This window comes from Mesorhizobium sp. WSM3879, from assembly GCF_002294915.1.
In the GTDB taxonomy this organism is placed as follows: domain Bacteria; phylum Pseudomonadota; class Alphaproteobacteria; order Rhizobiales; family Rhizobiaceae; genus Mesorhizobium.
Genome location: NZ_NSFZ01000007.1, coordinates 221618 through 277322, shown reverse-complemented (window position 1 = coordinate 277322; position 55705 = coordinate 221618). Strand labels below are relative to the sequence as shown.

53 protein-coding genes, 1 pseudogene and 1 riboswitch (2 of these 55 cut by a window edge) are annotated in these 55705 nt (G+C 64.2%); of the genes and pseudogenes, 30 read left to right on the top strand and 24 right to left on the bottom strand.

Features of this window, described 5'->3' with window-relative positions:
- On the top strand, window positions 1-1860 hold the 3' portion of the coding sequence (locus CK218_RS18260; RefSeq protein ID WP_095828451.1) for an EAL domain-containing protein. 570 nt of this gene lie to the left of the window's left edge; only the last 1860 of its 2430 coding nucleotides appear in the window; its start codon lies off the left edge, out of view; it ends in the stop codon at window positions 1858-1860.
- On the opposite strand, the gene CK218_RS18255 is transcribed toward CK218_RS18260, so the two are convergent.
- Complete coding sequence (locus CK218_RS18255) at window positions 1852-2541, bottom strand: TlpA disulfide reductase family protein (protein WP_066990216.1); 690 nt, start codon at window positions 2539-2541, stop codon at window positions 1852-1854. The genes CK218_RS18260 and CK218_RS18255 overlap by 9 nt on opposite strands.
- Before the next feature lie 36 nt (window positions 2542-2577).
- Between CK218_RS18255 and argH the strand changes: the two genes are divergently transcribed.
- The 7 genes from argH to CK218_RS18220 all read left to right on the top strand — a co-directional run bounded on the left by argH (window position 2578) and on the right by CK218_RS18220 (window position 10345).
- Window positions 2578-3978 (top strand): argininosuccinate lyase, encoded by a 1401-nt coding sequence (argH, locus tag CK218_RS18250; RefSeq protein WP_095828450.1) that lies wholly within the window; start codon window positions 2578-2580, stop codon window positions 3976-3978.
- Window positions 3979-4051: 73 nt separating this feature from the next.
- Window positions 4052-4258, top strand: coding sequence for a lipoprotein (locus tag CK218_RS18245; protein WP_066990222.1), 207 nt, complete (start codon window positions 4052-4054; stop codon window positions 4256-4258).
- A 52-nt stretch (window positions 4259-4310) separates the two neighbouring features.
- Complete coding sequence (lysA, locus tag CK218_RS18240; protein WP_066990225.1) at window positions 4311-5579, top strand: diaminopimelate decarboxylase; 1269 nt, start codon at window positions 4311-4313, stop codon at window positions 5577-5579.
- A 34-nt stretch (window positions 5580-5613) separates the two neighbouring features.
- Window positions 5614-6555 (top strand): threonine/serine dehydratase, encoded by a 942-nt coding sequence (locus CK218_RS18235; protein WP_095828449.1) that lies wholly within the window; start codon window positions 5614-5616, stop codon window positions 6553-6555.
- 113 nt (window positions 6556-6668) lie between these two features.
- Window positions 6669-9266 (top strand): TIGR02302 family protein, encoded by a 2598-nt coding sequence (locus CK218_RS18230; RefSeq protein WP_095828448.1) that lies wholly within the window; start codon window positions 6669-6671, stop codon window positions 9264-9266.
- Window positions 9267-9289: 23 nt separating this feature from the next.
- The gene (locus CK218_RS18225; RefSeq protein ID WP_095828447.1) at window positions 9290-9655 is read left to right on the top strand and encodes a glyoxalase superfamily protein; all 366 of its coding nucleotides are present in this window, start codon (window positions 9290-9292) and stop codon (window positions 9653-9655) included.
- A gap of 87 nt (window positions 9656-9742) precedes the next feature.
- Window positions 9743-10345 (top strand): 2-hydroxychromene-2-carboxylate isomerase, encoded by a 603-nt coding sequence (locus CK218_RS18220; RefSeq protein WP_245435072.1) that lies wholly within the window; start codon window positions 9743-9745, stop codon window positions 10343-10345.
- 17 nt (window positions 10346-10362) lie between these two features.
- On the opposite strand, the gene CK218_RS18215 is transcribed toward CK218_RS18220, so the two are convergent.
- Window positions 10363-11247 carry a LysR substrate-binding domain-containing protein gene (locus CK218_RS18215; protein ID WP_095782779.1) on the bottom strand — a complete coding sequence of 295 codons (885 nt, stop codon included), beginning with the start codon at window positions 11245-11247 and terminating at the stop codon, window positions 10363-10365.
- 189 nt (window positions 11248-11436) lie between these two features.
- Here CK218_RS18215 and CK218_RS18210 point away from each other — a divergent pair, with 189 nt between their 5' ends.
- Entirely contained in the window at window positions 11437-12387 is a 951-nt protein-coding gene (locus CK218_RS18210) for a DMT family transporter (RefSeq protein WP_066990236.1), read from the top strand.
- Between the two features lie 4 nt (window positions 12388-12391).
- Here CK218_RS18210 and CK218_RS18205 read toward each other — a convergent pair whose 3' ends face one another.
- From CK218_RS18205 to CK218_RS18195, 3 genes are all read right to left on the bottom strand, one after another.
- On the bottom strand, window positions 12392-12763 hold the full coding sequence (locus CK218_RS18205; RefSeq protein ID WP_067319126.1) for a response regulator: 372 nt from the start codon (window positions 12761-12763) through the stop codon (window positions 12392-12394).
- 76 nt (window positions 12764-12839) lie between these two features.
- Entirely contained in the window at window positions 12840-13382 is a 543-nt protein-coding gene (gene hpt, locus CK218_RS18200) for a hypoxanthine phosphoribosyltransferase (RefSeq protein WP_067319657.1), read from the bottom strand.
- A gap of 172 nt (window positions 13383-13554) precedes the next feature.
- Window positions 13555-14196 carry a hypothetical protein gene (locus tag CK218_RS18195; protein WP_095828445.1) on the bottom strand — a complete coding sequence of 214 codons (642 nt, stop codon included), beginning with the start codon at window positions 14194-14196 and terminating at the stop codon, window positions 13555-13557.
- 181 nt (window positions 14197-14377) lie between these two features.
- On the opposite strand from CK218_RS18195, the gene ftsE reads away from it, so the two are divergent.
- The 3 genes from ftsE to CK218_RS18180 all read left to right on the top strand — a co-directional run bounded on the left by ftsE (window position 14378) and on the right by CK218_RS18180 (window position 16932).
- On the top strand, window positions 14378-15037 hold the full coding sequence (gene ftsE / locus CK218_RS18190; protein ID WP_095828444.1) for a cell division ATP-binding protein FtsE: 660 nt from the start codon (window positions 14378-14380) through the stop codon (window positions 15035-15037).
- Window positions 15030-16019 (top strand): ABC transporter permease, encoded by a 990-nt coding sequence (locus CK218_RS18185; RefSeq protein WP_095828443.1) that lies wholly within the window; start codon window positions 15030-15032, stop codon window positions 16017-16019. Before ftsE ends, CK218_RS18185 begins: the two co-directional genes overlap by 8 nt.
- Before the next feature lie 184 nt (window positions 16020-16203).
- Window positions 16204-16932, top strand: a complete 729-nt coding sequence (locus tag CK218_RS18180) for a YdcF family protein (protein WP_095828442.1) — start codon at window positions 16204-16206, stop codon at window positions 16930-16932.
- On the opposite strand, the gene CK218_RS18175 is transcribed toward CK218_RS18180, so the two are convergent.
- Window positions 16929-17549, bottom strand: coding sequence for a pyridoxamine 5'-phosphate oxidase family protein (locus tag CK218_RS18175; RefSeq protein WP_095828441.1), 621 nt, complete (start codon window positions 17547-17549; stop codon window positions 16929-16931). The genes CK218_RS18180 and CK218_RS18175 overlap by 4 nt on opposite strands.
- 102 nt (window positions 17550-17651) lie before the next feature.
- Between CK218_RS18175 and CK218_RS18170 the strand changes: the two genes are divergently transcribed.
- Both CK218_RS18170 and CK218_RS18165 read left to right on the top strand, forming a co-directional pair.
- Window positions 17652-18554: a LysR family transcriptional regulator gene (locus tag CK218_RS18170; protein ID WP_095828440.1), complete on the top strand. Its 903-nt coding sequence runs from the start codon at window positions 17652-17654 to the stop codon at window positions 18552-18554.
- A gap of 81 nt (window positions 18555-18635) precedes the next feature.
- Window positions 18636-19430 carry a 1-acyl-sn-glycerol-3-phosphate acyltransferase gene (locus tag CK218_RS18165; RefSeq protein WP_095779346.1) on the top strand — a complete coding sequence of 265 codons (795 nt, stop codon included), beginning with the start codon at window positions 18636-18638 and terminating at the stop codon, window positions 19428-19430.
- A 7-nt stretch (window positions 19431-19437) separates the two neighbouring features.
- On the opposite strand, the gene CK218_RS18160 is transcribed toward CK218_RS18165, so the two are convergent.
- The 3 genes from CK218_RS18160 to CK218_RS18150 all read right to left on the bottom strand — a co-directional run bounded on the left by CK218_RS18160 (window position 19438) and on the right by CK218_RS18150 (window position 21798).
- The gene (locus CK218_RS18160; RefSeq protein WP_095828439.1) at window positions 19438-20058 is read right to left on the bottom strand and encodes a LysE family translocator; all 621 of its coding nucleotides are present in this window, start codon (window positions 20056-20058) and stop codon (window positions 19438-19440) included.
- Window positions 20059-20201: 143 nt separating this feature from the next.
- On the bottom strand, window positions 20202-21149 hold the full coding sequence (locus CK218_RS18155; RefSeq protein WP_095828438.1) for an aldo/keto reductase: 948 nt from the start codon (window positions 21147-21149) through the stop codon (window positions 20202-20204).
- Between the two features lie 118 nt (window positions 21150-21267).
- Window positions 21268-21798: a gamma-glutamylcyclotransferase gene (locus tag CK218_RS18150; RefSeq protein WP_066990269.1), complete on the bottom strand. Its 531-nt coding sequence runs from the start codon at window positions 21796-21798 to the stop codon at window positions 21268-21270.
- Between the two features lie 124 nt (window positions 21799-21922).
- Here CK218_RS18150 and CK218_RS18145 point away from each other — a divergent pair, with 124 nt between their 5' ends.
- Both CK218_RS18145 and CK218_RS18140 read left to right on the top strand, forming a co-directional pair.
- Entirely contained in the window at window positions 21923-22921 is a 999-nt protein-coding gene (locus tag CK218_RS18145) for a DUF2125 domain-containing protein (RefSeq protein WP_095828437.1), read from the top strand.
- A gap of 7 nt (window positions 22922-22928) precedes the next feature.
- A complete protein-coding gene (locus CK218_RS18140; protein ID WP_095828436.1) occupies window positions 22929-23876 on the top strand; it encodes a sugar kinase in 948 nt (315 codons plus the stop codon).
- On the opposite strand, the gene CK218_RS18135 is transcribed toward CK218_RS18140, so the two are convergent.
- Both CK218_RS18135 and hisC read right to left on the bottom strand, forming a co-directional pair.
- The gene (locus CK218_RS18135; RefSeq protein WP_176477939.1) at window positions 23873-24811 is read right to left on the bottom strand and encodes a prephenate/arogenate dehydrogenase family protein; all 939 of its coding nucleotides are present in this window, start codon (window positions 24809-24811) and stop codon (window positions 23873-23875) included. The two genes, CK218_RS18140 and CK218_RS18135, sit on opposite strands and share 4 nt — an antisense overlap.
- Window positions 24812-24817: 6 nt before the next feature.
- A complete protein-coding gene (hisC, locus tag CK218_RS18130) occupies window positions 24818-25921 on the bottom strand; it encodes a histidinol-phosphate transaminase (RefSeq protein ID WP_067319152.1) in 1104 nt (367 codons plus the stop codon).
- 138 nt (window positions 25922-26059) lie between these two features.
- Window positions 26060-26137: riboswitch (SAM riboswitch) on the top strand.
- A 91-nt stretch (window positions 26138-26228) separates the two neighbouring features.
- Here hisC and CK218_RS18125 point away from each other — a divergent pair.
- The 5 genes from CK218_RS18125 (at window position 26229) to CK218_RS18105 (ending at window position 31115) form a co-directional block, all read left to right on the top strand.
- Entirely contained in the window at window positions 26229-27398 is a 1170-nt protein-coding gene (locus CK218_RS18125) for a homoserine O-acetyltransferase (protein WP_095779340.1), read from the top strand.
- Between the two features lie 88 nt (window positions 27399-27486).
- Window positions 27487-28101, top strand: coding sequence for a methionine biosynthesis protein MetW (metW, locus tag CK218_RS18120; RefSeq protein WP_066990286.1), 615 nt, complete (start codon window positions 27487-27489; stop codon window positions 28099-28101).
- Window positions 28098-28868: a Stf0 family sulfotransferase gene (locus CK218_RS18115; RefSeq protein ID WP_095779339.1), complete on the top strand. Its 771-nt coding sequence runs from the start codon at window positions 28098-28100 to the stop codon at window positions 28866-28868. Before metW ends, CK218_RS18115 begins: the two co-directional genes overlap by 4 nt.
- Before the next feature lie 120 nt (window positions 28869-28988).
- Window positions 28989-29978, top strand: coding sequence for a glycosyltransferase (locus CK218_RS18110; RefSeq protein WP_095828435.1), 990 nt, complete (start codon window positions 28989-28991; stop codon window positions 29976-29978).
- A gap of 201 nt (window positions 29979-30179) precedes the next feature.
- A complete protein-coding gene (locus CK218_RS18105; RefSeq protein WP_095828434.1) occupies window positions 30180-31115 on the top strand; it encodes a glycosyltransferase family A protein in 936 nt (311 codons plus the stop codon).
- Window positions 31116-31158: 43 nt separating this feature from the next.
- Here the strand turns inward: CK218_RS18105 and CK218_RS18100 are convergent, their stop codons facing one another.
- The 3 genes from CK218_RS18100 to CK218_RS18090 all read right to left on the bottom strand — a co-directional run bounded on the left by CK218_RS18100 (window position 31159) and on the right by CK218_RS18090 (window position 34709).
- Entirely contained in the window at window positions 31159-31956 is a 798-nt protein-coding gene (locus tag CK218_RS18100) for a DUF1194 domain-containing protein (protein WP_095828433.1), read from the bottom strand.
- Between the two features lie 51 nt (window positions 31957-32007).
- Window positions 32008-33819 (bottom strand): ABC transporter ATP-binding protein/permease, encoded by a 1812-nt coding sequence (locus CK218_RS18095; RefSeq protein ID WP_095828432.1) that lies wholly within the window; start codon window positions 33817-33819, stop codon window positions 32008-32010.
- Between the two features lie 119 nt (window positions 33820-33938).
- Complete coding sequence (locus tag CK218_RS18090) at window positions 33939-34709, bottom strand: methyltransferase domain-containing protein (protein ID WP_095828431.1); 771 nt, start codon at window positions 34707-34709, stop codon at window positions 33939-33941.
- A 99-nt stretch (window positions 34710-34808) separates the two neighbouring features.
- Here CK218_RS18090 and gloB point away from each other — a divergent pair, with 99 nt between their 5' ends.
- Together gloB and CK218_RS18080 are read left to right on the top strand one after the other, a co-directional pair.
- Window positions 34809-35576 (top strand): hydroxyacylglutathione hydrolase, encoded by a 768-nt coding sequence (gloB, locus tag CK218_RS18085; RefSeq protein WP_066990304.1) that lies wholly within the window; start codon window positions 34809-34811, stop codon window positions 35574-35576.
- 10 nt (window positions 35577-35586) lie between these two features.
- Window positions 35587-36009: pseudogene (locus tag CK218_RS18080) on the top strand (cupin domain-containing protein); the annotation flags it as partial.
- Window positions 36010-36015: 6 nt separating this feature from the next.
- On the opposite strand, the gene CK218_RS18075 reads toward CK218_RS18080, so the two are convergent.
- Window positions 36016-36687 (bottom strand): lysoplasmalogenase, encoded by a 672-nt coding sequence (locus tag CK218_RS18075; RefSeq protein WP_066990310.1) that lies wholly within the window; start codon window positions 36685-36687, stop codon window positions 36016-36018.
- Window positions 36688-36824: 137 nt separating this feature from the next.
- Complete coding sequence (locus tag CK218_RS18070; RefSeq protein WP_095782781.1) at window positions 36825-37616, bottom strand: DUF3108 domain-containing protein; 792 nt, start codon at window positions 37614-37616, stop codon at window positions 36825-36827.
- Window positions 37617-37870: 254 nt separating this feature from the next.
- Here CK218_RS18070 and rpmB point away from each other — a divergent pair, with 254 nt between their 5' ends.
- From rpmB to CK218_RS18055, 3 genes are all read left to right on the top strand, one after another.
- Window positions 37871-38167: a 50S ribosomal protein L28 gene (gene rpmB / locus CK218_RS18065; RefSeq protein WP_066990317.1), complete on the top strand. Its 297-nt coding sequence runs from the start codon at window positions 37871-37873 to the stop codon at window positions 38165-38167.
- A 110-nt stretch (window positions 38168-38277) separates the two neighbouring features.
- A complete protein-coding gene (locus CK218_RS18060) occupies window positions 38278-38955 on the top strand; it encodes a queuosine precursor transporter (protein WP_095779332.1) in 678 nt (225 codons plus the stop codon).
- 86 nt (window positions 38956-39041) lie between these two features.
- Window positions 39042-40820 carry a polysaccharide biosynthesis protein GtrA gene (locus tag CK218_RS18055; RefSeq protein WP_095828430.1) on the top strand — a complete coding sequence of 593 codons (1779 nt, stop codon included), beginning with the start codon at window positions 39042-39044 and terminating at the stop codon, window positions 40818-40820.
- A 67-nt stretch (window positions 40821-40887) separates the two neighbouring features.
- Here CK218_RS18055 and CK218_RS18050 read toward each other — a convergent pair whose 3' ends face one another.
- From CK218_RS18050 to CK218_RS18035, 4 genes are all read right to left on the bottom strand, one after another.
- Window positions 40888-41910, bottom strand: a complete 1023-nt coding sequence (locus CK218_RS18050) for an esterase-like activity of phytase family protein (protein WP_066990326.1) — start codon at window positions 41908-41910, stop codon at window positions 40888-40890.
- Entirely contained in the window at window positions 41907-43805 is a 1899-nt protein-coding gene (gene cobT / locus CK218_RS18045) for a cobaltochelatase subunit CobT (RefSeq protein ID WP_095828429.1), read from the bottom strand. Before cobT ends, CK218_RS18050 begins: the two co-directional genes overlap by 4 nt.
- 53 nt (window positions 43806-43858) lie before the next feature.
- A complete protein-coding gene (gene cobS / locus CK218_RS18040; protein WP_066990333.1) occupies window positions 43859-44845 on the bottom strand; it encodes a cobaltochelatase subunit CobS in 987 nt (328 codons plus the stop codon).
- Window positions 44846-44968: 123 nt separating this feature from the next.
- Window positions 44969-45583, bottom strand: a complete 615-nt coding sequence (locus CK218_RS18035) for a J domain-containing protein (RefSeq protein WP_095828428.1) — start codon at window positions 45581-45583, stop codon at window positions 44969-44971.
- Window positions 45584-45728: 145 nt separating this feature from the next.
- Here CK218_RS18035 and CK218_RS18030 point away from each other — a divergent pair, with 145 nt between their 5' ends.
- A complete protein-coding gene (locus CK218_RS18030) occupies window positions 45729-46031 on the top strand; it encodes a BolA family protein (RefSeq protein WP_067319180.1) in 303 nt (100 codons plus the stop codon).
- 21 nt (window positions 46032-46052) lie between these two features.
- Here the strand turns inward: CK218_RS18030 and CK218_RS18025 are convergent, their stop codons facing one another.
- Entirely contained in the window at window positions 46053-47606 is a 1554-nt protein-coding gene (locus CK218_RS18025) for an acetolactate synthase large subunit (protein ID WP_095828427.1), read from the bottom strand.
- Between the two features lie 1022 nt (window positions 47607-48628).
- Here CK218_RS18025 and CK218_RS18015 point away from each other — a divergent pair.
- Genes CK218_RS18015 through CK218_RS18005 form a run of 3 tightly spaced genes read left to right on the top strand, consistent with a single transcriptional unit; the run spans window position 48629 to window position 53474 of the window.
- A complete protein-coding gene (locus CK218_RS18015; RefSeq protein ID WP_066990342.1) occupies window positions 48629-50578 on the top strand; it encodes a PrkA family serine protein kinase in 1950 nt (649 codons plus the stop codon).
- A gap of 20 nt (window positions 50579-50598) precedes the next feature.
- A complete protein-coding gene (locus CK218_RS18010; RefSeq protein ID WP_095828426.1) occupies window positions 50599-51909 on the top strand; it encodes a YeaH/YhbH family protein in 1311 nt (436 codons plus the stop codon).
- Window positions 51910-51929: 20 nt separating this feature from the next.
- Window positions 51930-53474 carry a SpoVR family protein gene (locus tag CK218_RS18005; protein WP_095824001.1) on the top strand — a complete coding sequence of 515 codons (1545 nt, stop codon included), beginning with the start codon at window positions 51930-51932 and terminating at the stop codon, window positions 53472-53474.
- Window positions 53475-53534: 60 nt separating this feature from the next.
- On the opposite strand, the gene CK218_RS18000 is transcribed toward CK218_RS18005, so the two are convergent.
- The 3 genes in view from CK218_RS18000 to CK218_RS17990 are tightly spaced (each overlapping or abutting the next) and all read right to left on the bottom strand, a layout consistent with a single transcriptional unit that may run on beyond the window.
- Window positions 53535-54425 carry a transporter associated domain-containing protein gene (locus CK218_RS18000; protein WP_095828425.1) on the bottom strand — a complete coding sequence of 297 codons (891 nt, stop codon included), beginning with the start codon at window positions 54423-54425 and terminating at the stop codon, window positions 53535-53537.
- Complete coding sequence (aroB, locus tag CK218_RS17995; protein WP_067319186.1) at window positions 54422-55543, bottom strand: 3-dehydroquinate synthase; 1122 nt, start codon at window positions 55541-55543, stop codon at window positions 54422-54424. Before aroB ends, CK218_RS18000 begins: the two co-directional genes overlap by 4 nt.
- On the bottom strand, window positions 55540-55705 hold the 3' end of the coding sequence (locus CK218_RS17990; protein WP_095828424.1) for a shikimate kinase. Its footprint extends 449 nt past the window's final position; only the last 166 of its 615 coding nucleotides appear in the window; the start codon falls outside the window, past its right edge; it ends in the stop codon at window positions 55540-55542. The genes aroB and CK218_RS17990 overlap by 4 nt, the downstream gene beginning before the upstream one ends.

Below are 55705 nucleotides of genomic sequence, written 5' to 3'. Positions count from 1 at the left end.
ATCGCCATGGCGGCGGTCTCGATTTATCCGGACTCCTCGATAGAGATCTCAAAATTCACCATCGCGCCGATGTCGCAAGCCTTTGCCGCCGCGGCGGCAAGCCTGGTCATCCTGGTGCTCTCGGCCGCGGCGCTCCGCATCGACCTGCGCTTCCGACGCCACCAGGCGGAAGCGCAGCGCATGCACGGCCTGGCCAACGCGGCGGTCGAGGGGCTGATCGTCTGCGACGGCAGCCGCATCGTCAGCGCCAACGACAGCATCGCGGCGCTGAGCGGCATCGCGCCCGGCACGCTGAACGTGATGACGCTTGGCGACCTCTTCGGCGAACGCATCGCCTCAGCCATCGCCGGCGGCAGCGGCCAGGCGCAGGAAACCGAGCTGCGCAGCCAGGACGGCACCCGCATCCCGGTCGAGCTGATCGCCCGCAGCATCGACTATTGCGGCAAGCCTCACGACGTCGTCGCCGTCCGCGACATTCGCGAGCGCAAGAAGGCCGAGCAGGAGATCCTTCGCCTGGCGCATTTCGATCCGCTGACCGGGCTTGCCAATCGCCGCAGCTTCACCAGCCGCCTCGAGGCCGAGATCGCCACGGCAAGCGGCAAGGGCGGGCAGCTCGCGCTGATGCTTCTCGATCTCGACCGCTTCAAGGAGGTCAACGACCTCTTCGGTCATGCGGCCGGCGACGCCGTGCTGCAGAGGGTGGCGCAATGCGCTTCGGGCGTGCTCCGCCATGGGCAGATGCTCGCCCGCCTCGGCGGCGACGAGTTCGCCATCATCGCGCCGAACCTTCCCGACCCGCAGGCCGCAGGCCGCATCGCCGAGGCGGTGCTTTCCAAGCTGCGCCAGGAGAGCCAATTGTCGCCCGGCGGCGAGCTGGTGTCGGCCAGCATCGGCATTGCTCTTTACCCGCTGGACGCCGACGAGCAGGCGGCGCTGGTCAGCCATGCCGACACCGCGCTCTACCGCGCCAAGGCCGAGGGCAAGGACACTTATCGCTATTTCGAAGCTTCGATGGGCGCCGAGACGCGCGACAGGCGCGCCATGGAGCACGATCTGCGCCAGGCGGTTGCGCGCGGCGAGTTCCGGCTGGTCTATCAGCCGCAAAAAGAGATCAGCAGCGGCAAGATGATCGGTTTCGAGGCCTTGATCCGCTGGCATCATCCGGAGCGCGGCAACATCCCGCCGTCGGTCTTCATCCCGGTCGCGGAAGACAGCGGCGCCATCGCCCAGATCGGCGAATGGGTGCTGGCGACGGCCTGCGAGGAAGCCGTGCGCTGGAAAAATCCGCTGACCATCGCCGTCAATGTCTCGGCGGTGCAGCTCCACAACCCGAATTTCAGCCGCAAAGTGCACGAGATTCTGCTGCGTTCGGGACTTCCGGCCGGACGGCTGGAGCTTGAAGTGACCGAGACGGCGCTGATCAAGGATATGCCGCGGGCGCTGGCGACTCTGCGGCAGGTCAAGGCGCTTGGTATTCGCGTCGCGATGGACGATTTTGGAACCGGCTATTCATCGCTTTCCAATCTCCGCGCCTTCCCTTTCGACAAGATCAAGATCGACGGCTCCTTCATCAAGTCGGTCGACAGGAATGGCCAGGTCGCGGCCATCGTGCGCGCCGTGCTGGGTCTGGGGCGCGGCCTCGGCCTGCCTGTTCTGGCCGAAGGCGTCGAAACGCTGGACGAATTGCGCTTCCTCGATGCCGAAGACTGCGAGATCGGCCAGGGATACTATCTCGGCAGGCCAGGCCCGATCGAAACCTTCAGCGAGCTGACCGGCCTGCCGGCGGCCATGGATGCTGTCGAGGCCCGCGGCGGCAGCATCCTGATGCTCGAGCCGGCCGCCGCGCTGCGCTCAGCTTGACGGACTGAGCGCGGCCTCCACCAATCGCTTGGCGTCGGGGCTCGACCATTCCGCCGGGCCGTTCATATGTGCGATCAGGCAGCCTTCGCCGTCGATCAGCATCGTCACCGGCAGGCCAAGCGCCAGCCCGCGCGTCTTGGCCTCGTTGAACAGGCCCATCGTCGCATCCCGGTAGTAGCCGAGCGTCTCGATGCCGATCTCCTTCAGGAACTTTTTCGGCTTGGCGTCGTCGCCGGTGTCGACATTGACCGCGACGACCTCGAAAGCGTTGCCGCCCTTTTCCTTCTGCAACGCATCGAGCGCCGGCATTTCGGCGCGGCAGGGCGCGCACCATGTCGCCCACAGATTGAGCAGCACCGTCTTGCCGGCATGACCGGCGATCGTCGTCGGCTTGCCGTCGGGTCCGTTGAAGGCGAGGCCCTTCAGCGATTGCGGCGGATCCGCCGGCTGCAGCGCCGCGACCTGGCCGACTGCCTTTGCCGCAACCTGCTTGGCCCGTTCGACCTTCGCCTTGCAGGCGATGTCGTCCTTGCCGGTGCCGGCCGCGGCAACCTGATCCGGCGTGTTGTTGCCAGAACCGCTCTCGCTGACATATACCGCGACCGCGCCGGCCAGCACGCCCGCCACAAGCGCGGCGAGGATGAGGCGCGGGGCCGGGAAGAATTTATTGCCGTCTGCCATTTTCTTAAAAACTGCTCCGGAGCACGGGTTATAGCGATGAGCGACAAGAAGGCCAGCAACCAGATGTGGGGCGGACGTTTTGCCTCGGGTCCGGCCGCGATCATGGAAGCGATCAACGCATCGATCGCCTTCGACCGCAAACTCTACGCGCAGGACATCCGCGGCTCGATCGCCCACAGCGAGATGTTGGCTGAAACGGGCATTATTTCGGCGGCCGATCAAGAGAAAATCGCTCACGGCCTGAACACGATCCTGAAAGAGATCGAGGCTGGGAAGTTTGAATTCTCGACCAAGCTCGAAGACATCCACATGAATGTCGAGGCGCGTCTGGCCGATCTGATCGGGCCGGCTGCCGGCCGCCTGCATACCGCCCGCTCGCGTAACGATCAGGTGGCGGTCGATCTGAGACTCTGGGTCAAGGAGGAATGCCAGCGCGTCGCCCAGGCACTGAAGGACCTCATCGGCGCCTTTCTCGAGCGCGCCGAGGAGCACGCCGCGACGGTCATGCCCGGCTTCACTCATATGCAGGCCGCGCAGCCGGTGACCTTCGGTCATCATTGCATGGCTTATGTCGAGATGTTCGGCCGCGATCTGTCGCGTGTCCGCGACGCCATCGAGCGCATGGACGAAAGCCCGCTGGGCGCCGCCGCGCTGGCCGGCACGAGCTTTTCCATCGACCGCCATATGTCGGCGAAGGCGCTCGGCTTCCGCGAGCCGATGCGCAATTCCCTCGACAGCGTGTCGGACCGCGACTTCGCGCTCGAATTCCTGTCGATCGCCGCGATCTGCGGCACGCATCTGTCGCGGCTGGCCGAAGAGATCATCATCTGGTCGACGCCGCAATTCGGCTTCATCCGGCTATCGGATTCCTTCTCCACCGGCTCCTCGATCATGCCGCAGAAGAAGAACCCCGACGCCGCCGAATTGGTGCGCGGCAAGACCGGCCGCATCAACGGCCATCTGGTCGGCTTGCTGACGGTGATGAAGGGCATGCCGCTGACCTACGGCAAGGACATGCAGGAGGACAAGGAATCGGTTTTCGACGCCGCCGAGACGCTCGACCTGATGCTGGCGGCGACCGCCGGCATGGTCCGCGACATGACCGTCAACGCCATCTCCATGAAAAAGGCCGCCGGCGCCGGCCATGCCACTGCCACCGACCTTGCCGACTGGCTGGTGCGTAATCTCGGCCTTCCCTTCCGAGAGGCCCATCACGTCACCGGCCGCGCCGTCGCGCTCGCCGAGGAGAAGAAGGTCAGCTTGGAAAAGCTCTCGCTGGAGGAGCTCCGCTCGATCCATTCCGGTATCACCGACGGCATCTTCTCCGTGCTTGCCGTGCAGAATTCGGTGAAGAGCCGGACCAGCTTCGGCGGCACCGCGCCGTCGGAGGTGAAGAAGCAGATCCGCTATTGGAAAAAGCGGCTCGCCAAGGCGTGATGCCGGGATGCAATGCGCCGAAAACTCGGCTAAAAGCGCGGCTGGGACAAAACAGTTTCGAACGGATGGATCGATGACCCGAGGCAGGATTTTGGTGACGCTCGCGCTGCTGGCGGCGGTTGTCACCGTCACGGCCTGCGGCAGGAGAGGCGGCCTCGATACGCCTTACGAGGCTGCCGTGCAGGCGCGCAAGGATGCGGAGCGAGCCAAACAGCCGCTGCCGCCCGAGCCTGAGAAACCGGTCAAGGACAAGAAGTTCATTCTCGACCCCTTGCTCTAGAGCCGAGGAGATCATCCGATCTCATCGCGCTCCAATTTTCGGACCTCTCCCCGTGAACCATTTCGACTACCGCGACGGCGTTCTCTACGCCGAGGATGTGGCAATCCCCGACATCGCCGCCAGCGTCGGCACGCCGTTTTACTGCTATTCGACCGCGACGCTGACCAGGCATTTCCGGGTCTTCAAGGAAGCTTTTGCCGGTCTCGACGCGCTGGTCTGCTACGCGATGAAGGCGAATTCCAACCAGGCCGTGCTGAAGACCCTGGCAAGACAAGGCGCCGGCGCCGACGTGGTGTCGGAAGGTGAACTGCGGCGCGCTTTGGCCGCCGGCATCCCCGCGAGCAAGATCCTGTTTTCCGGCGTCGGCAAGACCGCGCGGGAAATGGACTTCGCCCTCAATGCCGGCATCCTCTGCTTCAACGTCGAGTCCGAACCCGAACTCGAACTGCTGTCGGCGCGCGCCACAGCGCTCGGCAAGGTGGCGCCCGTCTCGTTGCGCATCAACCCGGATGTCGACGCCAGGACCCACAAGAAGATCTCCACCGGCAAGGCCGAGAACAAGTTCGGCATCCCGTGGCAGCGGGCGCGCCAGGTCTATGCCCGCGCGGCGGAGCTGCCGGGCATAAAGGTCACCGGCATCGACACCCATATCGGCAGCCAGATTACCGAGTTGCAGCCTTTCGACGACGCTTTCGCGCTGCTGGTGGAACTGGTCGGCGTGCTGCGCGCCGACGGGCATTCAATCGAGCATGTCGATCTCGGCGGCGGCCTCGGCATTCCTTACCGCGTCGACAACAGCCCGCCCCCCTTGCCCGACGCCTATGCCGAGATCGTCCGCAAGCATGTCACCCGGCTCGGCCTGAAGGTGATGTTCGAGCCTGGCCGGCTGATCGTCGGCAATGCCGGCATCCTGGTCTCGGAAGTGATCTATGTGAAGGAAGGCGACGCCAAGAACTTCCTCGTCGTCGATGCCGCCATGAACGACCTGATCCGGCCGACGCTTTATGACGCCTTCCACGACATCAGACCGGTGGTGCAGCCGCCGGCTGCCACGCCGCGCATGAAGGTCGATATCGTCGGCCCCGTCTGCGAGACAGGCGATTTCCTCGGCCTCGACCGCGATCTCCCCAGGCTGAAGGCCGGCGACCTCATCGCCGTCTCCACGGCCGGCGCCTATGGCGCGGTGCAGGCCGGCACCTACAACACAAGGCTCCTGGTGCCCGAAGTGCTGGTCGACGGCGACCGTTTTCACGTCGTACGGCCGCGCCCGACCTATGAGGAGCTGATCGGGCTGGATTCATTGCCCGAGTGGCTGAAATAGAAGCACGAGGGTCCCGCGCTCAAAGGAGCAAGCCATGATGGAGACTGGAGCTATCACGCGGGATCGCATCGCCGCGGTGGAACCGCACATCCGCCCGTTCGTCCGCCACACGCCGGTAATGCGCGTCGACATGGCTGACTTCGGCCGGCCGGCCTTTCCGGTCGATCTGAAGCTCGAATGTCTGCAGCATTCCGGTTCGTTCAAGGCGCGCGGCGCCTTCACCAACCTGCTCGAGCGGCAGGTGCCCGCAGCGGGTGTGGTCGCCGCCTCCGGCGGCAATCATGGCGCCGCCGTCGCCTATGCCGCCATGAAGCTCGGGCACAAGGCCACCATCTTCGTGCCCGAGGTCAGCCCGCCGGCAAAGCTCGAGCGCATCCGCAGCTACGGCGCCGAGCTGGTGGTCGGCGGTGCGCGCTATGCCGAGGCGCTGGCCGCCAGCGAGGATTTTGCCGAACGAACCGGCGCCCTGCAGATCCACGCGTTCAACCAGGAAGAGACGCTCATCGGCCAAGGGACTCTCGGGCTCGAGATCGAAGCCGATCTGCCGGAGATCGACACACTGCTTGTCGCGGTCGGCGGCGGCGGCCTGATCGGCGGCATCGCCGCCTGGTTCGCTGGCCGCATCCGCATCATCGCCATCGAGCCCGAGGGCGCGCCGACGCTTCACCGCGCCTTCGAAGCCGGCAAGCCGGTCGATGCACCGGCCGAGGGCATCGCCGCCGATTCGCTGGCGCCGAAGCGCGTCGGCGAAATGATGTTCCCGATCGCGAAAGCCTTCGTCGAGCGCTCGATCCTGGTCAGCGACGACGACATCGTGGCGGCGCAGAAAGCGCTCTGGGACCGCACGCGAATCATCGCCGAGCCGGGCGGGGCCGCTGCCTTTGCGGCGATGCTTTCCGGTCGCTACGCGCCGGCTCTCGGCGAGCGCGCGGCCGTCCTGGTCTGCGGCTCCAACACGAATCCCGCGAATTTCTGATCGTAAAGGCGGCGAACCCTTCACAGATTTTGGAACCCGCCTCGCCTTCGCCGTGTTTGGTGTTATCCTCTGCTCATGAGGTCCGGGCGATCCTGCCCGGGCAGGAAGGGCCGATGACGGAACGACCCATTTCCAGCGGCGAACGCGGTCTGGCCGGGCGCCTTGCCTTGAGCCGGCTGGCGACGCGGGCCTCGATGATCTTCGAGCGCGGCTGGCCGTTGCTGTTGCCGCTGGCGGTGGTCGCCGGCCTGTTCCTCAGTGTCTCGTGGCTGGGCTTGTTCCAGCGCCTGCCGGATCTGGCGCGGATCGGCCTCCTGATCCTCTTCTCCATCTCGGCGCTCGCCGCGCTCTTTGCGCTGCGCTTCTTCCGCATTCCTTCCGCCGCCGAGGTCGACCGGCGCATCGAGGCAGCGAACGAGCTGCTGCACAGCCCCGTGCAGGTGCAGACCGACCGGCCGAGCGGCGCGGACAGCCTCTTCTCGCAGGCGCTGTGGCGCGAGCACCAGAAGCGCATGGCCGAGCGGCTCTCCGGCCTGGGCGCCGACAGGCCGCGCACAAGCGTGCCGGATTACGACCGCTGGGGCCTGCGGGCTGTGGTGGGGCTGCTGTTCGTCACCGCTTTTGCCTTCTCGTTCGGACCTTTCGGCGGCAGGATCAGCGACGGCTTCGTCGCCAGCGCCGCGCGCGATAGTGTGCCGCCGCGCATTGATGCCTGGGTGACGCCGCCGTCCTATACCGGGAAGCCGCCGCTGTTCTTGACCGCCGACGTGAACCAGGCCGCGCAGGTCTTCAGCGTCCCAGAGGGCAGCGACGTCTCGCTGCGCGTCACCGGCGGAACCGGCGAAGAAACGCTGAGCTATGCCGACGCGAACGGCAATGATCGCGCCATCGAGCCGGTTGCGCCGAAGGGCGCCACGCCAGCCGCGGCACAGCCGGGGTCCCCAGCCGGGCTCAAAGTGCGCCAGTTCTCCGGCAAGCTGAACACCAACGGCACGCTGCGGCTCAAGTCCGGCGAGGACGATCTCGGCCACTGGGCCTTCGCCATCATCCCGGACAAACCGCCGACGATCCGTTTCGTCGGCGAGCCCAAGCGTGCCGTCAATGGCGCCGTCGAGCTCAACTACCAGATCGACGACGACTATGGCGCGGCCTCCGCCAAGGCCGTCTTCGAGCTGTCTGAGCCGCCGCCGGCCAGTGCACATCCGCTCTATGGCCCGCCCGACATGCCGCTGACGCTGCCGCGCCGCGGCGGCAAGGCGAACGCCGCCAAGACGACCAAGGATCTGACCGAGCATGTCTGGGCCGGCAGCACCATCAAGCTGACGCTGACCGCCACCGACGATGCCGGCCATACCGCCACCAGCGAGACCAGGACGCTGGTGATGCCGGAGCGGCCCTTCTCCAATCCGCTGGCCCGCGCTGTGATCGAGCAGCGCCGCCTGTTGGCGCTCGACGCCAACGCCAAGCCGCGCGTGCTCGACCTGATGGACGCGATCACCCTGCGCCCGGAGGATACTTTCGACAACATGTCGCATTACCTCGCGATCATGAGCGCCAGGAGCCGGCTGAAGCTTGCCGAGAACGACGACCAGCTGCGCAACGAGGTGGCTTATCTGTGGGAGATCGCGCTCGGCATCGAGGAAGGCAATCTGTCGGCCGCCGAGCGTCGGCTGCGCCAGGCGCAGCAGGCGCTACAGGACGCCATCAAAAACGGCGCCAGCGACGAAGAGCTCGAAAAGGCGATGAAGGAACTTCGCGAGGCGATGAACCAGTTCCTGCAGGAATTCGCCCAGCGCGCCCAGCAGAACCCGAACGCGCCTCAGATGCAGCAGAACGGTCGGGAACTGCGCCAGAGCGACATCAACCGGATGATGGACGAGATCGAGAATCTCGCCAAATCCGGCGACCGGGACCGGGCCCAGCAATTGCTGTCGGAACTGCAGGACATGATGAACAACCTGCAGGCCGGGCGCCAGCAGCAGGCCGGCGAGCAGGACAGCGAGATGCGCCAGCAGATGGACAAGCTGGGCGAGATCATGCGGCGCCAGCAGGAGATGATGAACGATACCTTCCGCCTCGATCAGATGCAGCGCGGCGATCGGCAGCGCGGTGCAAATCGCGACGAGCAGCTGGGCGAGGATGGCGAGCAGTCGCAGGATGGGCAGAAGCCCGGTGACGACCGCGACCCGCTTGGCCGGCCGAAACAGATGACGCCGCAGGAATTCGCGGATGCGCTGAAGCAGCTGCAGGAGGGTCAGGGCCAGCTGCAGAGCGAGCTCGACAAGCTGAAGAAGGGCCTCGAAGGCATGGGCATGCAGCCCAACGAAGGCTTCGGCGAGGCCGGCAAATCCATGGGCGATGCCGAGCAGGCGCTGGGCGAAGGCGAAGGCGACGAGGCGGTCGGCCACCAGGGCCGCGCGCTGGAGGCGCTGCGCCGCGGCGCCAAGGAGATGATGAAGCAGATGCAGGCCATGCAGGGCGACCAGGGCGGCAGCGAACAGGGCGGACGTCAGCAGGACGCCGACCGCGACCCGCTTGGCCGGCCGCGCGCCACGAAGGGCCCCGACGACGGCAACTCCGTCAAGGTGCCCGACGAGATCGACGTGCAGCGCGCCCGCCAGATCCTCGAAGCTATCCGCAAGCGCCTCGGCAACGCGCTCAGCCCGGACATCGAGCGCAGCTACCTCGAACGCCTGCTCGAACTGAAATAGCGCCCACACCGGTCACCGCCGACATGCCGAAGCTTGGAACCGTCACGCCGATCCTGCGCATGTTCGATATCGTCAAGGCGCGAGAGTTCTATCTCGACTTCCTCGGTTTCGAGGTCCGCTTCGAGCATCGCTTCGACGACAACGCGCCGCTCTATATGGGCATCGCCCGCGACGGCTGCGAGCTGCATCTGAGCGAGCATCATGGCGACGGCTCGCCCGGTGCCCATGTCCGCATCGAAACGGACGGCATCGCTGAGCTGCATCGCGAGTTCAAGGCCAAGAACTACCGCTTCAACAGGCCGGGCCTTGAGACGACGCCTTGGCAGACGAAGGAGGTCACGGTGACCGATCCATTCGGCAATCGCCTGACCTTTTTCGAAGGAGAGTGAGCCAGCGGGCAGCCGCAGGTCGCTCTCGGCACACGCATTGCAGGCCGCGCTGCCTGCCGGTATCGTCATCGTCAAGGGAGAATGGCGATGATCGACTTCTGGTTCTCCATCGGCAGCACCTACACCTATCTTTCGGTGATGCGTCTCGCCGAGGTTGCGGCTGAGAACGGCATCGAGTTCCGCTGGCGACCCTTCAATGTGCGCGCCATCATGATCGAGATGGACAACATTCCCTTTGCCAAGAAGCCGGCGAAGGCCGCTTATATGTGGCGCGACATCGAGCGCCGAGCGGCGATGTACAGGATGGTGCCGAAACTGCCGGCCCCCTACCCGCTGGCCGAGCTCGAACGCGCCAATCGCGTGGCTCTCATCGCGGCGCGCAAGGGCTGGTGCGAAGCCTATGCCCGGGAAAGCTACCGGCGCTGGTTCGAAATGGGTGAGCCGGCGGGTAGCGAGCCAAACATTTCGGCTAGCATCGAGAAGGCCGGACAGAAAGCGGAGCCGGTTCTTCGGCGGGCCGACAGTGATGACGCCAAGGCCGAGCTCGCGGCCGCGACGGAGCAGGCCAAGGCGCTCGGCATCTTCGGCTCGCCGAGCTTCGTCGTCGACGGCGAGCTGTTCTGGGGCGACGATCGCCTTGAGGATGCCATGCGCTGGCTCAAGCAAATGGAGAGCGGACCGCCGGATTGAGCGGACCGTTACGCAAGTCAAAGACTGACTGTTGCCTGTGCCTGCCTGGTCAGCATGAAAGCCTCGCGGATCGCGTTTTCCATCCCGTCGATCGCTTCGCCCGTCGCCAGCGGATTGCGGTGCAGCACCACATTCGAGGAATCGATGTCGCCGAAGCCGTCGGCGGCGGTCAGCTCGCGGCAATCGGGCGGGATGTTGCTGCGCGAGATCGGTGCGATCGCCAGGCCAGAAGTGACCGCCAGCGTCAGGCCGCCATTGGTGTCGCTGGTGTAGGCGACGCGGTAGTCGAGGCCGCGCTGCTGCAGCGACTTGATCGCGAAGTCCCGGCACCAGCCATTGCGGCTGTAAAGCGCGATCGGCACCGGCCGTTCCTCATGCATGTGATGCAGCGTTGACGTCACCCATACCGTGGGATCGTGCATCAGCACATCGCCGCCGGAAAAACCTTCCCACTCGAACACCACCGCAAGGTCGAGTTCGCCGGCCGCAAGCGCCCTCACCTGCGAGTCGGAATGCGCGTAACGCACCGTGACCTCCACGCGCGGGTGGCGTTTGGCGAATTCGCCAAGTGCCCGCGACAAGATCGACCGTCCGTATTCGGCAGGAATGCCGATGCGCACCAGCCCGCCGAGCGGCGGCGCGACCAGCGATGCCGCCGTCTCGTCGAGCAGCGAGACGATGCGGCGGGCGTTGGCGATCAGCTCGCCGCCGCGACGTGTCAGCGCCACCCCGCGAGAGCCGCGTTCGAACAGGCTGTCGCCCACCATGTCTTCCAGCTTCTTCATCTGCATGGACACCGCCGACTGGGTGCGTCCGGCCTTTTCGGCCGCCTTGGTGAAATTGCCGGTCTCGGCCACCGCCACGAAGGTGCGCAGGAGGTCGCTGTCGAGGGTGGGCTTCATTGATGCCGCCATAAGAAATTTTGATTGCTGGTATCATTCCAATTCGTTTGCAACATGTCAAACGCCGCAGGATAGTTGCTCTACCCATTGGATATGCGGCCGTGAGATTCGGCCGCGGACCAATTCGAAGAGTCCTCACTCGTGCCCGCTGCCCGAAACGGTGGCGGGCTCTTTTTCACTGGAACGAACATGCAGAACCGGATGGTGCTTGGCATTTTGAGCCTCTGCCTCGGCGTTCTCGTCTTTTCGTTGCAGGACCCGCTGGTGAAGGCGGTTTCGGGCAGCTATCCGGTGACGGAAGTGATGGCGATCCGCGCCCTCGTGGCGCTGCCGATCCTGGTCGTTATCGTCCAGGCCGATGTCGGCCTGACAGCCTTGCTGTCGAAACGAGCGGGCATGCTGACGCTGCGCGGCTTCATCCAATTCAGCTCCTACACCGTCTACTATCTGGCGATTGCCGCCCTCTCGCTGGCCGACGCGATAGCGCTCTATTTCATGGCGCCGCTCTTTATCATGTTGCTTGCCGGGCCTTATCTCGGCGAGCACGTCTCCGGGCGGACGCTGACGACGGTGCTGATCGGCCTCGTGGGCGTGGTCGTGATGTTGCGTCCGGGCGCCGGATTATTCGACTGGGCGGCACTGCTGTCGCTCGGCTCGGCATTCCTCTACGGGTTCTCGCAGCTGATGGCGCGCCGGATCGGCGAGACCGAATCCTCGACGGTGATGGCCTTCTACCAGAACGGCGCCTATCTCACCGGCGCTGTGGCGGTCGCCGCGGTGTTTCATCTTGCCGGCATCACCCATGCGGGCCACCCGAGCCTCGACTTCCTGGTACGGCCCTGGGTCTGGCCGGCGCTGCCGGACTTCCTGAAGATGGCCGCCTGCGGCTTCGTCGCCTCCGCCGGCATGATCTTGCTGTCGCAGGCCTACCGGATGGCGCCCGCCAACCGGGTCGCCACTTTCGAATATACCGGCATCCTCTGGTCGCCGCTGTGGGGCTTCCTGTTCTTCGCCGAGGTCCCGCGGTCAACGACGGTGCTGGGCGCGGCGCTGATCATCGGCGCCGGTCTGGTTGCACTCAACGGTGAGCGCCGACGCGGCGCAGCACCTGCAATCGCAGCGACCGGCGACGCCGTCTGAACGATCAAGCGAAGCAGCTTAATGCCCGTCCGACGCGGGCGCGTATTTCGGCAAGCGTGAACGGCTTCTGCACGACGTCGAGGATGATGCCGTTCAATTCCTCGGCGCGCTCGCGCTGGTCGGCATAGCCGGTCATCAGCATGATCTTCATGGCCGGAAACTGTTTTGCCGCCGCGGTCGCCATCTCGATGCCGTCCATCTCCGGCATGCGGATATCGGATACCACGAGATCGTAGCTGCCGCGCTGCTGGCGGATCAGGGTGAGCCCCTGCGCGCCATCGGCGGCGATGGTGACACTGTGCCCATCACGCTCCAGCGCGCGGGCAGCGAGGGTGCGGACGGATTCATCGTCCTCGACGATCAAAAGCTTTGCCATGCCGAGATAGATGCCGCCGAAACGTTGACGTTTTCTGAAAATTTGAAACGTCTATGCGGCCTATTTCGGCGCGACCTTACTTGTCGCCTTTCACGACCCCGACAAACGGCAATTCCCGGAAAGCATGCGCGACGTCCATGCCGTAGCCGACGACGAAATAATCGGGGCAGTCGAAGCCGACATAATCGGCGTTGAGCGTGGTCTGGCGGCGCATGCGCTTGTCGAGCAGCACCGCGATGGCGCAGCTCCTGGCGCCGCGCGACAGCATCAGGTCGCGGGTGAAGGAAAGCGTCTTGCCGGATTCGAGGATGTCGTCGATCAAAAGAACGTCGCGGCCGGCGACCTCGTTGTCGATGTCGCGCAGCACCTTGACCTCGCCGCTTGTGGTGCCGGCTCCATAGCTGGAGATGAAGATGAATTCGACCTCGGGCGACAGGCCGACATCGTGCATGGCGCGGATAAGATCGGCGGCAAAGACGAACGAGCCTTTCAGTATCGATATCACAAGCAGGTCGTGATAGTCGCGCCCGGCGATTTCCTTGGCGAGCTCGAGATTGCGCCGGGCGATCGCCGACGCCGAAAACAGGACCTCGATGTCCTTGCCGCGTACAACTGGCATAGCTTTTTCCTTCAGAATCGCCTGCAACGCCGGAGGGGCTAGGTGAAACAATATTCAGGTCAGGCCGAGCCCAAAATAGCGGGTTCCGAGAACCGGAGCGGAGCGGGCACCTGAGCGCCCAAGCGCAGGAAACCACTATTTGCAGGCCGGCATTAGCTGAACATCGATGCACCTACCCGGCGAAGGTGACCGATACGGCCCTCACGCCGTTTCTAGGCACATCGAGCCGGCTGGAAAAGCCGAATCTTTCGCCGGGCGCCAGCGAGCGGTTGGATGTCCCCAACCTGTAGCGGATGACATTGCTGGCATTGTCGGTGACGCGGATCTCGAGCGGCGGCAGCGACTCCGCCCGTACGCTGTCATTGGCGGCCTCGCCGTCGATGAACAGGATGGGCTTCAGCCCCGAGGCATCGATTCGCGACGTCACACCGGAAATGCTGAGCGCGCTTGCCGGCTGCGCAGCCGCCCAGAAGGGGCTCTGACGCACCAGGGCATGTCCGCCCGACACCCAGAAAGCCACGAGTGCGGCGCCCACTCCGGCGGCCCAGAAGATTGGACCGCCACGCGAGGCCGGCTGCGCCGGCGCAGCCTCCGGTTTGCGCAGCATGCCCATGCCAGCGATGGATGGCGTCGAGGGCGCTTGCGGCGGCAACGGCGCCGCAATCGGTTCCGAACGGGCGGCGAATCGCGGCAGCACCACATAGTCGGCATCGACGACATCGGTGTCGAGGATGACGCGCTCCGGCACGGCCCTTGTCGCCGTGCCGGTCATGATTTCGCCGGAAACAGAGCGCGCGGTTCTATCCTCAGCCATTACGGCCCCAGTGCAATCTTCGGTGCTTTTGGGTAAACGCAAATGGTTAACGCTTCCCCACCGGAACTGCTGTGAAACGTCGAAAGCGCGCAGAAATTAACCAACGATTAACCATGCCGGCCGATGGTCTTGGCAGAGAACAGGCTGGCGGGATGCCGCCTGAGGTTTCAGGTCGCCGAACGTGATCCGCTTCGAAAATGTCGGCCTCCGCTATGGCATGGGTCCGGAGATCCTCCGCGACATTTCCCTGCACATTCCGGAGCGCTCCTTTCAGTTCCTGAGCGGCCCCTCGGGCGCCGGCAAGACCACCTTGCTGCGCCTGCTCTTCATGTCGCTGAAGCCGACGCGCGGCCTGATCACCATTTTCGGCAAGGATCGTTCGCGCATCTCGCGCGGCGAGTTGCCGCTGCTCAGGCGCCGCATCGGCGTGGTGTTCCAGGATTTCCGCCTGCTTGACCACATGACCACTTACGAGAACGTGGCGCTGCCGTTGCGCGTGCGCGGGCGCGAGGAGGCGAGCTATCGCACCGACGTCACCGAGCTCCTGAAATGGGTTGGCCTCGGGCAGCGCATGCATGTGCTGCCGCCGGTGCTGTCGGGCGGCGAGAAGCAGCGTGCTGCGATCGCTCGCGCGCTGATCGAGCAGCCGGAGATCCTGCTTGCCGACGAGCCGACCGGCAACGTCGATCCGCCGCTGGCGCGCCGGCTGCTGAGGCTCTTCATCGAGCTCAACCGGCTCGGCACCGCCGTGGTGATCGCAACCCACGACCTCGGCCTGATGGAGCAGGTCGATGCGCGGCGCATGATTCTCGCCGGCGGAAGGCTGGACGTCTATGACTGAACTTCCGGCCGATCACCTGCACGAGGAAGCCGCCGAGACGCCGGCTGCCGTTCGCCGTGTCCAGCGCAAGATGGCGCCGATCGTGCCGGCGCAGAACATCGCCGGCCGGGCGCTGGTGCTGGTCATCGCCATCATGACCTTCCTGTCCTGCCTGACCTTCGGCGCCGTGACGCTGGTGCGCGACACCGCCTCGGTGTGGGAGAACCAGATCTCGCGCGAGGCGACGATCCAGATCAAGCCCGTCGAGGGCCTCGACATGGAAGCAGCCCTCGCGCAGGCCTCTGAGATCGCCAGCGAGTTCCCGGGTGTGAAGGGTACGAGGATCGTCGACCGCGATGCGACGGCGCGCCTTTTGGAGCCGTGGCTGGGCACCGGCCTCAACATCGATGAACTGCCGGTGCCGCGCCTCATCGTCGTCACCATCGACGAAGCCAATCCGCCCGACTTCGCCGCCATGCGCGCCGCGATCACGCCCAAGCTGCCGAGCGCCGCGCTCGACGACCATCGCACCTGGGTCGACCGGCTGGTCGCCATGGCGCATACGACAGTGACGATCGGCTTTGCCGTTTTGGCGCTGATATTATCGGCGACGGTGCTGACGGTGGTGTTCGCCACGCGCGGCGCCATGGCCGGCAACGGCCACATCATCGAGGTCCTGCATTTTGTGGGCGCCGAGGCCCGCTTCATCGCGCGCGAATTCCGTTGGCATTTCCTGGTCACCGGCATGAAGGGCGCCGCCGCCGGAGGTGCCGCCGCTATCTTGGTCTTCATCGTCTTTTCCTGGTGGTCGTCGCGCAACATGGCGACGCCTGAGGCCGACCAGGCGACCGCGCTGTTCGGCAATTTCGCGATCGGATCCACCGGCTATCTCGGCGTCGCCTTGATGGTGCTGGTGATCGGCGCGCTGACGGCGGCGACCTCACATGCCACGGTCGTCGCCTATCTCAGCGAGATCGACATCCGGCAGCCGGAGGCGGTCTGATCATGACGCGTAGCCAAGGGTGGCGCGAATGCAAGAGGTGGCAAGTTGGGTTTCCAATGCGATCCGGACTCCACAAGTGCATGATCACGCAAGGGAAACTGCCGTAACGCAATGTGCGCCGTGCTATCTATGAAAGGCGACGTTTCAGAGTTAACCATTGGATGTTTTCAGGATTAACCTGGGGATGATGGACGCGCGGGACTCGATCGGAACGGCTGGACGGATGCCAGCGGCGCTTACGCGCGGTGCTGCGTCTGCAAGAACCGGTCGTCTCAGATTTGCGCTTCGTCTCTGCGGTTTCTTCGTGCTCGCCCTGCTGGCGCTTTTCGCCGGCGGCTTCGGCTGGTTTGCCGACAAGGTCAGCAACATGACGACGCCGGTCAATCCGGCCAAGGCCGACGCAATCATCGTGCTCACCGGGGGCCAGTCGAGGCTCGACGCCGCCATGGATCTGCTGGCATCAGGCAAGGGCGAGCGGCTCTTGATCAGCGGTGTTCACCCCACGGCGAGCCGCCGCCAATTGCAAGCGGCAATGGGCGGCGACAAGCAGTTGTTCTCCTGCTGCGTCGACATCGACCGCGCCGCGCTCGACACGATCGGCAATGCCGAGGAGAGCGCCAAATGGGTGGAAAGCCACGCCTATGGCAGCATCATCGTCGTCACCAACAACTACCACATGCCGCGCAGCCTGCTCGAGATGGGCCGGCTGCTGCATGGCGCGCGGCTTGAGCCCTATCCGGTGGTCAACAACAAGCTCGGCAATGGCAGCTGGCTGACCAAGCCGGAAGCGCTGCGCGTGCTGCTCACCGAATACAGCAAATATGTGCTGGCGCTGGCGCGCGGCATCGTCCCGCTTCGGCCGACCACCGAGGGCGTCACGCTCGCCGAAGCCTCTACGGTGAGCAAGAACTAAGCTTCGCCAGACGCGCTGTTGCGCAGGCGTGCGATCTCCTGCTCCAGACCGGCAATGCGTCTATCCCGCTCGGCAAGCGCCGCAGCCACATCCGCCGCCTCGAAGCGCTGCGGAATGTGCTGCGGGCAATTTGCATCCCAGGCCGTGACGCTGAACAGGATCGCCTGCTCCGGCCGCGCCTTGTAGTTGGCCGGCATCAGCCTCGCCGTCAGCTCCGCATCGTCCTCGACGACGCGCGCCGTACCCCAGATCTTGATGCGCTGCCGAAGCATGTAGTCGATCAGGAACAGGAAGGCCTGGGCATTGTCCGCAAGATTGCCCTGGGTGATGAACTGCCGGTTCCCCGAGAAATCGGCAAAGCCGATCGTATGCCCGTCCAGCACCTTCAGGAAGCCGGCTGGCCCGCCGCGATGCTGAACATAGGGTTGACCTCCGCCATTGGTTGTCGCCAGGAACACGCTGGTCTGCGCCTCGATGAAGGCAGCGAGGTCGGGCGTGATCGTCGCCCGCCAGCCGCCGCGCTCCTCGACCCGCGCATAAGATGCGCGCGAGCCTTTGCGGGACTGGATGGCCTTGACCGTAGGGGTAAAGGCGACGTCGCTGGTGAAGGCGTCCATGGCGGCGGTCCTCTGCCAAAGTGGAACGACATGTAGCCCCTTCCGAAATCCGGAGGTAGAAGGCATAGTTGCAATCCATCCTTCCACATTTCGGAAGAATAGATGGACCGCCTCGACGCCATGTCCTTGTTCGTAGCCACGGTGGAGGCCGGCAGCCTTTCCGCCGTCGCGCGACACGCCGGCGTGCCGCTCGCCACCGTCAGCCGCAAGCTCTCCGAACTGGAGAGGCACCTCAAGACGCGTCTGCTCAACCGCTCGACGCGGCGCCTCACCTTGACGGACGCTGGTCGTTCCTATCTCGCCGCCTGCCGCCGCATCCTCGATGAGGTGGGCGAAGCTGAACGAGCCGCCGCTGGCGAATATTTGAGCCCGACCGGCGAGCTGGTGATCACTGCGCCGGTCGTCTTCGGCCGCCTGCATGTGCTGCCGGTCGTCACAGATTTTCTGGCCGCCTATCCCGACGTCGACATCCGCCTGACGCTGTCCGATCGGATCACGCAACTGATCGAGGAGCATATCGATCTTGCCGTGCGCATCGGCGAGCTGCCGGATTCGGCCATGGTCGCAGCGCGCGTCGGCCAGATCCGCCGCATCGTCTGCGCCAGCCCGGCATATCTTGCGAAGCATGGCACGCCGTTCGAACCGCGCGACCTTTCAGGCCACAACTGCATCACCTTCGAAGGGCTTGCCTCTCCCGCGACGTGGAGCTTCGGCACCGGCAAGAGCGAAACCGTGGTTCCGGTCCGCTCGCGGCTGCAGCTCAACACCGCCGAGGCAGCAATCGATGCGGCGATCGCCGGCCTCGGCCTGACGAGGGTGCTCTCCTATCAGGCGGACGCCGCGGTGCGCGCCGGCGCGCTTCATGTTGTGCTCGAGCCGTTCGAGCCGCCGCCATGGCCGGTCAATCTCCTGCATGCCGGTCAGGGCCTGCTGCCGGTGAAGCTGCGCGCCTTCCTCGATTTCGCGGCGCCCCGCCTGAAGGAGCGGCTGGCGCGCTCGCTGTGATGCGCCCCACCGTCGCGCCGTTTCCTTTTTGCCCGCGCTTGGTGTAACCAACGCTCACTTCCACACCGGGCCCTTTCCCGCATGCTCATTATCCGCTCGCTGGCGTTCAACCTAGCCTTCTATCTCAGCCTGGTCGTTCAGATGATCTTCTGGACGCCCTTCTATTTCCTGTCGCCCCGCCACCGCGCCTGGTTCGTGCCGAAATTCTGGTCGCGCACCTCGATGTGGCTTTACGACAAGATCGCCGGCACCAGGAGCGAAATCACGGGCGCCGAGAACCTGCCTGAGGGGTCCTTCATCCTGGCGCCGAAGCATCAGTCCTTCTGGGATGCGATCGCCTTTTTTCCTTATCTCGACGACGCCTTGTATATCCTGAAGCGGGAGCTGACCTGGATCCCCTTCTTCGGCTGGTACATCATGAAGATGCGCATGATCCCGGTCGACCGCGGCAGCCGCTCCAAGGCGCTGAAAGCTGTCGTTGCCGCGACAAGGCAGGAGATGGCGCGCAATCCGCGTCAGCTTATCATCTACCCGGAAGGCACTCGTCGCCCACCGGGCGCCGAGCCGTCCTACAAATACGGCATCGTCGAGCTCTATACCCAGCTTGGCGTTCCCGTGGTGCCGGTCGCCCATGTCGCCGGCCTCTACTGGCCGCGCCGCAAGTTCATGCGATATCCGGGCACCATCAAGGCCCGTTTTCTGCCGCCGATTCCTCCGGGGCTCGACAAGGAGGAGTTCATGCAGCGGCTGATCGGCGAGACCGAGACCGCCTGCGACGAGCTGCTGGTCGAGGCCTCGCGCGCGCCGAACCCGCCGCCGATGCCGCCGACGGCGGTGAAGCGGCTGGCGGAGCTCGGCGCTGCGGCGAAGGCCTGAGCTCCCCTTACGGCAGCCCCGCCAGTGCAGTCGTCAGCACCAGCGTCGCCGCGAAGACGATATTGATGATCCGCGACGCCAATGGATCGCGCAGCAGCCTCGCGAAAATCGTCCCAGCGAGAAGCCAGAGCACATGAATGGCGACGATCATCGCTGCCAGCACCAAAAGTTTGGCCGAAATCCCGAGCCCGTCGACCGTGGATGAAGCTCCCGCGAAGACCGCGCCGATCGCCACATAGGCTTTCGGGTTGGCGACGGCGAGCATGAAGCCGCCGAAGAAGGTGGGACGCGCCGCCGCATTGCCGCCTTGGGCAAGCGGCGGCGCTGTCGCGATCCTGAAGGCAAGGTAGAGGATATAGAGGGCCGAAGCGACAGTCAGCAACGGTGCCAGCCCCGGCACCGAGGCGAGCATGCCGAATATCCCGGCGGCCACAACCAGGAGCACGGCCGTCGTTCCAAGCACGATGCCGGACGTATAACCCAGCGAAGGCCGCAGCCCGAAAGCGGCGCCGACGGCGGTGACGCTGATCGTCGCCGGACCTGGGCTACCCATGACAACGGTCGCCGCCATGACCAGCGCCAGCACCTGCTGCCAGGGCTGCGCTTCGGACAAAACTTCTCCGACCATGCCGAACCTCAATTCCTGCCGCGATCGGGTAGGAATTATCGCGAGGCTATCTGCAAGGTCTTGGACGATCGTGCGGGGGACCTGCTGCACTAACGCATGTTGGATCCAGGTCAGGCCGGCATCCGCCTGAATATCGACACGCCTTAAGCGCTGGCGCGATCGAGCGCTGCGATGTCGTCGGCGGAAAGCTTGAGCGATGCGGCGCGGATCAGGCTTTCCATCTGTGCGGGCGTCGTGGCGCTGGCAATCGGCGCGGTGATGCCCGGCCGCGCCATGATCCAGGCGAGCGCCACTTCGGCCTGCTTGGCCGAATGGCGCCCGGCCGCGGCATCGAGCGCGGAGAGAATGCGCATGCCGCGTTCGTTGAGATACTCGGCCACGTCTTCGCCACGCTCGCTCCGGCCAAGGTCGGCCTTGCTGCGGTATTTGCCGCTGAGGAACCCCTTGGCCAGGCCGAAATAGGTGATGACGCCGAGGCCTTCCGCCTTGCACAGGTCGAGCAGCGGGCCGTCCAGCGAAGAGCGATCGTACAGATTGTATTCGGGCTGCAGAACCTCGTAACGCGGCAGGCCCCGCAGGCTGGCGACATCCAGGGCCGCGCGCAATTGCCCCGCATCGAGATTGGAGCAGCCCGGGTAGCGGATCTTGCCCTTATCGAGCAGGCGCTGATAGGCGCCGAGCGTTTCCTCGTAAGGCGTCGCCGGGTCCGGCCAGTGCGACAGATAGAGGTCGATGACGTCGGTCTGCAGCCGCTTGAGCGATTGGTCGACCGCCTTTTCGATATAGGCTGCGGAGAGGTCCCGCCTGCCCTGTCCCATGTCGGAGCCGACCTTGGTGATGACGACGATGCTGTCCCGGTTGCCGCGGCTCTTCATCCAGTTGCCGATGATGGTTTCGGATTCGCCGCCTTTGTTGCCCGGCGCCCAGCGCGAATAGGCGTCCGCCGTGTCGACTGCGTTGAAGCCGGCCTCGGCAAAGCGGTCGAGCAGGTCGAACGAGGTCTTCTCGTCGGCGGTCCAGCCGAAGACGTTGCCTCCAAGGACCAGCGGCGCGATGGAAAGGTCGGTGCGACCGAGACGGCGTTTCTGCAAGACTGATCTCCGTGATGCTGGGAAGGGCCTGGATGCCCAGAGGATGGATTGCGGCTAAGCTAGGTCGTGCCTTGCCCAGGTCAAAGGCATGGTTTTGCTTTTTGATCGGGCCAGATCTTCACGAAGGCGCGACCTGCCGCCCCACCTCTTCCAGCCAGTGGTCGCGGATGCCGAGCGCCCTCAGATGCTCCACTGTGCTCAGGACATAGTCTTCGTTCCTGCCCGATTGGCCCACGGCACCGCGCACGACTTTTGCCGCATGGTCGGCGTCGAGCCCGCCGGCATATTGCTCATGCGCGCGGTCGACGATGTAGGCGACCGCTTCGACCGTTCCGCCTTGTCCCGCCCCATCCAGCCGGACATCGAGAGTGCGTTCGAGATAGACGCTGGTCACCAGTTCGCGCTCGCGCAGATAGGAAAGCACTTCGTCACGCAAATCGCCGGGCACGCGGAAGGCGAGCCCGACGCAGGAGCCGCCGCGGTCGAGGCCGAGCACCAGGCCCGGCCGCTCACGCGTACCGCGATGAACGAAGGAATAGACGCAGAGCGACCGGCGGAAGCCGTAAAGACGGGCGCGCCGCGTTTCGACATGTGCGAAACCGGGCCGCCAGATCAGCGACCCGTAGCCAAAAACCCAAAAATCGCCCATATCGCCAAGCCTGATTGCATTCGAGTGACGACACCACACCGGTAAGGTGCTTCTTCTGTCCCCGCTTGTCGTGCGTAAGAACAACCACCCGCTCGCCGCATGAGGGGTTAACGAGAGCCGCAGCATGACGTCAAGTGACGAGCGATCGCGCAAACCTCGCCGCCGGCTGTTCTGGCTTGCGGCGTTCATCTTGGTGCTGTTCGCGCTCTACAGCGGCGGATGGTTCTATCTCGCCGGCAAGGTCAAGACCGAGGCCGAGCGGGCCGTGGCCGAGCTTGGAGGCAAGGGCATCAAGGCCGACTGCGCCAATCTCACGGTCAGCGGTTATCCACTGGACTTCACGGTCGCCTGCGACAGCCTGGCCTATCAGGACGATGCCAGGAATGTAGCGGCCTCGACCGGCGATATGAACGTCGTCGCTCGCATCACCCAGCCTCTGTCGCCCGTGGCGAACCTGCGCGGGCCGTTGCGGACTGTGGCGCCGGGCATGCCGCCGCTTTGGCTCGACTGGGACAAGCTGCACGCCACGGTCAAGCTGTCATGGCCGCTTCCGCGCCGCATTTCGCTTCAGGCGGAAGGCGTGTCTGGACAGACCGATCCGGCCGACGACACCGATCCCGTGCAGCTGTTCAGCGCCGGCCAGGCGGCCGGCCAGCTGCAGCCGAACGGCCAGGACCTCGTCTATACCGGCAGCTTTGGCGACCTGAAGATCGACGCGGAAGCTGTCGGCGGACGCGTGCTGCCGGAACTCGACGGCGCCGGCGAAGCGACAGTGAAGAACGGCGTCGCGCTGATTAAGGCGCCGCCGAAAAGCCTGCGCGGCCAGTCGGTCGACATCGCAAGCCTCGACGTGTCATCGGGCACGGCGCGCGTAACCGTATCCGGGCCGATTTCGATCGACGCCGACGGCCTGATCGATGCAAATCTGTCGATCAAGCTGAAGGACCCGAAGGCCGTGGCGGCCATCCTCGCTGGCGCCATTCCCGAGCACAAGAGCGAGATCGAGCAGGGTTTTGCCGGCATTGCCATGCTCGGCAACCAACCGTCCATGCCGCTCAAGATCGTGAAGGGCAAGGCTTCGCTTGGCTTCATCCCGCTCGGCAAGATCAAGCCGGTCGATTGAGGCTGCGATGGCGGGACCGGTCAAACTGCTCAGCGTCGGCGCGTTCACCCTCGACACGATCCTGCGTCTCGAGACGCTGCCCGCGCATCAGGGCAAGTTCATCGCCAGCGACGGTGTCCAGATCGCCTCCGGCATGGCGACGAGTGCGGCCTGCGCCGCGCATCGCCTCGGCGCCGATGTGTCGCTTTGGGCGAGCGCGGGAGACGATGCGGTCGGCGACCGGCTGATTGCCGAGATCGAGGCGGAAGGCGTCGATTGCAGCCTGGTCCGCCGCGTCGCCGGCGCGCGCTCGGCGCTGGCCGCGATCCTGGTGGATGCCCATGGCGAGCGCATCATCGTGCCCTTCTATGACAGCAGGGCGCAAGCCGATCCCGACACGCTGCCGCTTGCCGAACTTTCCGCCTTCGACGCCGTGCTGGTGGACGTCCGCTGGCCGGGCGCCGCGGCACTTGCCTTGGCGGCCGCGCGGGACGCCGGCCGTCCGGCGATCCTCGACGCCGACACCGCGCCGGTCGACGTGCTCGAGCGGCTTTTGCCGTTGGCCTCGCACATCGTCGCCTCGGAGCCGGCGGCGCGGATCGTCTGCGGCCATGCGCTCGATCCGGAAAGCGCATGCGCCGATCTCGCCTCGCGCACCGACGCCTTCGTCGCGGTGACGGGCGGCGCTGCCGGAACCTGGTGGCATGATCGGAGAACCGGTCGCGTCCGGCATGTCGAGGCGCCGAAGGTCAAGGCGGTCGACACGCTCGCCGCCGGCGACGTCTTCCACGGCGCCTTCGCCGTCGGCCTTGCCGAAGCCATGCCGCCCGAGCAGGCGCTGCGCTTTGCCAGCGCCGCCGCCGCGCTTAAATGCCTGCGCTTCGGCGGCCGGCTCGGCGCTCCGGACAGAGCCGAGACAATGGCCATGATGGCGGCGCACTGGCCCCCATCGGGACAGATCGAGCAGAAGGCCTAGGGCTTGGCCCGCGGGTGCTCTACGGCCTGCCGGCCGAAATCCGGCACATCGATATCCTGGCCGGCCTCGATGATCGAGCGGCGGATGGCGCGCGTGCGGGTGAACAGGTCGAACAGCTTTTCGCCGTCGCCCCAGCGGATCGCCCGCTGCAGCGAGGCCAGATCCTCCGAGAAGCGCGCCAGCATTTCCAGGATCGCGTCCTTGTTATGCAGGCACACGTCCCGCCACATGGTCGGGTCGGAAGCGGCCAGTCGGGTAAAGTCGCGAAAACCGGAAGCGGAATACTTGATGACTTCCGTCTTGGTCACCGATTCCAGGTCGTCGGCGGTGCCGACGATGTTGTAGGCGATGATATGCGGCAGATGCGAGACGATGGCCAGGGTCATGTCGTGATGCTGCGGGTCCATCGTGTCGATGTTGGAGCCGCAGCGCCGCCAGAATTCGGAGAGCTTTTCCAGCGCCTCCGGATCCGTGCCCGGCAGCGGCGTGAAGATGCACCAGCGGTTGTCGAAGAGATCGGCGAACCCGGCATCCGGCCCGGACTTTTCCGTGCCCGCCAGCGGGTGCCCGGGGATGAAATGCACACCGACGGGCACATGCGGCTGCATTTGCGCGATCACCGAAGCTTTGGTTGAGCCGACATCGGTAAGGATCGCGCCTTTCTTCAGCGCCGGCGCGATTTCGGCCGCGACCTCGCCGGACGAGCCGACCGGAACCGAGACGATGACGAGATCCGCGTCGCGCACTGCGTCTTCGGCCTCGGTCGTGTAGGAATCGCCGAGACCCAGTTCCTCGGCGCGCTTGAGCGTCGATTGGCTGCGCGTCGCGATAGCGATGTGGCGCGCCAGGCCTTCGCGGCGGATGACGCGGGCGAGCGACGAACCGATCAGGCCGATGCCGACCAGCGCTATTCTTCCGAACATCGGTGCTGTCATGGTGCTTCAGCTTTTCAGAAATGTCTTGAGCGCCTCGACGACGCCGCGATTGGCCTCCTCGATGCCGATGCTCATGCGCAGCGCGTTGGGAAAGCCGTAGCCGGTGACGCGCCGCAGGATGTAGCCGCGCGCGCTGAGATAGTCGTCCGCGGCCGCTGCCGAATGCTTTTTGTTGTCGGGGAAGTGGATCAGCACGAAATTGCCGACGCTGGGCGTCACGCGCAGCCCGAGCCCGGTCAGTTCCTCGCTGACCCAGGCAAGCCACTTCTCGTTATGCGCCACGCTACGCTCGACATGGGCACGGTCGCGGATGGCCGCGATGCCGGCCTCGATCGCGGTTGCATTGACGTTGAAGGGCCCGCGCACCCGGTTGATGGCATCGACGATATGCGCCGGTCCGTACATCCAGCCGATGCGTGCGCCGCCGAGGCCGAGCTTGGAGAAGGTGCGGGTCATGACCACGTTCTCCGAGCTCCCGGCCAGCTCGATGCCGGCTTCATAGTCGTTGCGCCGCACATATTCGGCATAGGCCGCGTCGAGCACCAGGAGCACGCTCTTGGGCAGTCCGGCATGCAGCCGGCGCACCTCCTGGAACGGCACGTAAGTGCCGGTCGGATTGTTGGGGTTGGCGAGGAACACGATCCGGGTCGCCGGCGTCACCGCGGCGAGGATCGCGTCGATGTCCGCGCGCTCGTCGGTCTCCTTGACCGCCACCGGCTTGGCGCCGGCGGCTTGGATATAGATCTTGTAGACCATGAAGGCGTGTTCGGTGAACACGGCCTCGTCTCCCGGCGCGAGATAGGTCTGCGCCAGCAGCCCCAGGATCTCGTCGGAGCCATTGGAGCAGACGATGTTTGCCGGATTGAGGCCGTGCACATCGGCGATCGCCTCGCGCAGCCGGCGGGCGGAGCCGTCGGGATAAACGTCCAATTTGGCAGCCACCTCCCGGGCGGCCTCGATCGCCTTCGGCGAGGGCCCGAGCGGATTCTCATTGGACGACAGCTTGTAGACCTTCGTCACGCCGGCCGGCGCGGTACTTTTTCCCGGCACATAGGCCTCGATGTCCATGATGCCCGCGCGGGGCGTCGGACGTGGCTGATCCTGCTTCATGTCACAAATCCGTCGAGAGGCCCTGGTTCGAGGCCGCAGCGGAAATACAGGCCGTGGCCCCGAATGTCGAGTGCCGGCGCGCTCGCCCCAGTAGGCAGACCCGTTGACGAAGCGCGGCGCTGGCCCTAGAAGAACAGCCGGATCTCCCGTGGTGATTTGGCCGGTCGGCTTGCAGCCACGTTAAACAATTCGCTAAAGGGCCGTTTGCAACCTGTAACCGGCTTTGCGAAGGCAGGCCGGTTTTTTGTTGTCTGTTGCCGGCCGGACGCCGTATCGCGAGATCGATGCGACTGGATGGGGGAATGCAATGGCCGCTCAGCGCGCTCCAAGGACCAACCACGAGGCCGACCAACCGTCGAGCCCGGTGTTGCAGTTCGGTCCCGACAAACCGCTAAAGCTCGATGCGGGCACCGTGCTGTCGCCGTTCCAGGTCGCTTACCAGACCTACGGCGCCCTGAACGACGCCCGCTCCAACGCCATCCTCGTCTGCCACGCGCTGACCGGCGACCAGCATGTCGCCAGCACCAACCCGGTGACCGGCAAGCCGGGCTGGTGGGAGGTGCTGATAGGCCCCGGCAAGATCATCGACACCAGCCGCTTTTTTGTCATTTGCGCCAACGTCATCGGCGGCTGCCTCGGCTCCACCGGCCCGGCCTCGACCGATCCGGCGACAGGCAGGCCCTATGGGCTCGACCTGCCGATCATCACCATCCGCGACATGGTGCGGGCGCAGCTGATGCTGGTCGATCATTTCGGCATCGAGAAGCTGTTCTGCGTGCTCGGCGGCTCGATGGGCGGCATGCAGGTGCTGCAATGGGCCGCAAGCTACCCGGAACGCGTCTTCTCCGCGTTGCCGATCGCCACCGGCGCCCGCCATTCCTCGCAGAACATCGCCTTCCACGAGGTCGGGCGGCAGGCCGTCATGGCCGATCCGGACTGGCACGGCGGCAAATATCTCGATTTCGGCAGGCGGCCGGAAAAGGGCCTCGCCGTGGCGCGCATGGCCGCGCACATCACTTACCTCTCGGAAGCAGCGCTGCACCGCAAGTTCGGCCGCAACCTGCAGGATCGCGAGGCGCTGACCTTCGGCTTCGACGCCGATTTCCAGATCGAAAGCTATCTGCGCCATCAGGGCATGACCTTCGTCGACCGCTTCGACGCCAACTCCTACCTCTATCTGACCCGCGCTATGGACTATTTCGACCTCGCCGCCGACCACGGCGGACGGCTGGCCGATGCCTTCGCGGGCACCAAGACACGCTTCTGTCTCGTGTCGTTCACAAGCGACTGGCTGTTCCCGACCGAGGAAAGCCGCTCGATCGTGCATGCGCTGAACGCCGCCGGCGCGTCCGTCTCCTTCGTCGAGATCGAGACCGATCGCGGCCATGACGCTTTCCTGCTCGACGAACCGGAATTGTTCGCGGCCATCAACGGCTTCATAGCCTCGGCCGCGCGCGCAAGGGGGCTCAGCCTATGAGCAGCGCGCGATCTCTGTGTCTTGGCCGCACTTCTGAGGCGCCGAGATTCCCATTGGCCGCAAATGCTCAAAGGCCGGAGGCGTGCCCATGAGCGTTAATCGCGCCCAGCGCGTCGACCTCGAAGTCGTCACCGATCTCATCCCGCCGCATTCGCGCGTGCTCGATGTCGGCTCCGGCGATGGCGTGCTTCTGGAGGTTCTGCAGGCGACCAAGCAGGTTGATGGCCGCGGCCTGGAGCTGTCACAGCGCGGCGTCAACGAATGCGTGGCGCGCGGCCTTTCCGTCGTCCAGGGCGATGCCGACAAGGACCTCGAATTCTACCCCGACAAAGGTTTTGATTTCGTCGTCCTGTCGCAAACGCTGCAGGCGACCCGCAACCCGAAACTTGTGCTCGACGAGCTGCTTCGGATCGGCAACCGCGCGATCGTCTCCTTCCCCAATTTCGGCCATTGGCGCGTGCGCTTCTCGCTGCTGATCAAGGGCAGGATGCCGGTCACCAAGGACCTGCCCTATTCCTGGTACGACACGCCGAACATCCACTTCTGCACCATTCGCGACTTCGTCAATCTGTGCGAAGAGCTCGGCGCGACGGTCGAGAAGGCGACCGCGCTCGACGCCAACGGCCAGAAGATCGGCCTGTCGATGCCCTGGTGGTTCTGGAACTTCTTCGGCCAGCAGGCAGTGTTCTTGCTGAAACGATGATCTCGCTCGATCTCTTTCGACGCCGGCCGGCCGTGGTTCAAATCCCGTCGGAAATTCTGTCGGAGATAAGCACTGGGATTCTTGTGTGCACTTCGCCGCGTACCGGCAGCAATCATCTTGCAGGACTGATGGCTTCCGCCGGGCTGGGCAATCCACTGGAATGGTTTGGCGGGCGCCGGCTGCTCGAACAGCCAGGCTATCCGCGCGATGCCAGAGGGCAGCTTCTGAGGGCGCTGACGGAAGGACGGTCCTCTTGCGGAATCTACGCGATCAAGCTTTTTGCGAGTCAGTTCGCTCAAGTTGCCAAGAAGGTGAACCTCCCCGCCAGTCTTCCCAACCTTCACTATGTGCGCCTGACGCGCAGCGATCTGCTGGGTCAGGCGATCTCATGGGCGCGTGCGCGCCAAACCCGCAGATTCCGCTCTAGCGAGGTCAATCGCGCATCCCCACGCTATGACGGCGAGGCTATCGCCGAATCGCTTGAAAAGATTCTGATGGAGACTCTGGCTTGGGACCGGTGGTTCGCGAAAAACGGGCTGTCCGTCCTTGCGCTAACTTACGAGCAGGTCCAGCAAGACCCGAGAGGAAGCCTCGAGAAAATTGCCCAGTTGGCCGGGGTCGAGCCTGTCTGGGGAACGAATCTCGTGTCGGGCCTCGAAATCCAACGCGACGCGACCAATGACGAATGGCGAAAACGTTTCCTGTCTGAATATGCCGACCCGTCCAGCTTCCAGCACAGAAAAAAGCGTGGCTTCCTGAAGATCTAGAAACTGGGGCTTCATGCGATTGAAGCGCAGACTTGCAAATAGAATGGCACCGAGAATCGTTTGACGGCATACTCCGCACGGCTACTGCGACTGTACCGGCAAAACTGGTGGTGATTATCTATGGCTGAACACCCGATCTATTCGATCGTCATGGAGATGGAGAACGCCAAATCCATCGACTGGGACGAGATCGGCCTGGGGCTGAAGTCACTGGCGCGCGAAATCGCGGCTGTTTCCGCTAGCGGTTTTACAAGGCCAAAAGTTGTCGTGTCGCATGGCGGGCCCGATTCGGACGGCAGCTTGCTGCAAGCGAGCATTGAAGCTGAAGCGCCTGAATTGATGCTGGTTGCCGACCTGACAATCACAGCTTGCCCCGACGGTCGGTATTACGAACTCAAGAACAACGGCGTGCTTTTGACCGAAGGAGACATCGTCGTTTTCCTGGATTCGGACACGGTCCCTCAGCCAGGTTGGCTTTCAAATCTGCTGCAGCCGTTTCAACAGCCGCAAACCGTCTGCGTGAACGGCCATACCTATCTGTGCTATGACGACTTCTTCTCGAGAACCTTCGCCTTGATCTGGTTCTTCCCGATGGCCCGCGGAGATGAAAGATTCGCCTCGAAGCGGGCGATCAATGCCAACAATGTCGCCTTCCGGCGCCATTGGATCGTCAACCACCCTTTCCCGGCACATAACGGCTTCAAGGTGTCCTGCACGCTGCTGATGCACCAGCTTCGGCGCGAGGGCCACAAGATTGTCAACGTCGATGCGCGCGTTTACCACTACTCTCCGCGCGGCTGGCGGTTCTTCTATTGGCGCGCGTTGGTGACCGGCAGGGACGCCGACCGCAAGTTCGTCGCGCTTCATGCCCCCAGTCGCAGGCAGCGGATCGTCAAGTCGTTCAGTCGCTGGTGGACCATGTCGTGGCGCACGACGCGACGCGTGCTCAGCCACGCGCCGCAAACGGGTATGCCTCTTTGGCAGATCCCGTTTTCACTGGTGGTAGGCCTGGCTTTTTATACCCTGGCATTTCTTGGTCATTTCAGCCTCGCTGCCGGTCTCGTAAGCGACGAAATCGAAACCGTGCCTGACTATGTCGGGCATAGTTGAAGGATAAACCGCCGCGAAGTGTTGCTTTCAAACCGCATGACTTTGAGGAAACACGCTCTGAACTTGACCCCGATGCGACACCTCAGGTGACATAGGCGGCTCTTTTCTGTAGCGTTTGCCGAATCCATCCGGGGGCGGACATGGAGGCAGGTGGTGCGAGTATCTTACGGTCATCGTTTATCTGCCCATAACGAAAGTTAGATGCCGACTGCCTCCGACCCAGCTCCGCTGATCACCGTGATCACGCCGACGCACAACCGGCGAAGCCAGGTCGTGCGCGCGGTGGAAAGTGTTCTTGCCCAGACACTTACCCGCTTCGAGCACATTGTTGTCGACGACGGTTCGACCGACGGAACGGCCTTGGCGCTGGCCGAGATTCGCGATCCCAGACTGATCTATGTCGGCGCGAAATGGCGCGGCGCCAATGCCGCGCGCAACGCGGGCATCGAGCGCGCGCGGGCGCCGATCGTGACCTTTCTTGATTCGGACGATGTCTATCTGCCGGACCGCCTCGACCGGACGCTGTCGCACTTCGACAGGAACCCCTCGCTCGAAGTGCTGATCAGTTCCTTCATCTCGGTCAAGGGCGGCCGCAGCACCAAATGCATCAATCGTCAGGCTTTGCTCGACAAAAGCAGGCTGCAGCGCGCCCTGGTCTCGCAGACGATTTTCATCGCCGGCTCGGCGATCACCGCCCGGCACGAATCGCTGCTTGCGATCGGCGGCTTTGACAGCGATATCACGCGCATGCAGGACCGCGAATTGCTGCTGCGTTTTGCCAACCGCAGCGGCGCCTTGCTGTCGGATGATATCGACTGGAAAAAATACAATTCGGAAAATTCGATCTCCGGCCGGCGCGACGGCTATGTCGAGGCCTACGCCAACCTGATCGGCAAACATCCTTATATTGCCGACCGCTATCCCGACGTGCCGCCCTATATGATCGCGCGGCAGATCATCGCCGACATATTGAAGGGCAGGCTGCCACAGGCCTTTTCGGGCTATCTCGCCAATCGGTCGTCAAAGGCGCTCGGCTACTCGCCGACCGAACTGCTGCGCGGCTATGTCGTCGGCCGGCGCTGGCGCCGCGATTGCTATGACGAGTTCCGCGCCAGATACGGCGCCCGGGCGGCCTGAGGCACAGCGCGGCGCTCTGGCCGAAACAGTGCAAATGGGGACTTCACCGATCCAGCTCCGGAAAATAAGGATCGGAAAACCGCTGCCGCAGCCGTTCGCCAAGCAGGCAGTCGGTCGGCGCCTCCGCGTCGACGCGGATGCTGCCGGCGTCGCCGATCCCGCTCACCTCCTGGATCAGCTTGCGGCGGATAGCCGTCGAGAATTCCGACGCCGCATAGATCGGCAGCACGAACGAACCGGGGCCGCCGGTGACGCAATCGGCATAGTAGCGGTCGAGACGAATGACGCTCGGCGACGGACTGATCAGGATCGGCAGGCCGTTGACCACGATGCCCTTGGCCAAAGCCGCATCACGGATCATCGCGACGGGCAGCCCGGCATTGTTGGGCCCGTCCCCCGATATGTCGATGACCCGGCGCGGCGCCGAGTAGCTGTTTTTCTCCAGAAGTCCGGCGCCGAATCCGAGAGCGCCTGAAATCGACGTGCCGCGAAAGCTCCGGAATGGACGACCCGCGATCTTGTCGGCGAAGGCGTTGGCGCTGTCCGCGCCGTCGATCACTTGCCAGCCAATCACGCCGTCGTCGCGCACGACGCCCGCCCATTCGAAATAGGCGAGCGCGATGCGGCCCCTCGGGCCCGAGCGCACGGCGCTGATGAAGTCGGGATGGCGCAGCGCCTCGACATAGCCGGCGCGCTGCAGGGCGAACTCTTCTTCGTCCATCGATTGCGAGATGTCGACGGCCAGCACGAGTTCGACATCGACGGCAGTGCCGCCGATTGCAGGCATTGGCGCTGCCTCGGCGCAGGCAAGGCATGCAAGCAGGCTGAACAGCTTGAGCATGGCAGGTTCCACCACGCCGGGATTGTTCCCGGCGATCGCGGCGAAATAAAGCTATTTCTTGGCGCGCGCGGCAACAGGCGGGGGTTCGATCGCCCCGGCGCGGAGACGGGCCGGCTTCAGCGCCGATCCGCTGCTGTCCTTGACGATGGTGAGCGCGCGCGGGAAGAACTGGTTGTTGTGCAGACCGCGCCCGATATTGAGGATAGCGGCGTGCGGCAGTCTGGCCTGCAGCATCGCCAGCACGCGCCGAAGCGTGGCGCCGTCGAACGTATCCAGCGCTTCGTCGATGATCACCCATTTCGGCTTCCTCAGCGCCAGCCGGGCAAAGGCGAGCAGCCGCTGCTCGTCGTCGGCCAGCTCATGCTCCCAGCGCGCCGAGCGGTCGAGCTGGAACGAGAGGCGCTCGAGGCCGACTTCACCGAGCACGGCGGAAATCTCGTCGTCGTCGATCTTGGTGCCTTCGGCATGGTTGAGCACGTCGCGCAGCGTGCCGAGCGGGAAATAGGGGGTGCGCGGCACGAAGAACGGTGTCTCTCCGGCCGGCATGCCGATGCGGCCGCCGCCCCACGGCCAGAGGCCGGCGATGGCGCGGAAGAACAGCGTCTTGCCGGCGCGCGGATCGCCGGTGATCATGACGCGCTCGCCGGCCTTTATCTCGACCTCCGTCTCCGCAAGCCTGGTGCAGCCGTCGGGCGAGGCGACTTCGAGCTTGTCGAATGTCAGCGTGCCATTTGCGTTTTCGCCGAACGCGATGCGCTTTTGCTTGGCATGCAGGATGTCCGTTTCGCCGAGCGCGATGCGAAAGTCGGCAACGCGCATCAGCGTTGCCCGCCAATCGGCGATGCCGCCGATGTTGTTGATGAACCAGCGCAGCGAGGAATTCACCTGGTTGAAGGCGCCGACGGCCATCATCAAACCGCCGAAGCTGATGTCGCCCGCGAAATAGACCGGTGCGGCGACCAGAATCGGCGCCACCACGGTGATCCAGCCATAGGCGTCGGTAACCCAGGACAGGTTGATCTGGGCGCTGTAGATGCGCCGCATGGCGTCGAGCACGCCGCCGAGGTCGAGCTCGAGCTGCCGCCTGGCGTCCGCCTCGCCATGGGTGAGCGCGATGGCGTCGACATTCTCGTTGACGCGGACCACGGAGGAGCGCAGCACGGCCTCGCGCGTGTAGCGATCGCTGTTGAAGCGGATCAGCGGCCGGCCTACCAGCCAGCTCAGCCAGGAGGCGATGCCGGCATAGAGGATCGCCGCCCAGACCATGTAGCCCGGTATTTCCAGCGAATGGCCGCCGACATGGAAGACGAAGCCGGAAGAGAGCTCCCACAGCACGCCGATGAAGGACACAAGCAGGATGAAGGATTGCAGCAGGCCGACGCCGAGATCGGTCGACAGGTCGGAGAGATGCCCCGCATCCTGCTGCATGCGCTGATCGGGATTGACGCCGATCGCGCCCGCATGGGTGAGCCGGAACGCACGCGCCGGCCGCATCCATTCATCGATCAGGTCGAGCGTCAGCGCCTCGCGCAACTTCAGCCGGATCGTCTGGTTGAGCCAGGTCTGGCCGACATTGAGCACCAGGAGGCTGCCGGCGATTGCGGCAAACACCATCAGCTGATGCAGGAAGCCCGGCAGGTCGCGCCGCGCCAGGGCATCGTAGAAAGGCTGGTTCCAGCGGTTGAGCAGCACTTGCCCGATCGAGGTCGCGACGATGACGCCGACAATCCCGATCGAGGCCCACAGGAGCCGCCTGCGCACCGGCGATGCCTTCAGCGCCAGCCTGATCGCCGCCAGCTGGTCTGAGAGGCGGCTCGTCTCGACTGAGAACGCGGCCTGTTCGATACTGGGCGTGTGGTCCATGATGCGAGATCCCTGCTGCCAGGAACGGTCATTGGCGGCGATGCCGCACCCCGAACCCGCCTCTGAGATAGGGTGACGATTGCCGTATGACGCAAGGCTTGGCCCCGATCACGAACGCGTCATCCGCCTGCCCGCGGCACCGGGCCGTCGCCCCGACGCCCGAGCGTCGTTGCGCCCTGTGGCGAGAACACCGGCACGAAGACGCGGCGCGAGGCGCGCTGCGCGACAGGCACGCCCTGGTAGAGCCGCTTCTGCGCCTCGACGACGATGACCCCGGAAAAGATCGGCCAGAGCCGCCGGCCGGCGCGCTCCAGCACGTTGTGGAACTGCATCATGGAGCGCCGCGGCGATGGCGGAAAGAACAGCGCGTCCGACCATGCGGCCGGCGTGAAATTGGCCTCGCGCAGCAATTCGGTGAGCTGGCCGCGCGAGAACGGCCGGCCGTTGCCGAAGGGCGTGTGCTCGAAACGCGCCCAGACGCCGCGCCGGTTGGGCACGACGATGACGACCCTGCCCGCCGGCGACAGCACGCGCCAGATCTCGTTCAGCGTCTCGCGCGGATTTTCGACATGTTCGAGCGAGTGGACGAGCAGCATGCGGTCGATGCAGGAATCGACCAGCGGCAGCTCCTCGTCGAAGACCAGCGCCGTCGCCGTCGGCCCCGTCGCCGGCCAGACCACCGCCCCTTGCGTCGCCGGCATGAAGGCAAAGACGCGCTCGGCATCGGCGCCGAACCGCTCCAGCCACGGTAGCGTGTAGCCGAGACCGACCAGGCGCTCGTTCGGAACGGGCGCCCATATCGACGACAGCGACATGGTGATCGCGCGCTCGGCGAGGCGCCCGAGCGTGGTCGAATAGAAGGACCGGAGATCGACGATATCGGAATGCATGCGCCGGACGGTAGCCGCGATATCCGGCGAGTTCAACAAAGGCGGATGACATCCGCGGCCGGGCGCCCTATGTCTGCGGCCACAACGGAGAGCGACGAGATGCCGGTCGAAATCGAACAGTTCATGTGCCGCACCGACAATTTCGGCGTTCTGGTGCATGACCCCAGAAGCGGGCAGACGGCGATCATCGATGCCCCGGAAGAAGCGCCGATCCTGGCTGCGATCAAGCGCACCGGCTGGTCCCCGACGATGATCCTGACCACGCATCATCATGGCGACCATGTCGAGGCCAACCTGGCCCTGAAGGAGCGCTTCAAGCTCACCATCGTCGGACCGGAAGCGGAACAGGCGAAGATCCCCGGCATCGACGAGACGGTCAGCCAGGGTTCCGTCATCCGCCTCGGCGAAGAAGAGATCGAGGTCATCGAGACGCCCGGCCATACCGCCGGCCATGTCTCTTACCATTTGCCGGCCTCGAAGGTGGCCTTCACCGCCGACACGCTGTTTGCGCTGGGCTGCGGCCGGCTCTTCGAATGCAAGCCGCCGATTATGCACGAATCGCTGAAGAAGCTTGCCGCCCTTCCGGCCGAGACCGTCATCTATTGCGGCCACGAATACACATTGGCCAACGCGCGTTTCGCGCTGACCGTCGACCCCAGCAATTCAGCTTTGAAAGAGCGCGCCGCCAGGATCGAGAAGCTGCGCGCCGACAACAAGCCGACCCTGCCGACGACGATCGGCGAGGAACTGTCGACCAATCCGTTCCTGCGCTGGCACGACCCGGCGATCCGCAGGCATCTCGGCATGGAAAGGGCGAGCGATACGGACGTGTTCGCCGAGATCCGCAAGCGCAAGGATAACTTCTGAGCGTTCCTTTATGACCAGCGCCGTCGAAATCGTCGCCGCGCTCGGCCTCGAGCCGCACCCCGAGGGCGGCTGGTATGCCGAGACGTTTCGCGACGCGGAAGGTGGCACGCGCGGCCATTCGACCGCGATCTACTTCCTTTTGGAGCAAGGCCAACGTTCGGCCTGGCACCGGGTCAAGGACGCGGCGGAGGTCTGGCATTTCTATGCCGGCGCGCCGCTGGCGCTCGCCATGCATGAGGAAGGCTCCGGCACCGTCGTCGAACATCTATTGGGCGCGGCACTCGCCGCCGGCGAGCGCCCGCAGATCGTGGTCCCGGCCGGCTGTTGGCAGTCGGCGCGCAGCCTCGGCGAATGGACGCTGGTCGGCTGCACGGTGGCACCGGGCTTCGATTTCGCCGCCTTCGATCTGGCCGAGCCGGGCTGGCAGCCGAAAACAGCCTTAAGCCAGCAGGAAACCAAGCGTGATCGCCAACTGGGCCGCATAATAGAGCACCCAGACCGCATAGCGCATCCAGACGCGATGCGGCGAACTCGCGGCCAGCAGGAAGCGCTCTGCCGCCAGCAGCCCGTCCGATATGATGAACAGCACGGCTCCGGCGATGACCCAGGGATGAAAGGTCGTGAGCGCCGAAACACCCATGGCGAGGATCGCCCCGGCATAGACGGCGACCGGAACGCGCAGGGCAGGTCCGACGCGCCGCCAAAGCGCGGCGAGCATCGTGCTAACGAAAACCGCCAGCGCCAGCGCAATGGCGCCGCGCCAGGACTCGGCGGTGAGCAGGCCGATTCCGCCACCGGCGTTCAGGAACAAGGCGACATAGGCGACATGCGCGGCAAGAAAGCTCGCCAGCCCTCCAAGAAAGGCTTTTTCACCGTCTTGGGAGAGGAACGCGTCGCCGGCGGCGCTGAGCGCCAGCGCTGCGACGAGCAGCGGCGGACCGCCTTGCATGACGGCGAGCGCCGCCAACAAGGCCACGGCCAGCGTCTTGGCGGCCGAACGGGCGAGGCGTGGCGGCAGCTCGAGCGCAAGGACGTAAATCGCGGCGGCGGCGATCGAGAACAAAAGCGTCGCATTGGGATTGGCGTCGATGCCGCCCGGAAACGGCATCATGCGCGCGCCCCGCCGGTCTTGCGCAGCCGCGAGGCGTCGGTGAGCAGTGCAAGCAGCGCCCACAGGGCGACCGCCGAGAAACCGATCAGTGTTGCGCGCCCCATGCCTATCCTCGGCGGCGCGCCGTGGCGCCTAACTTATTCGGCTGCTTCGAACCGTCTTGCGCTGATGGTCAGCGGGCCGATCTGGGTCCCGACCGTGGCGCGGATCGGCGCATATACGCCGGATTGGCCCACGGGTGCAAATGTCACCATCATGCGGCTTTTGTTCTTCAGGAAGTCCAGCGCCTTGCGGCCCTTGCGATAGCCCGCCACCGGCTCGAAGCCCATCTTGCAGGTCACGGTGTCGCCCTTGTAGCCCGGCACCGAGATCGAGCCTTTCGACGCATAGGTCAGCGACAGGTTGGCGCGCATCTCGCCATCGTAGAATTTGACGGTCCGCCCGCAGACCTTGTCCAGGCTGTCGGCATGGACGACGGTCGCGGCCATCGGATCGACCACCGATTTCAGGTCGCCGGAGCCGACCGGCACCCAATTCTTGGGATCGCGCTTGCCGGGCTCCGGAACGACTTTCGTCGAGGAGACGTCGCCATCGGCGAAGCGTATGTCGACCACCGATGCCTTCTTGCCGGAAGTATAGTCGGCCCGGAAGGCCCGCGGCCGCATCTGCTGGCCCGAAATCGTACCCTTCGACGAGATCGTGCCTTTCGTATCGTCGAACAGCTTGGCGATGCCGGCGGCCGAGACGGTGCCATTGATGGCATAGGTGTCGCCGTCGTAACGGCTGGAAAACGTCGCCCTGGCGACCGAAAGGCCGAGGAACGACACGGTGTATTCGCCCTTGAAGGACTGCGGCGAGGCAGCAGCGAAGGCGGTTGAAGGCACAGCGACGGCGAGCAGCGCAGCAAGGGCATGGGATGGGCAAAGCATGGCGGCGGCAGGTCCTTGATACTGGCGGAAACGCAACGGTTTCAGCCTGGCAATCCCTTCGCGCAGGGCTTATACGACGAATTCCGGCCTTTATATGGAGCGAGCTTGGCCGCCGCGTAGGTGCCGGAGCTTGACGTAGTGGCGAAATGCAACTATGGAACGCCAACTTTTTCCAAAGGCCGCCTGACCGAGACCGCGCGCCGCCTGGCGCGGGCAGAATGGTTTGGCAGGTTTAGAACTGAAGGTTAGACAAAATGTCCCGCACCTGCGAGCTCACTGCCAAGGCAGTCCAGACCGGCCACAATGTGAGCCATGCCAACAACAAGACCAAGCGTCGCTTCCTGCCGAACCTGGTCAATGTGACGCTGATTTCCGAAGTGCTGAACCAAAACGTTCGCCTGCGCATTTCGGCCAACGCGCTGCGTTCGGTCGAGCATCGCGGCGGGCTCGACGCGTTCCTGGCCAAGGCCGACGCCAAGGAGCTGTCGCAGCGCGCTCGCCTGCTGAAGAAGCAGATCGCGAAGAAGCTCGCCGAGCAGTCGGCCGCCTAAAGCTCTCTTTTCAGGCGGGGGACGACCGCCTCGAGCACCGGCTCCAAACTGGTGCTCGGACGTGAGCGCCGTCATGACGCTCGGCTGGTTCCATTACCCAGGATAAAAAAATGAACTTCCTTTCACGATACCTGCCTTTCGTGGCCGCCATGGCGCTTGTCGTCGTGGCGTCCAATATCCTTGTCCAGTTCCCGATGCAGGGCCAGATCGGCGGCCTGTCGCTGGCCGACCTGCTCACCTGGGGCGCCTTCACCTATCCTTTCTCCTTCCTGGTCACCGATCTTGCCAATCGTCGCTACGGCCCCGCGGTGGCGCGCAAAGTGGTCTTCGTCGGCTTCATGACGGCGGTCGTCTGCTCGATCCTTGTTCCGCCCTTCCTGTTCCGCCACGGTCTGATCGCGTTCGAGACCGCCGCTGACCGGCTGGTGCGAATCGCGGCCGCGTCCGGCGCCGCCTTCCTCGCCGCACAACTGCTCGACGTAACCGTGTTCAATCGTCTGCGCCGGCAAAGCTGGTGGCGCGCGCCGATCGTCGGCACGCTGGTCGGCTCTGTCTTCGACACGGTGGTGTTCTTCGGCGTCGGCTTCTCCGCCGCCTTCGCCTTTGTCGGGCCGAACGACGGCTTCGCGTTGGAGACGGCACCGCTGATGGGCGTGCTGCCTGTCGAAACCATGCGCTGGGTGTCCTGGGCGCTGGGCGATCTCTCGGTCAAGCTGATCATCGCGGTGGTGGCGCTGATCCCCTACCGGCTGCTTGCCGCCCGCTGGAGCCAGCCGGCCATCGCCTGACCCTTGAAGCGGCCCTTCGCGGCTTTACGCTTTGTTACGGCCATTGGTGCAGGATCGCCAAAACGATCCAGGACATTGCCATCAACATGACCATCCAGGGCACCGGTTGGAAACATGACTTTCTGCTTGCGCTCTGCGCGACGCTGCTCGTGCTGGGGATCAATGCGATCTCCGGCTTCCCGACCATCGCGGACCTTGGCGCCGACAATGACAGCATGCTGAGGTTGGTCGAAGTTCGCGACCTCCTGGCTGGACAGGGCTGGTTCGATCTTCATCAATACAGGATGGGCCTGACCGGCGGCTTCGTCATGCACTGGTCGCGGCTGGTCGACACCCCGATCGCGCTGATCATCTTCACCTTCCAGGCCCTGGGCGCCAGCACGGCTGCCGCCGAAAAGGCAGCGCAGATCATCTGGCCGCTTTCCCTATATGGGCTCACCATATTCGTCATCCTGCGCGCTTCCCGGCGTTTCGCCGGTACGGACGTGGCGATGCCTGCGCTGGTGCTGTCCACTGCGGCGCTGTTCTTTATCGGCATTTTCCACCCTGGCACCCTTGACCACCACAACGTCCAGCTCCTGCTCACGGCAGCCAGTCTCTGGCTTATGACGGAGGCTCCCTTCCGGCGGTCAGCCGCTCTTCTGTCCGGCCTGTGTGCAGGCCTCACCCTTGCCGTCGGGATGGAGACAGCGCCTTATGTGGCCACACTTGGCGCCTGCGCCGCCGTGCTCTTCATCTTCGATGAAAGGGAGCGCCAGACCGCGCGCGGCTTCGGCATCGGATTTGCCGCGATAGCCTTGGTGGTTCTTGTTGCCACCATACCGCCGTCGGCCTGGGGCGTGGCCGAGTGCGACGCCTTCTCGGCTTTCCAGTTCGTCATCGCGGCGCTGTCGGGCTTTGGACTCGCGGCGATTGCGGGTCTACCCGGACAGTCGACGGCTAAGAGGCGGTTCCTCTCAATGTCCGCGTTGGCCGTTGCAATTGCGGCCGTTGCGCTCCTGTTCTTCCCGCAATGCCTGGCATCGCCCTATGCCGGCATGGATGAGCGCATTCGCACCTATTGGCTGAACGACGTCGTTGAGGCGCAGCCCTTCCTCAGCGTGGCCGTCAACGAGCCGAAGCTGATGGCGGCGCGTTATGTGACGCCCTTCATCGCAATCCTGTTGATTGGCCTTCAGCTGCGCAGCCGCCGCCTGCGCCGCGAGGAAGCCCTTACCGCCGTGCTGCTGATCGTCGCTTTCGCCGTCAGCCTATGGCAGGTGCGCGGCTCGACCTTCTCGGTTGCCTTCGCGGTGCTGCCGCTCTCGACCTGGATCGCCGGGGTTCGCCTGCAGGCAACCGCCGCGCAATCGTGGCGCGTCTCCACCCGCATCGCGGCGGCATGGCTGGTGTCGCTCAATGCGACCTGGGCCGGCGTCGCCGTCGCCGCGCAGTCCGTGGTCCAAAAGGCACCCGCCAAGATCAATTCCGATGCCGATCATGCGCTGACCTGCGGCAAGGCCTCGGACTTCAGCGACCTGGCCGGCATGCCGGCAACGACGGTGCTTGCGTCCTCCAATCTCGGCTCCCCCATCCTGATGTTCACCGGCCATAGGGCGTTGGCCGGCCCGTATCATCGCAATGTCGGCGGCAATCTCGCCATGCTCGACGCCTTCATGGGAACGCCGGATGCCGCCCGCGCCATCGTTGAGCGCGAGCATGTCGGGCTGGTTGCCATATGCCGCGGCAATTCGGAAGAGCTTTCGCTCGCCGCCCAAGCTCCCACGGGCCTGGCCGCGCGGCTGCTGAAGCGGGACGTTCCGGATTGGCTGGAACTGGACAGCGCGACGGCGAACAAGCCGGTCGAGATCTACAAAGTCCGCTGAGGGCCGGCAACTTCGGGGAAAATGCGCAGCGAATTTCCGTCCCGAATTGGACAAAACCAAGCACCGCTCAGTCCTGGTGCAAGATGAATTCCAGGTAGAGGTTCCGCTGCAGGATCGATTGATTGTCATCCGAGACCAGCGACACCATCAGCGCGCCGTCGTCGCGGGTCCAGACGTCGAGCCCTTCCATATTGTCGATCTGGTAGCCCATATCGGCGTCGATCAGCACCGGACCGTCGGCGACCGCGCCCTTCTCGATGCTCTCGCCATAGATACGCCTCAGCCGCATCTTCACCCCGCGCGCCATCGAGAAGCTGCGTTCGAGTAGCAGCAGGTCGCCATCGGGCAGGAAGGCGCCGTCGGTGATGTCGAAATTGCCGTTGCGCTTGACGGTGAAGACGCCCTTCCTCGGTCCCTCGATGATGGCGGCATAGATGTTGCCGGCCTTGTCGAGGCTCTTTTCCGACACGACGACCAGGCCACCCTCGTGCTGGCCGTAAGGGTTGGCGTGTGTGACCGTCTCGAAGCCGCGGTTCTGGCGCAGCTCCCGCGCCGGGACCAGATAGTCGAGCGTCTTGAACGGAGCCTTCATATTGTCCGGCTCGACCTTGAACTGGACGACGCGCTGGTCGCGCTCGAAACCGACGGTGGCGATACCGTCCTTGACCGCGAGGCCTTCGGCGTCGACCTCCCATTTCTTCTCGATCGGCTGGCCCGAGGCGTCGACCATCTGCTGCATGCGGAAATTCGACACGCCCGAGGGGCGCTTGTCGGCATCGTGGGTGATGGTGCCGAAGAACCAGAAGCCGGTATCGGTGACGCCAATGAAATCGCTGCCTGATTTGAGGAAGCGGAAAGCCGAAAGTGCGCCGAAATCGCGCGACGGCGAGGTCATCTCCAGCCCGCCGACGAACTCGAGCGACCCGAACTGTTTCCGGTCGCGGCCGATATGGAACTCGGTGATCGGCCGCGCTGAAACTTCGATCGTCTCAACCGCAGCGCCTCCCTCGGCGAAGACCGGAGAGGCGGCCGAACAGACCAGCGCGCAAACAAAAGCCGTCCGCCGGCATCCGCCCCGCGAAAGGATCATCCGGCGCGCCTCAAGCCACCGCGCCGCGTGTCGCGCGCGCTCTCCTCGCCGAACAGCGATGCCAATTGCTCCGTCATGGCGCCGGCCAGCTCTTCGGCATCGACGATGGTGACGGCGCGGCGATAGTAGCGCGTGACATCGTGGCCGATGCCGATGGCTAAAAGCTCCACCGGCGAGCGCGTCTCGATGAGATCGATCACCGCGCGCAAATGGCGCTCCAGATAGTTGCCGGGGTTGACCGAGAGCGTGGAATCGTCGACCGGCGCGCCGTCCGAGATCATCATCAGGATCTTGCGCTGTTCCGGCCGGCCGATCAGCCGGTTGTGCGCCCAAAGCAGCGCCTCACCGTCGATGTTTTCCTTGAGCAGGCCCTCGCGCATCATCAGGCCGAGATTGCGGCGCGCGCGCCGCCACGGATGGTCGGCGGACTTGTAGATGATGTGGCGCAGATCGTTGAGCCGGCCCGGATTCGACGGCTTGCCGTCCTTCAGCCACTTCTCGCGTGCCTGCCCACCTTTCCACGCACGTGTGGTGAAGCCGAGGATTTCCACCGAAACCCCGCAGCGCTCCAGAGTGCGCGCCAGGATGTCGGCGCAAGTCGCTGCAACCGTGATCGGCCGCCCGCGCATCGAGCCCGAATTATCGAGCACCAGCGACACCACCGTGTCGCGGAACTTGGTGTCGCGCTCCTGCTTGAAGGACAACGGCTGCATCGGATCGATAACGACGCGCACCAGCCTGGATGGATCGAGATAGCCCTCCTCCAGGTCGAAATCCCAGGAACGGTTCTGCTGCGCCATCAGGCGGCGCTGCAGCCGGTTGGCCAGGCGGCCGACGACGCCGGAGAGATTGGCGAGCTGCTTGTCGAGGAAGGCGCGCAGCCGGTCGAGCTCCTCTTCCTCGCAAAGGTCCTCGGCCCCGACCGTCTCGTCGAAGGCGGTGGTGAAGACCTTGTAGTCGATTTCCTTCGGCAGGTTGAGGAAGGGATTTTCGTTGCGGCGCGCCTCGCCCGGCGTCTCGGCGTCGGAATCATCCTCGTCGGAAAGGTCGTCCGATGTGGCGTCGGTCGCCTCCGATTCGGCCGACTCTTCCTCGTCGGCGGAAGCCTCCGCGTCCTCGGACTGCGACTGTTCGGAGCCGGAATCGTCCTCGCCGCCTTCCTCGCTCTGCTCCTCGCCCTGCTGCTCGTTTTCCTCGTTGTCCTCCGAGTCTTCCGTCTCCTGGTCGTCGCCGAGTTCCTCGGCCATCTCCATGGAGACGAGCATGTCGCGCACGATGCGGGCGAAGGCTTGCTGGTCATCGAGCCTGGACGACAGACCGTCGAGGTCGCTGCTGGCCTTTTCCTCGACCCAGGGCCGCCACAGATCGACCAGTCGCTCGCCGCTCTTCGGCACGGTGCGGCCGGTAAGCTTTTCGCGCACCATCAGCGCCACCGCCTCCTCGAGCGGGGCGTCGGCCTTGTCCTTGACGTCGACGAGGTTTGCCCTGGCGTATTTGTCCTCGAGCATCGAGCCGATATTGTCGGCCACGCCCTGCATGGCGCGGCTGCCGATCGCCTCGACGCGGGCCTGCTCGACGGCATCGAAAATAGCCCGCGCGAGCTTGCCTTCCGGCGCCAGCTTGCTGTGGATGCGCTGATCGTGGCAGGCGCGCTTCAGCGCCATGGAATCGCCGATGCCGCGGGTGATCGCGATGTCGGTGCGGGAGGCCTTCTTCGGCAGCTCGGGCAGCCTGGCGCGGTTGCCGGCCAGCGCCGGCCGGTCCTTGGCGAAGCCGACCTCGAGGTCCTTGTCGCCGGCGACGGCGCGCATGCAGACGGTGACGGCGCGCTTGAAGCTGTCCGCTTCAGACCCGTTCTTCGGCTTGTTGCGCGTGTTGTCGCCCGGACCCGCCATCGATCATTCCCTGCGCGTTGTGGTCCGAAAGGCCAAGCCTTCCGGCACGCGCCTTACCCCAGCACCACGTTGGCGGCGCTCTCCGGCAGATCCTCGCCGAAGGCGCGCTGGTAGAATTCGGCGACCACCGAACGCTCCAGCTCGTCGCATTTGTTGAGGAAGGTGAGCCGGAACGCCATGCCGATATCGCCGAAGATCTCGGCGTTCTCGGCCCAGGTGATGACCGTGCGCGGGCTCATCACCGTCGACAGGTCGCCATTGATGAAGGCCGACCGCGTCATGTCGGCGACGCGCACCATCTTGTTGACGATCTCTTTGCCCTTGCTGTCGCGATAGTGCTTGGCCTTGGCCAGCACGATCGACACCTCGTTGTCGTGCGGCAGGTAGTTGAGCGTGGTGACGATCGACCAGCGGTCCATCTGCGCCTGATTGATCTGCTGCGTGCCGTGATAGAGGCCGGTGGTGTCGCCGAGACCCACCGTGTTGGCGGTGGCGAACAGCCGGAAGGCCGGATGCGGGCGTATGACGCGGCTCTGGTCGAGCAGCGTCAGCCGGCCCGACGATTCCAGCACGCGCTGGATGACGAACATCACGTCCGGGCGTCCGGCATCGTACTCGTCGAAGCAGAGTGCGACGTTGTGCTGATAGGCCCAGGGCAGGATGCCGTCGCGAAATTCCGTGACCTGCAGGCCTTCCTTGACGACTATGGCGTCCTTGCCGACGAGATCGATGCGGCTGACATGGCTGTCGAGATTGACGCGCACGCAGGGCCAGTTGAGGCGCGCGGCAACCTGCTCGATATGGGTGGACTTGCCGGTGCCGTGATAGCCCGACACCATGACGCGGCGGTTGTAGGCGAAGCCGGCGAGGATCGCCAAAGTCGTTGCCTTGTCGAACAGATAGTCGGGGTCGATGTCGGGCACGTGCTCGGTCGCCGCGGAATAGGCCGGAACCACCATCTTGGAGTCGAAGCCGAATTTCTCCTTCACCGGCACCGTCGTATCGGGCAGGTTGGCGATGTCGCGATCGACCTTGTTCATCTCTATCAACGTCTCCACGGGCGAAACGCCGCGTTTCGCCGGCAATCGATTTTGTTCGGGGGCGGTCTTAGAGCCTTTTCCAACCTTATGAAAGTTGGAAAACGACATGGACCGTAGGGTCGCTCAGCACAATCCTGCTTGCTTGAGCACGCGATAGGCCTGCAGCACATCGCGGAACCGGTCTTCCGAACCTCTGTCGCCGCCATTCGCATCCGGATGGTGGCGCTTTACGAGTTCCTTATAGCGCGCCTTGATATCCTTGCCAGTCGCCTTTGTATCAAGGCCAAGCGTTTCCAGCGCCTTGGCCTCAAGCGGCTTTGCCTTGCGCTCGCGCACTTCGCGCGTTCCGCCGCCGAACAGATTGAAGGGATCGCGCATGCGGTTGTAGTAGCCTGCACGCCCGGAGCGCTGCTGCGCGAAGTCTGGCGCCGAACGCATGCCGCCGCCATTGGCGCCCATGCGCCAGGTCGGCCGGTGTCCGGTCAGCGCCTCTTTCTGGAAGCGGGCGATCTCGCTGTCCGAGACGCCCGAGAAGTAGTTGAAGCTCTTGTTGTATTCGCGCACATGCTCAAAGCAGAAGCGGAAATATTCGCCCTCCTTCAGGCGCCCGACCGGCGCGCGATGCGTACCGGCCTCGCGGCAACCGTCCCACTGGCAGATCGGCGCGCGCGACTTCAGCTCCGCGTCCTTTTCCGGCCGGATGCGAATTTTCTCGAAATATTTGGGATACGGTTTCATCCTCACCCATTTATGGGCTGTTCGCTACCGCGAAACAAGAATTGACATTTCGCTGATGATCGCCCTAACCGCTGAATCGCGGCCTAAAGCGGTCGAAAGCGCAGATTTTGCGGCGGTACCGCAGATGTGGTGAAGGGAAGCCCCGATGTCCATACAGTCGACGATGGAAAACAAGCTGAAGGCGGCATTTTCGCCGGAAAGGCTCACCGTCATCAACGAAAGCCATCTTCACGCCGGCCATCACCACGTCGAGCACGGCCACGAGGCCGTCTTCGACGGCACGGGCGAGACCCATTTCCGCGTCCGTATCGTCTCGCAGAATTTTGCCGGCATGAACCGCATCGAGCGCCACCGCGCCGTCAATCGCCTCCTTGCCGACGAATTGAAGGCCGGCGTGCACGCGCTGGCGATTGAGCCTGCAGCACCTGGTGAGAAGACACGCTGGTAAGCTCGGCGGGCCGGGGGCCGCTCAGATCACCGCTTCGATGAGGAACGGCCCCGGACGCGACAGCGCGCTGTCGAGCAGCGCGTCGAAGCGCTCGCATGTGTCGGCGCGGGCTGCTTCCACCCCCATGCCGCTTGCCAGCGAAACCCAGCCCAGAGCCGGCTGATCAAGGTCGAGCATTCGCCTGGCATTCTCGCCGATCGCGTTCACCCCGACATTGCGCATCTCGCCGTGCAGGATGGCGTAGGTCCGGTTGGAAAAGACGATCGTCACCACGTCGAGCTTTTCCCGCGACTGGGTCCATAATCCCTGCACCGTGTACATGCCGCTGCCGTCCGCTTCCAGATTCAGCACCTTGCGGCCAGGACAGGCGATGGCCGCGCCAGTCGCCATTGGAATGCCGCCGCCGATCGATCCGCCTGTGCCCATCATGTAATCGTGCGGGGCGGCAAAGGCCGAGAGCGCAAAATAGCGCCGCGCCGAGGTGACGGCCTCGTCGCAGACGATCGCATTCTCCGGCAGCTTCCGGGCTACCGAAAGTGCAACCGCGTCGTCCGTCAGCTTGCCGCGCGGGGCCGGCTCATCGGGAAAGGCCGTGGCGACGGGCACCGGCTGCGACGGTTTGATGCCCAGTTCATCGCGAAGCGCAGCGAGTGCCGCCTTCAAATTCTCGCCATGCTCGGCCAACGACATCACTTCACAGCCTTCGCTCACAAGCCGGCCCGGCTTTCCGGGATAGGCAAAGAACGCCACCGGTTCCTTGGCTCCGACGAGGATCAGGAGATCGATGTCGGCAAGGAGGGTGCGCGCGGCGTCGATCGGATATGGAACGCGGGTAGGCGCAACGCGGCCCCGGCCGCGCTGCATCCGGGCGATCAGAACGTCGCTGAACAGCCGGACATCCGAAACCGCCGATATCTGTCCGGCGATTTCCAAGGCATCCTCACGCGCGGCCGGCCCACGCAGGATCATGCCGACGCGACCGGGCGCGGCGCGAATGGCTCCGGCAATCTTGCGCACGATGGCTGCGTCGACCGAAGGCGGCGCCGCAAGCTCCACCTTGGCCGACAGGAGCGGACTGGCCTCTCCCCACGCCGCGTCCGCCGGCAGGATCAGCGTAGCGATGCCGGGAGGCGTCAGCGAAGCGCGAAAGGCCGCCTGCGCGGCCGGCGCGATGTCGGCCGGACCGGCGATGCGGCGGACCCAGTTCGACATCGGCGCGGCGAGACCTTCAATGTCGCTGGTGAGCGGCGCGTCGAGCGGCAGATGATAAGAGGCATGGTCGCCGACGATGTTGATCATCGGCACGCGGGCGCGCCGGGCATTGTGGATGTTGGCCAGGCCATTGGCCAATCCGGGGCCGGTGTGGAGCAGCGTCGCGGCCGGCCGATCGGTCATCCTGGCGTAGCCGTCGGCGGCACCCGTCACCACACCCTCGGCAAGACCGAGCACGCAGCGCATCTCCGGCTTGCGGTCGAGCGCCGCGACGAAGTGCATTTCCGAGGTACCGGGATTGGCGAAGCAGACATTCACGCCGTTCGCCAGCAGCACATCGCAAAGCACATCGGCGCCATTCATCGCGTTCCCTCTCGTCCGATTGTCCCCGGACAATTGAGCCGACAAGTCTTCATGCCGCAATGTCCGGTCAACGACTTTGAGGTGATCCAGCTTCAGGAGTGCCGGCGGGTTCAGGCGACCGTCGCCTTCAAGAAAGCCATGACAGCGGCAGTCAGCGCATCGCCGTCCTCCCCGAAGCGGTGGTTGAATCGCCCATATGCCAATAGGCGCCGCCGTCGAATCGGGTTACCTCGGATTCCCTGGTCGCGGCCGGTTCGCGAGATCGTGGGCCGCGGCTGCATGGGCCGGCGCGCTCCGCCGCCCCGGGGGGGCACCATGGAACATTTGCCTGATCTGGCGGTTTGATGCAGGCCCGGCCCTTGCCTCGTCCATGCTGGGCGGATTGCTAGTCGGACCGGAGAACCGATGCCCTCGGCCGACGCTTCCGAACGGTGACCACCAATGAGGAAGACGTATCGACCTCCATCCGCGCCGCCCAATCGGCGCACAAGCCGTTCGGAACCTCTGCGCCTGTTTCCGCCAATTGCGCTGGCGGTATTCCTTTCGGCTCCGGCGGCTGCCCATCAGGCGCCCACGGGCTGGCAGTATGACAGCTCATGCTGCTCGGGAATGGACTGCTACCAAGCACCCGCGGCCGACGTGAAGGAAACGAAATATGGGTACCAGCTCTCCACCGGAGAGCTCATTCCCTACTCCGATCGTCGGATCAGGCGTTCGCGTGACGAGTTCTTTCACGAGTGTAAGCCCGGTGGCGACGCGAATTCTCAGCATTCCTTCTGCCTCTACGTTCCCGATCACGACATGTGAGTGGAAAACCTAAGATTTTCCTTGAAGCTCTCCCGGCCATCACCACCTAATCATCATGGGTGAGCATTCCGTCCGCATCGGGTGCTGTGAGTCGTCAATGCCCGATTGCAGGCGCTCTCTCTCATATGAGGGAACCACAATGCTTTCCGGCAGTTGAATACGAGACGAGCCGACTGGCCGACTGGCAACCAGAGCGGCTCTGAGGGCAGAATATCATGCGAGAGAACCAATCCGACGTCTTCGATCTGTTTTCGGAGATATATTCCAACGCGGCCCAGGAAGAGATGAGCCTCCAGCAGTATCTGCTTGGCTGCCGCGAAGACAAATCCATGTATGCCTCGGCGCCCGAACGAATGGTCGAGGCCATCGGCGAGCCCAATCTGGTCGACACCAGCAAGGATGAGCGGCTCGGGCGCATCTTCTCGAACCGGACCATCAAGGTGTACCCCTCCTTCTCCGATTTCTACGGAATGGAGGATACGATCGAGCGCATCGCCGGGTATTTCCGTTATGCCTCGCAGGGTCTCGAGGAGCGCAAGCAGATCCTTTACCTGCTCGGGCCGGTCGGCGGCGGCAAGTCCTCGCTTGCCGAACGGCTGAAGAAGCTCATGGAACAGCGCCCGATCTACACGCTGAAGGTCGGCAACCAGATCAGCCCTATATTCGAATCGCCGCTTGGCCTTTTCCACCCCGATCGGATGGGCGATCTGCTGGAAGACAAATACGGGATAGCCCGCCGCCGCCTGAATGGGCTCATCTCGCCTTGGGCGGCCAAACGGCTCGACGAACTGTCCGGCGACATTTCCAAATTCAGCGTGGTCAAGCTGTCGCCATCGCGTCTGCGTCAGATCGCCATCGCCAAGACCGAGCCCGGCGACGAGAACAACCAGGACGTCTCGGCCCTGGTCGGCAAGGTCGACATCAGGCAGTTGGAACATTTCAGCCAATCCGATCCGGATGCCTACTCCTACAGCGGCGGCTTGAACCGGACGACGCAGGGCCTGCTCGAATTCGTCGAGATGTTCAAGGCGCCCATCAAGGTCCTGCACCCGTTGCTGACGGCAACCCAGGAAGGCAGCTACAACGGCACCGAGAATTTCGGCTCCTTCCCCTATCAGGGCATCGTCGTTGCCCATTCCAACGAATCGGAATGGCAGCAATTCAAGAACAACAAGAACAATGAGGCCTTCCTCGACCGCATCCTTGTGGTCAAGGTTCCGTATTGCCTTCGCATCACCGAAGAGAGGCAGATTTACGAGAAACTTCTGCGCGAGAGCGATCTGGCGAACAGTCCCTGCGCGCCCGAAGTGCTGGACATCCTCAGCCGTTTCACCGTCTCGACCCGGCTTGCCGAGCACGAGAACTCGCCGCTCTACACCAAGATGCGCGCCTATGACGGCGAGAACCTCAAGGAGATCGACCCGAAGGCGAAGTCGGTCCAGGAATATCGCGATGCCGCCGGCGTCGACGAAGGCATGACCGGGGTCAGCACGCGCTTCGCCTTCAAGATTCTGTCGCAGACTTTCAACTACGACACCAAGGAGGTCGCAGCCGATCCCGTGCACTTGATGTACATCCTCGAGGAGGCGATCAAACGCGAGCAATTCCCCAAGGAAACCGAAGCCGCGTACCTCGAGTTCATCAAATCGGAACTTGCAGCGCGCTACGCCGAGTTCATCGGCCACGAGATCCAGAAGGCTTACTTGGAATCGTATAGCGAGTACGGCCAGAACCTTTTCGACCGCTACATCGCCTATGCCGATGCCTGGATCGAGGATCAGGACTACAAGGATCCCGATACCGGCCAGATCCTCAATCGCGAGGTCCTGGACAAGGAATTGTCGCAGGTTGAAAAGCCGGCCGGCATCGCCAATCCCAAGGATTTCCGCAACGAGGTGGTCAAGTTCACCTTGCGCGCCCGGGCGCGCAACCATGGCCGCAATCCGTCCTGGACGAGCTATGAAAAGCTTCGCGAAGTGATCGAGAAGCGCATGTTCGGTCAGGTCGAGGATTTGTTGCCGGTGATCAGCTTCGGCTCCAAGCAGGACAGCGTCACCGAGAAGCGGCACAACGAATTCGTGCAGCGGATGGTGGAGCGCGGCTACACTCAGCGGCAGGTGCGCCGGCTGGTCGACTGGTACATGCGCGTGAACAAGGCTGGCTGACCAAAGCCCGAAGGGTTCGCATGCCGATCTTCATCGACCGCCGCCTGAATCCGAAGGACAAGAGCCTGAGCAATCGCCAGCGCTTCCTGAAGCGCGCTCGGGAAGAGCTCAAGCGCAGCATCCGCGACCATGTCCGGACAGGCCGCATCGCCGAGGTCGACCGCGAGCATGCCGTGCCGATGCCCCGCAAAGGCACAAGCGAACCGACCTTCAGCGACGCCAGGGACAGTGGGCAGCGCCAGCACATACTGCCCGGCAACAAATCGTTCAGTCCCGGTGATCTGATACCCAAGCCTGGCGGCGGCGGCACTGGCTCTTCGGCGCCGGGAACCACGCAATCCGAGGATGACTTTCGTTTCGTGCTGTCGCGCGAGGAAGTGCTCGACCTCTTCTTCGAAGATCTCGAACTGCCCGATCTGGTCAAGCTCAATCTCAAGCAGATACTGAGCTTCAAGCCAAGACGGGCGGGCTTCACGGCAAGCGGGGCGCCGACCAATGTCAATGTCGGACGCACCATGCGAAACAGCCACGGCCGCCGCATCGCGCTCAGGCGTCCCAAGCAGGCGGAGCTGGACGCCATCTCAACGCAGATCGCCGAGTTGGAAGCGAGGCCGCCAACCGAGGCAACGCGCGAACGCATCGCTGCTCTGCGCGAGGAAGTTGATCGGCTTGAACGCCGGCGCAGGCGGATCGCCTATGTCGATCCGGTCGACATTCGGTTCAACCGCTTCGACCCCCAGCCGGTGCCGAATGCCAGCGCCGTCATGTTTTGCCTGATGGACGTGTCGGGATCGATGGGAGAGCGCGAGAAGGATCTGGCCAAACGGTTTTTCGTGCTGCTGCATCTGTTCCTGACGCGGCGCTACGAAAGGACGGACATCGTTTTCATCCGCCACACCCATGAGGCCAAGGAGGTGGATGAGCACACCTTCTTCTACCACACCGAGAGCGGCGGTACCGTCGTCTCGACGGCGCTCGAGGAAATGCACCGCATCATAGAGCAGCGCTATCCGGTCGCGGAATGGAATATCTATGCCGCTCAGGCTTCCGACGGCGACAACTTCGCCACCGATTCCGAGCGCTGCATAGAACTCCTCGACCGCAAGCTCATGCGCCTGTGCCAGTATTTCGCCTATGTGGAAATCATCGACGAACGCGAAAGCCACATTTTCGGCTCCACCGAGAACGGAACATCGCTCTGGCGCGCCTACAACGCGGTCGACGGAAAGTGGCCGAATTTCCAGATGAGGCGCATCGCGGCTCCCGCCGATATCTATCCGGTCTTTCGCGAGCTCTTCGCAAGGCAGCCTAGTCTGCGCAAGAGTGCGTGAGGCGGATGGGACATAGGCCGATGGTCAATCAGGCGCGCAAATCCGAACTGTTGTTTTCCGGGTCGGACTGGGATTTTGCGAAACTGTCTCGGGTCTACGACGAGATCGAGGCGATCGGGATCGAAGAGCTTCACCTGGACATCTATCCGGTGCAGATGGAGGTCATTTCCTCCGAGCAGATGCTCGACGCTTATTCCTCGGTCGGCATGCCGCTGATGTATCGGCATTGGTCGTTCGGCAAGCATTTCCTCTACAACGAGCTTCTCTACCGCAAGGGCGCGCGCGGTTTGGCCTATGAACTGGTCATCAACTCCAACCCTTGCATCGTCTACCTCATGGAAGAAAACACCATGGCCTTGCAGGCCCTGGTGACCGCCCATGCCGCGCTTGGCCACAACCATTTCTTCAAAAACAATCATCTCTTCCGGCAATGGACGGACGCCGGAGGCATCCTGAGCTATCTGGACTTCGCCAAGGGCTACATCGCCCGATGCGAGGAACGGCACGGACTGCAGGCCGTGGAGGCGGTGCTTGATGCCGCCCACGCGCTGATGGAGCAAGGCGTGTTCCGCTACCATCGGCCGCCGAAGCTGTCGTCGGAACAGCAGCGCGAAGGTCTTCGCGAGCGCCTCGAATATGAGGAGCGTTCCTACAATGATTTGTGGCGTACTCTGCCGACCGCGCAGGACAAGAACAAGCCGGAGGCAGGGGACGAAAGCTTGGCCGAGCGGAAGAAATCGCTCAATCTGCCCGAGGAGAACCTGCTCTACTTCCTCGAGAAGAACAGCCTGGTGCTTGAGCCCTGGCAGCGCGAGATCATCAGGATCGTGCGTGTGATCGCGCAATATTTTTACCCGCAGCGGCAAACCCAGGTGATGAACGAAGGCTGCGCCACTTTCGTCCACTACACCCTGATGAACATGCTTTTCGATCGCGGCCGCATCAGCGAAGGCGCCATGCTCGAGATCTTGCGAAACCATTCGAACGTGGTTTTCCAGCCGGCCTATGACGATCCGCGTTATTCCGGCATCAATCCCTATGCGCTGGGCCTCGGCATGATGCAGGACATCCAGCGCATCTCGACCGAGCCGACCGCAGAGGATCGCGACTGGTTTCCGGACATCGCCGGCCGCGGCGACTGGCGCGACACCTTGCTCGATGCCTGGGCCAACCACCGTGACGAATCCTTCATCCGCCAGTATCTGAGCCCCGCTTTGATCCGGAAATGGCGGCTCTTCGTGCTGGCCGACGGCGCCGACGAGCCGCATTACGAGGTCGCCTCGATCCATAATGAGCGCGGCTACAGCAAGATACGGTCCGCGCTGGCCCGAAGCTACGATGTGGGGGCGAGCCGGCCCGACATCCAGGTGGTCGACGTGGATCTTCTGGGAGACCGGCATTTGCGGCTGCAGCACAAGGTCAAGGACGGCATCCAGCTAGAGGACGAAAGCCGCGACGCGACCTTGCGCCACATCCGGAGCCTTTGGGGTTATGACGTCAGCCTGGCGGCAATGGATGCCGAAACCGGCGCCGTGCTCAGCGAGCGCTCGACCAAGGAACTCTGAGCACCGGAGACGCAGGAAGCCGCCCTTTGCAGGCCGGTCTCACCTGAAGATCGGCACACCCTAACCTTCGCCGGCGGGCCGGATCCTCAACCTTGCTATGCGGTTCTTGTCGCGCTTCATCACCACGAAACGCTTGCCGTGGAGGGTGAAGGCCTGCTTCTCATCTGGGATCGTCTGCGTCTCGTGGATGACCAGGCCGGCGATCGTCGTCGCCTCCTCGTCCGGCAGATCCCAGTCGAGCGCCCGATTGAGGTCGCGAATCGCCACCGTGCCGTCGACGACGACCGAGCCGTCGGCCTCCTGCTTGACGCCTTGCATGTCGACATCGTGCTCGTCCGCGATCTCGCCGACGATCTCCTCGATGATGTCTTCCAGCGTCACCAGCCCTTCCATCTCGCCATACTCGTCGACGACGATGGCGAAATGCGCCTTGCGCCGCAGGAAGGCGTTGAGCTGATCCTGCAAGGTGGTGGTGTCGGGCACGAACCATGGCTTCGACGCGATCTTTGTCACGTCGATCTTGGAAAAGTCGTTGCCGACCTCGTTGAGCGCCCGCAGCAGATCCTTGGCATGCAGCACGCCGACGATGTTGTCGAGCGAGCCTTTCCAGAGCGGCATGCGGGTATGCGGGCTCTGCAGAATCTCGCGCACCACCATTTCCGGCGGATCGTCGGCGTTGACCGAGCGCATGTTGGTGCGGTGGACCATCACGTCCGAAACCTCGAGCTCCTCGAGTTCGAAAAGCGCGCCCAGCCGGTTGCGATCCTCGCGCGCCTGCCCGTTGCGGCGGGTCTCGTCGCCGTTCTCGTCCGGCTCATCCTGCTCGGGCTCCGTCCGTTCGATCGGCCGCAGACTGTAGCCGAGCGCCGCGAAGAGCCGCGTGCGCAAGAGAAACGCCAGCACGATCACGGCGGCAAGGACGGCTGCGGCGATCCAGCCGAAGTCGATCATCCGGGATGGCTCGCCTTGAGGAAGGACAGCACTTCGGAGGGCGGCACGTCCTTGGCGATAAAGGCCTGGCCGACGCCACGCGTCAGGATGAAGGTAAGCGCGCCGCGCGACACCTTCTTGTCCTGGGTGATGAAGCCAAGCAGCGTCTCGGCATCCGGCAGTTGGCCCGCTATGTCGGCCATCCGCCAGGGCAGGCCGACGGCGCGAAGGTGCGCCTCGACGCGCTCCGCGTCGTCCGGGCTCGCCAGATTGAGGCGCGCGGAGAAGCGGTGCGCCAGCGCCATGCCGATCGCGACCCCCTCGCCATGGACGAGACGGGCACCGTCATAATTCGTCGCGGCTTCGAGAGCATGCCCGAATGTGTGGCCGAGATTGAGCAGCGCCCGGTCGCCGGTCTCGAACTCGTCGCGGGCGACCACATCGGCCTTGGCGCGGCAAGCCTCGGCGATGGCTTCGGTCCGCTCCGGGCCGCCGGCGAACACCTTTTGCCAATTCTCCTCCAGCCAAGCGAAGAAGCCGGGACGGTCGATCAGCCCGTATTTGGCGAGCTCGGCATAGCCGGCGCGGAATTCGCGGATCGGCAAAGTGTCGAGCACGCCGGTGTCGGCAAGCACCAGTTTTGGCTGGTTGAAGACCCCGACCAGGTTCTTGCCGCGCGCGCTGTTGATGCCGGTCTTGCCGCCGACGGATGAATCGACCTGCGCCAGCAGCGATGTCGGCACCTGCACGAAGTTCATCCCGCGCCGCACGATGCCGGCGGCGAAGCCGGCAAGATCGCCGATGACGCCCCCGCCAAGTGCCACGACGACGTCGCGCCGTTCGAGCTTGGCGGCGAGCACGCCGTCGACGACCTCCTCGAGGTGGGTGAAGCTCTTGGTCTTTTCGCCGGCCGGCAGGGTGATGACGGCGGCCTCGATGCCGCCTTTTTCCAGGCCGGCCTGCAGCGTTTCGAGATGCGCTGCGGCGACGTTCTCGTCGGTGACGATGGCCGCGCGCGTGCCGGGAAGGCGGCCTGCGATTTCGGTTCCTGAGCCGGAAAGCAGGCCGGGCCCGATAAGTATATCATAGGCACGGTCGCCGAGCCCGACCTCGACCTTCACCGGTTCGCTATGGCTCACGGCTCCACCTCGTCGTCGCTGGTGGCGATTGGCGCGATCCCGAGGTAAGCGCAAAGCGCGCATACCACCTCGCTGGCGATGACTTCCTTGCGGTCGTCACGGGTCGAAACCGTGAGGTCGGCGGTGGCATAGACCGGGTAGCGCTCGCCCATCAGCTTCTCC

Coding starts and splice junctions, on each gene's coding strand:
- CK218_RS18060 (WP_095779332.1), top strand. CDS start 38,278: ATGAACTTCCTTTCACGATACCTGCCTTTCGTGGCCGCCATGGCGCTT.
- CK218_RS18140 (WP_095828436.1), top strand. CDS start 22,929: ATGGCGGGACCGGTCAAACTGCTCAGCGTCGGCGCGTTCACCCTCGAC.
- CK218_RS18145 (WP_095828437.1), top strand. CDS start 21,923: ATGACGTCAAGTGACGAGCGATCGCGCAAACCTCGCCGCCGGCTGTTC.
- CK218_RS18070 (WP_095782781.1), bottom strand. CDS start 37,616: ATGCTTTGCCCATCCCATGCCCTTGCTGCGCTGCTCGCCGTCGCTGTG.
- hpt (WP_067319657.1), bottom strand. CDS start 13,382: ATGCCAGTTGTACGCGGCAAGGACATCGAGGTCCTGTTTTCGGCGTCG.
- CK218_RS18160 (WP_095828439.1), bottom strand. CDS start 20,058: ATGGTCGGAGAAGTTTTGTCCGAAGCGCAGCCCTGGCAGCAGGTGCTG.
- CK218_RS18030 (WP_067319180.1), top strand. CDS start 45,729: ATGTCCATACAGTCGACGATGGAAAACAAGCTGAAGGCGGCATTTTCG.
- CK218_RS18055 (WP_095828430.1), top strand. CDS start 39,042: ATGACCATCCAGGGCACCGGTTGGAAACATGACTTTCTGCTTGCGCTC.
- CK218_RS18185 (WP_095828443.1), top strand. CDS start 15,030: ATGACTGAACTTCCGGCCGATCACCTGCACGAGGAAGCCGCCGAGACG.
- CK218_RS18235 (WP_095828449.1), top strand. CDS start 5,614: ATGATGGAGACTGGAGCTATCACGCGGGATCGCATCGCCGCGGTGGAA.
- cobS (WP_066990333.1), bottom strand. CDS start 44,845: ATGAACAAGGTCGATCGCGACATCGCCAACCTGCCCGATACGACGGTG.
- metW (WP_066990286.1), top strand. CDS start 27,487: ATGAGCGTTAATCGCGCCCAGCGCGTCGACCTCGAAGTCGTCACCGAT.
- CK218_RS18090 (WP_095828431.1), bottom strand. CDS start 34,709: ATGCATTCCGATATCGTCGATCTCCGGTCCTTCTATTCGACCACGCTC.
- gloB (WP_066990304.1), top strand. CDS start 34,809: ATGCCGGTCGAAATCGAACAGTTCATGTGCCGCACCGACAATTTCGGC.
- cobT (WP_095828429.1), bottom strand. CDS start 43,805: ATGGCGGGTCCGGGCGACAACACGCGCAACAAGCCGAAGAACGGGTCT.
- CK218_RS18095 (WP_095828432.1), bottom strand. CDS start 33,819: ATGGACCACACGCCCAGTATCGAACAGGCCGCGTTCTCAGTCGAGACG.
- CK218_RS18195 (WP_095828445.1), bottom strand. CDS start 14,196: ATGGCTGAGGATAGAACCGCGCGCTCTGTTTCCGGCGAAATCATGACC.
- CK218_RS18215 (WP_095782779.1), bottom strand. CDS start 11,247: ATGAAGCCCACCCTCGACAGCGACCTCCTGCGCACCTTCGTGGCGGTG.
- CK218_RS18135 (WP_176477939.1), bottom strand. CDS start 24,811: ATGACAGCACCGATGTTCGGAAGAATAGCGCTGGTCGGCATCGGCCTG.
- CK218_RS18015 (WP_066990342.1), top strand. CDS start 48,629: ATGCGAGAGAACCAATCCGACGTCTTCGATCTGTTTTCGGAGATATAT.
- rpmB (WP_066990317.1), top strand. CDS start 37,871: ATGTCCCGCACCTGCGAGCTCACTGCCAAGGCAGTCCAGACCGGCCAC.
- CK218_RS18175 (WP_095828441.1), bottom strand. CDS start 17,549: ATGGACGCCTTCACCAGCGACGTCGCCTTTACCCCTACGGTCAAGGCC.
- CK218_RS18230 (WP_095828448.1), top strand. CDS start 6,669: ATGACGGAACGACCCATTTCCAGCGGCGAACGCGGTCTGGCCGGGCGC.
- CK218_RS18000 (WP_095828425.1), bottom strand. CDS start 54,425: ATGATCGACTTCGGCTGGATCGCCGCAGCCGTCCTTGCCGCCGTGATC.
- CK218_RS18245 (WP_066990222.1), top strand. CDS start 4,052: ATGACCCGAGGCAGGATTTTGGTGACGCTCGCGCTGCTGGCGGCGGTT.
- CK218_RS18125 (WP_095779340.1), top strand. CDS start 26,229: ATGGCCGCTCAGCGCGCTCCAAGGACCAACCACGAGGCCGACCAACCG.
- CK218_RS18075 (WP_066990310.1), bottom strand. CDS start 36,687: ATGATGCCGTTTCCGGGCGGCATCGACGCCAATCCCAATGCGACGCTT.
- argH (WP_095828450.1), top strand. CDS start 2,578: ATGAGCGACAAGAAGGCCAGCAACCAGATGTGGGGCGGACGTTTTGCC.
- CK218_RS18100 (WP_095828433.1), bottom strand. CDS start 31,956: ATGCTCAAGCTGTTCAGCCTGCTTGCATGCCTTGCCTGCGCCGAGGCA.
- CK218_RS18205 (WP_067319126.1), bottom strand. CDS start 12,763: ATGGCAAAGCTTTTGATCGTCGAGGACGATGAATCCGTCCGCACCCTC.
- CK218_RS18115 (WP_095779339.1), top strand. CDS start 28,098: ATGATCTCGCTCGATCTCTTTCGACGCCGGCCGGCCGTGGTTCAAATC.
- CK218_RS18225 (WP_095828447.1), top strand. CDS start 9,290: ATGCCGAAGCTTGGAACCGTCACGCCGATCCTGCGCATGTTCGATATC.
- CK218_RS18220 (WP_245435072.1), top strand. CDS start 9,743: ATGATCGACTTCTGGTTCTCCATCGGCAGCACCTACACCTATCTTTCG.
- CK218_RS18165 (WP_095779346.1), top strand. CDS start 18,636: ATGCTCATTATCCGCTCGCTGGCGTTCAACCTAGCCTTCTATCTCAGC.
- CK218_RS18150 (WP_066990269.1), bottom strand. CDS start 21,798: ATGGGCGATTTTTGGGTTTTTGGCTACGGGTCGCTGATCTGGCGGCCC.
- CK218_RS18050 (WP_066990326.1), bottom strand. CDS start 41,910: ATGATCCTTTCGCGGGGCGGATGCCGGCGGACGGCTTTTGTTTGCGCG.
- CK218_RS18005 (WP_095824001.1), top strand. CDS start 51,930: ATGGTCAATCAGGCGCGCAAATCCGAACTGTTGTTTTCCGGGTCGGAC.
- CK218_RS18170 (WP_095828440.1), top strand. CDS start 17,652: ATGGACCGCCTCGACGCCATGTCCTTGTTCGTAGCCACGGTGGAGGCC.
- CK218_RS18035 (WP_095828428.1), bottom strand. CDS start 45,583: ATGAAACCGTATCCCAAATATTTCGAGAAAATTCGCATCCGGCCGGAA.
- CK218_RS18010 (WP_095828426.1), top strand. CDS start 50,599: ATGCCGATCTTCATCGACCGCCGCCTGAATCCGAAGGACAAGAGCCTG.
- CK218_RS18180 (WP_095828442.1), top strand. CDS start 16,204: ATGATGGACGCGCGGGACTCGATCGGAACGGCTGGACGGATGCCAGCG.
- CK218_RS18025 (WP_095828427.1), bottom strand. CDS start 47,606: ATGAATGGCGCCGATGTGCTTTGCGATGTGCTGCTGGCGAACGGCGTG.
- CK218_RS18210 (WP_066990236.1), top strand. CDS start 11,437: ATGCAGAACCGGATGGTGCTTGGCATTTTGAGCCTCTGCCTCGGCGTT.
- CK218_RS18105 (WP_095828434.1), top strand. CDS start 30,180: ATGCCGACTGCCTCCGACCCAGCTCCGCTGATCACCGTGATCACGCCG.
- hisC (WP_067319152.1), bottom strand. CDS start 25,921: ATGAAGCAGGATCAGCCACGTCCGACGCCCCGCGCGGGCATCATGGAC.
- CK218_RS18255 (WP_066990216.1), bottom strand. CDS start 2,541: ATGGCAGACGGCAATAAATTCTTCCCGGCCCCGCGCCTCATCCTCGCC.
- CK218_RS18110 (WP_095828435.1), top strand. CDS start 28,989: ATGGCTGAACACCCGATCTATTCGATCGTCATGGAGATGGAGAACGCC.